General features: G+C 64.4%; 39 protein-coding genes and 1 pseudogene. 23 read left to right on the forward strand and 17 right to left on the reverse strand.

Annotated features, from left to right (window positions below; translation table 11 throughout):
• Positions 1 to 291: DUF2950 family protein (locus tag AWB66_RS28015; RefSeq protein WP_125469805.1), on the forward strand; the 291-nt coding region annotated here is incomplete at its 5' end.
• Between the two features lie 114 nt (positions 292 to 405).
• Entirely contained in the window at positions 406 to 990 is a 585-nt protein-coding gene (locus tag AWB66_RS28020; RefSeq protein WP_087633324.1) for a hypothetical protein, read from the forward strand.
• A 62-nt stretch (positions 991 to 1,052) separates the two neighbouring features.
• Here AWB66_RS28020 and AWB66_RS28025 read toward each other — a convergent pair whose 3' ends face one another.
• The 4 genes from AWB66_RS28025 to AWB66_RS28040 all read right to left on the reverse strand — a co-directional run bounded on the left by AWB66_RS28025 (position 1,053) and on the right by AWB66_RS28040 (position 7,201).
• Positions 1,053 to 2,690: a fatty acid--CoA ligase gene (locus tag AWB66_RS28025; RefSeq protein WP_087633325.1), complete on the reverse strand. Its 1,638-nt coding sequence runs from the start codon at positions 2,688 to 2,690 to the stop codon at positions 1,053 to 1,055.
• A 33-nt stretch (positions 2,691 to 2,723) separates the two neighbouring features.
• Entirely contained in the window at positions 2,724 to 3,095 is a 372-nt protein-coding gene (locus tag AWB66_RS28030) for a BON domain-containing protein (protein WP_087633326.1), read from the reverse strand.
• A 58-nt stretch (positions 3,096 to 3,153) separates the two neighbouring features.
• Complete coding sequence (locus AWB66_RS28035; protein ID WP_087633358.1) at positions 3,154 to 4,278, reverse strand: porin; 1,125 nt, start codon at positions 4,276 to 4,278, stop codon at positions 3,154 to 3,156.
• Between the two features lie 229 nt (positions 4,279 to 4,507).
• On the reverse strand, positions 4,508 to 7,201 hold the full coding sequence (locus tag AWB66_RS28040) for a helix-turn-helix transcriptional regulator (RefSeq protein WP_087633327.1): 2,694 nt from the start codon (positions 7,199 to 7,201) through the stop codon (positions 4,508 to 4,510).
• Between the two features lie 186 nt (positions 7,202 to 7,387).
• Here AWB66_RS28040 and AWB66_RS28045 point away from each other — a divergent pair, with 186 nt between their 5' ends.
• The 11 genes from AWB66_RS28045 to AWB66_RS28095 all read left to right on the forward strand — a co-directional run bounded on the left by AWB66_RS28045 (position 7,388) and on the right by AWB66_RS28095 (position 18,369).
• Complete coding sequence (locus AWB66_RS28045) at positions 7,388 to 8,314, forward strand: universal stress protein (protein WP_087633328.1); 927 nt, start codon at positions 7,388 to 7,390, stop codon at positions 8,312 to 8,314.
• A 12-nt stretch (positions 8,315 to 8,326) separates the two neighbouring features.
• Complete coding sequence (locus tag AWB66_RS28050; protein WP_087633329.1) at positions 8,327 to 9,307, forward strand: quinone oxidoreductase family protein; 981 nt, start codon at positions 8,327 to 8,329, stop codon at positions 9,305 to 9,307.
• A gap of 9 nt (positions 9,308 to 9,316) precedes the next feature.
• Complete coding sequence (locus AWB66_RS28055) at positions 9,317 to 10,165, forward strand: TauD/TfdA dioxygenase family protein (protein ID WP_087633330.1); 849 nt, start codon at positions 9,317 to 9,319, stop codon at positions 10,163 to 10,165.
• 62 nt (positions 10,166 to 10,227) lie between these two features.
• On the forward strand, positions 10,228 to 11,283 hold the full coding sequence (locus tag AWB66_RS28060) for a beta-keto acid cleavage family enzyme (RefSeq protein WP_087633331.1): 1,056 nt from the start codon (positions 10,228 to 10,230) through the stop codon (positions 11,281 to 11,283).
• 162 nt (positions 11,284 to 11,445) lie between these two features.
• Positions 11,446 to 12,768 carry an MFS transporter gene (locus AWB66_RS28065; RefSeq protein ID WP_235021272.1) on the forward strand — a complete coding sequence of 441 codons (1,323 nt, stop codon included), beginning with the start codon at positions 11,446 to 11,448 and terminating at the stop codon, positions 12,766 to 12,768.
• A gap of 23 nt (positions 12,769 to 12,791) precedes the next feature.
• Positions 12,792 to 13,352 (forward strand): RBBP9/YdeN family alpha/beta hydrolase, encoded by a 561-nt coding sequence (locus tag AWB66_RS28070; protein ID WP_087633333.1) that lies wholly within the window; start codon positions 12,792 to 12,794, stop codon positions 13,350 to 13,352.
• An 85-nt stretch (positions 13,353 to 13,437) separates the two neighbouring features.
• Positions 13,438 to 13,635, forward strand: coding sequence for a hypothetical protein (locus AWB66_RS28075; RefSeq protein WP_087633334.1), 198 nt, complete (start codon positions 13,438 to 13,440; stop codon positions 13,633 to 13,635).
• A gap of 141 nt (positions 13,636 to 13,776) precedes the next feature.
• A complete protein-coding gene (locus tag AWB66_RS28080) occupies positions 13,777 to 15,069 on the forward strand; it encodes an LssY C-terminal domain-containing protein (RefSeq protein ID WP_087633335.1) in 1,293 nt (430 codons plus the stop codon).
• Positions 15,066 to 16,319 carry an LssY C-terminal domain-containing protein gene (locus AWB66_RS28085; RefSeq protein WP_087633336.1) on the forward strand — a complete coding sequence of 418 codons (1,254 nt, stop codon included), beginning with the start codon at positions 15,066 to 15,068 and terminating at the stop codon, positions 16,317 to 16,319. Before AWB66_RS28080 ends, AWB66_RS28085 begins: the two co-directional genes overlap by 4 nt.
• Positions 16,320 to 16,374: 55 nt before the next feature.
• Entirely contained in the window at positions 16,375 to 17,436 is a 1,062-nt protein-coding gene (locus tag AWB66_RS28090; protein ID WP_087633337.1) for a hypothetical protein, read from the forward strand.
• 324 nt (positions 17,437 to 17,760) lie between these two features.
• Positions 17,761 to 18,369: a class I SAM-dependent methyltransferase gene (locus AWB66_RS28095; RefSeq protein ID WP_235021273.1), complete on the forward strand. Its 609-nt coding sequence runs from the start codon at positions 17,761 to 17,763 to the stop codon at positions 18,367 to 18,369.
• Between the two features lie 84 nt (positions 18,370 to 18,453).
• On the opposite strand, the gene AWB66_RS28100 is transcribed toward AWB66_RS28095, so the two are convergent.
• From AWB66_RS28100 to AWB66_RS28115, 4 genes are all read right to left on the reverse strand, one after another.
• The gene (locus AWB66_RS28100; RefSeq protein WP_087633339.1) at positions 18,454 to 20,115 is read right to left on the reverse strand and encodes a cation acetate symporter; all 1,662 of its coding nucleotides are present in this window, start codon (positions 20,113 to 20,115) and stop codon (positions 18,454 to 18,456) included.
• Positions 20,112 to 20,417 carry a DUF485 domain-containing protein gene (locus tag AWB66_RS28105; RefSeq protein ID WP_087633340.1) on the reverse strand — a complete coding sequence of 102 codons (306 nt, stop codon included), beginning with the start codon at positions 20,415 to 20,417 and terminating at the stop codon, positions 20,112 to 20,114. The genes AWB66_RS28100 and AWB66_RS28105 overlap by 4 nt, the downstream gene beginning before the upstream one ends.
• A 233-nt stretch (positions 20,418 to 20,650) precedes the next feature.
• A complete protein-coding gene (locus AWB66_RS28110) occupies positions 20,651 to 21,190 on the reverse strand; it encodes a DUF4142 domain-containing protein (RefSeq protein ID WP_087633359.1) in 540 nt (179 codons plus the stop codon).
• Between the two features lie 106 nt (positions 21,191 to 21,296).
• Complete coding sequence (locus tag AWB66_RS28115; RefSeq protein ID WP_125469806.1) at positions 21,297 to 22,424, reverse strand: DarT ssDNA thymidine ADP-ribosyltransferase family protein; 1,128 nt, start codon at positions 22,422 to 22,424, stop codon at positions 21,297 to 21,299.
• 246 nt (positions 22,425 to 22,670) lie between these two features.
• Here AWB66_RS28115 and AWB66_RS28120 point away from each other — a divergent pair, with 246 nt between their 5' ends.
• Together AWB66_RS28120 and AWB66_RS28125 are read left to right on the forward strand one after the other, a co-directional pair.
• Positions 22,671 to 23,288: a DJ-1/PfpI family protein gene (locus AWB66_RS28120; protein WP_087633342.1), complete on the forward strand. Its 618-nt coding sequence runs from the start codon at positions 22,671 to 22,673 to the stop codon at positions 23,286 to 23,288.
• 702 nt (positions 23,289 to 23,990) lie between these two features.
• Positions 23,991 to 25,160 carry a glycosyltransferase family 9 protein gene (locus AWB66_RS28125; protein WP_087633343.1) on the forward strand — a complete coding sequence of 390 codons (1,170 nt, stop codon included), beginning with the start codon at positions 23,991 to 23,993 and terminating at the stop codon, positions 25,158 to 25,160.
• Positions 25,161 to 25,184: 24 nt separating this feature from the next.
• Here the strand turns inward: AWB66_RS28125 and AWB66_RS33185 are convergent.
• Together AWB66_RS33185 and AWB66_RS28130 are read right to left on the reverse strand one after the other, a co-directional pair.
• Positions 25,185 to 25,280, reverse strand: a pseudogene (locus tag AWB66_RS33185) (LysR family transcriptional regulator); the annotation flags it as partial.
• 82 nt (positions 25,281 to 25,362) lie between these two features.
• The gene (locus AWB66_RS28130; protein ID WP_087633360.1) at positions 25,363 to 25,764 is read right to left on the reverse strand and encodes a hypothetical protein; all 402 of its coding nucleotides are present in this window, start codon (positions 25,762 to 25,764) and stop codon (positions 25,363 to 25,365) included.
• Positions 25,765 to 26,109: 345 nt separating this feature from the next.
• Between AWB66_RS28130 and AWB66_RS28135 the strand changes: the two genes are divergently transcribed.
• Positions 26,110 to 26,436 (forward strand): NUDIX domain-containing protein, encoded by a 327-nt coding sequence (locus AWB66_RS28135; protein ID WP_235021274.1) that lies wholly within the window; start codon positions 26,110 to 26,112, stop codon positions 26,434 to 26,436.
• 10 nt (positions 26,437 to 26,446) lie between these two features.
• Here the strand turns inward: AWB66_RS28135 and AWB66_RS28140 are convergent, their stop codons facing one another.
• From AWB66_RS28140 to AWB66_RS28160, 5 genes are all read right to left on the reverse strand, one after another.
• Complete coding sequence (locus tag AWB66_RS28140) at positions 26,447 to 27,322, reverse strand: sugar phosphate isomerase/epimerase family protein (RefSeq protein ID WP_087633345.1); 876 nt, start codon at positions 27,320 to 27,322, stop codon at positions 26,447 to 26,449.
• Complete coding sequence (locus tag AWB66_RS28145) at positions 27,319 to 28,350, reverse strand: ABC transporter permease (protein WP_087633346.1); 1,032 nt, start codon at positions 28,348 to 28,350, stop codon at positions 27,319 to 27,321. Before AWB66_RS28145 ends, AWB66_RS28140 begins: the two co-directional genes overlap by 4 nt.
• Positions 28,347 to 29,360 (reverse strand): ABC transporter permease, encoded by a 1,014-nt coding sequence (locus tag AWB66_RS28150; RefSeq protein ID WP_087633347.1) that lies wholly within the window; start codon positions 29,358 to 29,360, stop codon positions 28,347 to 28,349. Before AWB66_RS28150 ends, AWB66_RS28145 begins: the two co-directional genes overlap by 4 nt.
• Positions 29,353 to 30,921 carry a sugar ABC transporter ATP-binding protein gene (locus tag AWB66_RS28155; protein WP_087633348.1) on the reverse strand — a complete coding sequence of 523 codons (1,569 nt, stop codon included), beginning with the start codon at positions 30,919 to 30,921 and terminating at the stop codon, positions 29,353 to 29,355. The genes AWB66_RS28150 and AWB66_RS28155 overlap by 8 nt, the downstream gene beginning before the upstream one ends.
• 91 nt (positions 30,922 to 31,012) lie before the next feature.
• Complete coding sequence (locus AWB66_RS28160; protein WP_087633349.1) at positions 31,013 to 32,005, reverse strand: substrate-binding domain-containing protein; 993 nt, start codon at positions 32,003 to 32,005, stop codon at positions 31,013 to 31,015.
• A 239-nt stretch (positions 32,006 to 32,244) separates the two neighbouring features.
• Between AWB66_RS28160 and AWB66_RS28165 the strand changes: the two genes are divergently transcribed.
• Complete coding sequence (locus AWB66_RS28165; protein WP_087633350.1) at positions 32,245 to 33,306, forward strand: LacI family DNA-binding transcriptional regulator; 1,062 nt, start codon at positions 32,245 to 32,247, stop codon at positions 33,304 to 33,306.
• A gap of 115 nt (positions 33,307 to 33,421) precedes the next feature.
• The gene (locus AWB66_RS28170) at positions 33,422 to 34,351 is read left to right on the forward strand and encodes a hypothetical protein (RefSeq protein ID WP_200819087.1); all 930 of its coding nucleotides are present in this window, start codon (positions 33,422 to 33,424) and stop codon (positions 34,349 to 34,351) included.
• A gap of 623 nt (positions 34,352 to 34,974) precedes the next feature.
• On the opposite strand, the gene AWB66_RS28175 is transcribed toward AWB66_RS28170, so the two are convergent.
• Complete coding sequence (locus AWB66_RS28175; protein WP_087633351.1) at positions 34,975 to 35,721, reverse strand: glucose 1-dehydrogenase; 747 nt, start codon at positions 35,719 to 35,721, stop codon at positions 34,975 to 34,977.
• A 376-nt stretch (positions 35,722 to 36,097) separates the two neighbouring features.
• On the opposite strand from AWB66_RS28175, the gene AWB66_RS28180 reads away from it, so the two are divergent.
• The 5 genes from AWB66_RS28180 (at position 36,098) to AWB66_RS28200 (ending at position 44,340) form a co-directional block, all read left to right on the forward strand.
• Entirely contained in the window at positions 36,098 to 36,688 is a 591-nt protein-coding gene (locus AWB66_RS28180; protein WP_087633352.1) for a BPSL1445 family SYLF domain-containing lipoprotein, read from the forward strand.
• A 131-nt stretch (positions 36,689 to 36,819) separates the two neighbouring features.
• The gene (locus AWB66_RS28185) at positions 36,820 to 39,543 is read left to right on the forward strand and encodes an MGH1-like glycoside hydrolase domain-containing protein (RefSeq protein ID WP_087633353.1); all 2,724 of its coding nucleotides are present in this window, start codon (positions 36,820 to 36,822) and stop codon (positions 39,541 to 39,543) included.
• Positions 39,544 to 39,689: 146 nt separating this feature from the next.
• Positions 39,690 to 42,611, forward strand: a complete 2,922-nt coding sequence (locus AWB66_RS28190; protein WP_087633354.1) for a molybdopterin oxidoreductase family protein — start codon at positions 39,690 to 39,692, stop codon at positions 42,609 to 42,611.
• Between the two features lie 13 nt (positions 42,612 to 42,624).
• Positions 42,625 to 43,359, forward strand: coding sequence for a 4Fe-4S dicluster domain-containing protein (locus tag AWB66_RS28195; RefSeq protein WP_087633355.1), 735 nt, complete (start codon positions 42,625 to 42,627; stop codon positions 43,357 to 43,359).
• A gap of 21 nt (positions 43,360 to 43,380) precedes the next feature.
• Positions 43,381 to 44,340: a dimethyl sulfoxide reductase anchor subunit family protein gene (locus tag AWB66_RS28200; protein ID WP_087633356.1), complete on the forward strand. Its 960-nt coding sequence runs from the start codon at positions 43,381 to 43,383 to the stop codon at positions 44,338 to 44,340.
• 52 nt (positions 44,341 to 44,392) lie between these two features.
• On the opposite strand, the gene AWB66_RS28205 is transcribed toward AWB66_RS28200, so the two are convergent.
• Positions 44,393 to 45,550, reverse strand: a complete 1,158-nt coding sequence (locus AWB66_RS28205) for a 2-aminoethylphosphonate--pyruvate transaminase (protein WP_087633361.1) — start codon at positions 45,548 to 45,550, stop codon at positions 44,393 to 44,395.
• Positions 45,551 to 45,796: the final 246 nt, after the last annotated feature.

Consider the following 45,796-nt stretch of genomic DNA (forward strand, 5'->3'; position numbering starts at 1 on the left):
CATTTCAAGGAACGTCGGCCGGGCGATGCGTATCACGGATACCACTATCGCATTCTCACCCGGCAGGGCAAGAGCGCGCCTGGAGGCGCGTACAGCTATGTCATCAACGGAAGAATGATCGCCGGCTTCGCGATGGTCGCCTTCCCCGCCGAATACGGCACGAGCGGCGTGATGACGTTCATCGTCAACAACAACGGCGTCATCTATCAGAAGGATCGTGGCCGGGCACCGGCGCCCGTCACCGAATTCGATCCGGACTCGTCGTGGACGCGCGTGGATGAGCGTTCCTGATTGGTTCCTGATGGCGTCGATCGACCTTAATGGCCGGAGCAACGCCCCCCGGCAACGCACGGACCGCCCGCCTTCGGCATGAAGGCGACATGCATTTTTCATGGGAGAACCAGGATGAAGACCACGAAAGGACTTGCCATTGTCGCCGTTGCGTTGCTTGCGCAGGTTGCACTGGCTCAGCCGCAGACGGATGTCGAAGTCACCAAGGGACAGGACCAGACGACCGTCAAGGGCTTCACCAAAATGACCGCGACGGTGGTCGGCATCGACCGCGCCACGCGCACCGTCACGCTCAAGACACGCCAGGGCAAGGTCGTCGAACTCGAAGTCACCGAGGAGGCGCGCAACTTCGACCAGATCGCGTTGGGCGATGTCGTGACCGTCGCCTATAGCGAGTCCTTGACGGTCAGCCTCATGAAGGAGAAAGGGACCGCGTCGCACACCGAGCAGGGTACTGAGCAGCGCTCGGCTGCCGGTGCCAAGCCGGGTGGCAAGGTCGGGCGGGAGGTCACGATCGTCGCGGATGTGGTCGCCGTGAATCACAAGGCGAAGACGGTCACGCTCAAAGGACCCAAAGGCAATACGGTGGACCTGAAAGTGGAAGATCCCGAACGTCTCAACCGCATCAAGAAGGGCGATCAGGTGGAAGCCGTCTACACGGAAGCGCTGGCGATATCCGTGGAACCTGCGGGCAAGTAATAGGGCGGCACGGCACGCCGTCATCAGGTGCCGTGCCTTGCCACGTTCTCTCGACGCTTTCCTTAAGCGAACTGTTCGCGCAGCCGCTTCTTGTTGAGCTTGCCGACGCTCGTCTTTTCGAGTCGCTCGACGATCTTCACGACCTGCGGCACGGCGTACTTCGAAATCTGGCCCGTCGTGCTGAACGCGAGCACGTGATTCCGGATGTCGTCTTCCGAAACTGTTAGCGCGAAGTCCGGCTTGAGCACGACGAGTGCGACGGGCCGCTCGCCCCACTTCGCATCGCTGATGCCGATCACCGCCGCTTCCGACACGCCCGGATGCAATGAGATCAGGCTTTCGATCGCAAGCGAGGACACCCATTCGCCACCCGACTTGATGACATCCTTCATGCGATCGACGATCTGCAGATACCCTTGCCCGTCGATGTTCGCGATGTCCTGCGTGTGCAGATGGCCGCCTTCCCAAAGCTGGTCGGATGCCTCGGGATTCTTCAGATAGCCCTGCGTCAGCCACGGTGCGCGCACGATTACTTCACCGCTCGCTTTGCCGTCGTGAGCGACGTCAGCGCCCTCCTCGTCCGCGATGCGCAAATCGACGAGCGGCAACGGCAGACCCGTCTTGCAACGCAGGCGCACTTGCTCGTCGGCGTCGAGCGTCTCGCTGCCGGGCTTGAGTTGCGCGAGCGTCAGCAGAGGCCCGGTCTCCGACATCCCGTAGCCTGCGAAGATATCGATGCCGCGATCGAGCGCGGCGCGCGCAAGTCCATGAGGCAGCGCGCCGCCGCCGATGACCACTTTCCATTTGCTCAGATCGACGGTCTTCGCTTCGGGACAGTCGAGCAGCATGTGCAGGATCGTGCCGACGCAATGCGAGAACGTGACGCCTTCATCGCGCACCAGCCCGACGAGCCGATCCGGCAGGTAACGGCCCGGATATACCTGCTTCACGCCGAGCACGGTAGCGATATAAGGCATGCCCCACGCGTGGACGTGGAACATCGGCGTGATCGGCATGTAGACGTCGCCGCGGTGAAAACGCTGTCCCGATACGGGACTTGCCAGCGCCGCCATCCCCGTGATGGTGTGCAGCACGAGCTGACGATGCGAGAAATAGACGCCCTTGGGCAGTCCCGTCGTGCCCGTCGTATAGAACGTGGTGGCGCGCGTGTTCTCGTCGAAATCCGGGAAGTCGTAGACGGGCGCGCTCGCCGCGAGCATGGTCTCGTAGTCGTCCGCGAAGGGGATCGAATGCGCAACGGCCTCGCTGCCTTCGTCGTCGATCCGGATGAAGGCGCACACCGTTTCGAGCTGGTCCCTGATCGCTTCGACGACGGGCAGGAAGTCCGTATGAACGAGCAGGATCTGCGCGCCCGCATGGTTGATCGTGTAGGCGATCTCCGCCGGCGATAGCCGCACGTTGACCGTTTGCAGCACGGCGCCCATCATCGGAACGGCGAAATAGCATTCGAGGTAGCGGTGGCTGTCCCAGTCCATCACCGCGACGGCGCTGCCCATCTTCGCGCCGTGGCGGCCGAGGCCGTGTGCGAGGCGCGCGATGCGCTCGCTCATCGTGCGATAAGTCAGGCGCGTGTCGCCGCGATAGACGATCTCCTGATCGGGCGCATGCGCAAGTGGCGTATGCAGAAGATGCTTGATGAGCAACGGGTACGCATACGCCGCTTGAGTTGATTCGATCATGTCTTTGACTCCCTTGATGCGAAGCGGCGCGGACTATTGCCCGAACGGCCGCCGGACGGTCAGCTTGTTCTTCACGGACTGGACACCGGCCGCGCTGCTCGCCAGTGCGCCCGCTTTTTCGATCTGCGCGGCGTCAGCCACCGTGCCGGTCAGTGTGACGGCTCCGTCGGTCGCGCTAACGCCGATGTCGCCCGCTTCGATACTTTTGTCCTTGGCGAATGCGGCGTACACGCGCTTGCGCAGCGCGCGATTGGCCGAGCGGCTGCTGCTAGCGGGCGCCGCACTCGACGCTACCGAAGGCTCGCTCGATGCCGCCATTGTTTCGCCAACCTGAAGGCTGGCGCCGACCGATGCCAAAACAATCAACGCTGCACAACCTGAACTGCGTGGCTTGATTCTCTTCATGGATGACTCCGGTTATTGTTCACAGGATCTGCGGATCGCAACGGCCGCGCGGCTACGCTCAGAAGTTGTGGCGTATGCCGATCATTGCAGCCGTGGTCGACTCTCCCGGAGCCACGGGTTGTCCATACACGATCGTCTGGTTCATCGTGCCGTGATTGTCGACGTAGCCGACCTGCGCATAGGCGAGCGTGCGCTTGGACAGGCTGTATTCCGTGCCCACCGCGAATTCGCTCGAATGATTCGTCGAGCTGTTCTTGTCCTTCAGGTAGTAGAACCCCGAGGTCACTTTCAGCACCGGATTGAACCGATAGCCGAGGCCGGCCGAATAGAGGTCGTAGTCGGCGCGGCCGGCGTTCGCCGGATTCTTGCCGTGGCTGTACGAGCCGGACACGGAGAAATCGCGGAACGTGTACATCGCGCCGAGGTACACCAAGCGGTTGTTGTTCAGCCCCGTCGGCGCAATGCCGGGCAGCGGGTTCGCGTCGTGGCCGTTGTAATAGACCGCCGACAGGTTCAGGCCGTAGTTCGAATACTTCACCACGGCGGACTCGCGCGTGCCGCCCTGGAACTGGCCCGCGACGCCGCCCGGCGCATATTCCAGCGCAAGCGAAGCGCCATAGAACTTCGGCGATTCGTAGACGAGCGCGTTGCTGTCGTACAGCGCGCCGATCGGACCGTTCGTGCTCGTACCAGGCCAGCCGGCTGCCTGGTTCATGCCGAGCCACGCGGTGAGAATGCTGCCGAAGTACTGCGCTGCGCGCACGTCGGTATCGAACATCGCGTAGACCATCGGCACGATCTGGCGGCCCGCATTGAACGTGCCGAACGGACCGGAAACCCCGATCGTCGCGAACTGGTTGAACTGCGCGGGAACGCCGGGCGTGTCGGAGAGGCCGAACCTGCCGCTGCCGGTGTCGAAGGTGCCCTGCAACTTGAAGTTGACGCGGTATCCGCCGCCCAGGTCTTCGCTGCCCTTGAGGCCCCAGAAGCTGGCGTAGATGCCGCCGTCCTTGTAGCGATACACCTTGCCCGTGTTGGGGGCGTTCGGTGCGAAGGAAGCCGCTGACGTGCTCTGATAGAGCAGGCCGGCATCGAGAACACCATACAGCGTCACCGATCCTTGCGCGTGAGCGGCGCCGGAACAGGCCAGTAATGCAGCGAGGCAGGAAAGTCTGGATTTCATGAGGGGTCTCCGGATGTTTTCTTTTTCGACCTGCACGCGTGCCATCGGCAAGTCAGTCGGCGCGCTGCGAATGCCGCGATCCGCAAGCAGCGCGGACGACATTGCGATGGCGCGTGAAGTCATGCAGCAAGAATACGGAAGGAGACGACTTCCGGCCCCTCTCGCGGAGGGAGGGGATCGGAATGCTACGGATCTAAGCCGCGTGAGCGCGGCAAGCGGCGCGCTGTCCTTAGATCGTGCCTTCGAGCAGGCCCAGCACCGCCGCGCGTCGCACGGCGTGCTTGCGCGAACTCGCATCGAGCTTGCCGAACAGGTTCTTGAGGTGCCACTTCACCGTGCCCTCTCCGATCGCGCCTGCGCGCGCGATCTCCTTGTTCGTCAGATTGCGCGCGAGCAGTTCGAGAATCTCCCGCTCCTTGGGCGTCAGGACGACGCACGGCACCGCGCGTGGCCCGCCGGTGTCCTGTGGATGCGGCCGCACATTCGGCAACGGGGCCGGCGCGCGCGCGCCATCGGCGGTGTCGGCTGCGCTGCCTGCGCGTCGCGCCCAGTCCGCGAGCGCGGGATGCGCATCGAGCAGCGTGCGGCCCAGCCTGAAGGTCTGTGCGAGGTTCACCGCTTCGAGCAGGAGAGGCGTTGCATCGACACCCGTCTGCTGCTGCGCGAACGCCCGCAAGCCCATGATCTCGATGCGATAACGCCCCATCTTCATCGCGTCGGCCTGTCTGGCGGCGGTGTCGAGCGCGACGAGCGCCTGCGGCCAGTTTCGCGCGGCAATGGCGGCATCGGCGTGCGCCAGCGACTGCAGGAGCGCGACCGACTCGCGCCAGAGCGGTCCGCGACCCGCCTCGCGAGCCAGGATGTCGTCGATGCGGCGCACCAGCGCGGCGCACGTCTCGGCGCGGTAGCGGCCCGCGTGCATGCGCAGTTGCTCGGCGAGGCTCGCGATACACAAGCGAGGCTGGCGCCGGCTCACGCCGAGCGCGTGCATCGCTTCCAGCATGTCGAGCGCACGATGCTCGCTGCCGCGCACCGCGGCAATGCGCGCCGCCGTGCGATAGGCGAGCGTCACGGTTTCCGGCGTGGCGGCGCGTTCGAGCATGTCGAGGCGGTTGGCGAGCAACGCAGCGGCTTCGTCGAGCCGATCGTCTTCATAGGCGATCGCTGCGCACGCCGCCGCGAACATGCAGCTGAGCGGATGACGACGCCCCAGTTCCGCCTCGGCACTCGCGAGCGCGGGCTTCATCACCTCTTCGGCAAGCGGCATCTGGCCTTCCCACAGATAGCTCGAACCGGTGATGTGCTCGCCCCAGCGCAGCAGATAGCCGAGCGGCTCGACGCCTCCGCCATGCCGCACGCGCTGCTGCGCGCGCCGCGCCTGCGCCGGTTCGCCGAGCAGCATCGCGCGCGCCGCCAGCCGGTTCGCGTGAACCTGCGCGAGCCACGATTCGACATTGGGCGGAGACCCGGCCCAAGGTTCGAACAGTTCGACGAAGCGGTCGGGTTCGTCCGCGAAATAGGCGGCCGCGCTCAGGATCAGCGCGCACTCGTAATGCAGTTCGTCGCCGACGGCCGGGCCCGCGAGAATCCGCTCCACCTGGCGCTGCGCCTCTTCGTGGCGCTGCCCGACCGCCAGCGCCCACGCCGCCGCGAGCCGCAAGCGAGGACGCCGCTCCAGTTCCGCTTCCGGCAGCAGATCGAGCCAGTCGAGCACGACGCTCAGATGCCCTTGCCGCACCGCATCGTGCAGGCTGCGTTCGGCGAGGTCGTAGGCAAGCTCGTGCTGGCCGGCCGCATGCGCGTGGTGCGCGGCTTCCTCAATCATCCCCTGGCCGACGAGCCATCTCGCGGCGCGCGCATGCAGCTCCTCGCGATCGGCGGCAGGCAGACGCGCGAGACGCACGCGCAGCGCGTCGCGCACCACCGTATGCAGGCGGCACCACGCGCTGTCCTCCACCGTGATGAACACGGGCGTCTCGCGCACGAGTCGCGCGAGGTGCTCCGACGCGTGCGGGTTGTCCGTCAGCGCCTCGCACAACGCCGGATGCAGCATATCCACGGCGCTGATGCGCGTGAGAAACGCGTCGTCTTCCGAAGAAAGATTGGCGATCAAGGCGCCCACGAGATGTTCGCGCAAGCTGCCGGCGCCCGACGCGATCGTCTCGACAGCCTTGCGCGGGTCCGACGCATGCGCCATCGCGGCGAGCGCGAGCTGCAATCCGAGCGGCCAGCCGTCGGTGACTTCGAAGAGCCGCGCGCACGCGTCGGCGTCGACGCGCTCGCCGAAGCGCCCTGTGATCAGCGCGATCGTCTCGTCGAGGCGAAAGCGCAATGCATCCGGGCCGACGAGCGTGGCCTGGCCGTACATCAGCAGATCGGCGAGCGGCGCCTCGAGGCCACGTCTTGCCGCCACCACCACGCGCAGGTTTTGCGGCGCATTGCGCAGCACGTAGGCGAGCATCTCGGCGCCGGCGGCGGGCAGCCGCTCGGCCTCGTCGACGATCAGCACGACGTCCAGCGACAGCACGGCGAGCTCGGCGAGCCAGCCTGTCGCGCCATCCAGTTCCCCGACCGACGCGATCGCGCTGTCGAGCAGCAAGGCGCCGAACGCCGGCCGCGCGCAGCCGGTCCTCACCGCCTGCAGGAGCGCGCGCAGGAGCCGTTCGGGGTCGTCGCGCTCGTCGGCGAGAAGCCACGCCACGGCGATCCCGCGCGACAGATATTCGCGCCGCCACTGCGCGAGCAGCGAGGTTTTCCCGTAACCGGCCGGCGCCTGCACGAGCGTGACCTGGCGCTCGTGGTAGTCCGCGGCCTCCGCGCTCAGCCGTGCCCGCGCGACGAGGTTCAGCGGTGCGCGCGGCGCGATGGTCTTCAGGACGAGCTCGGTCGTCGAGGGTGGGGAGCCGCTTGAGATGGATGCCATCAGGAAAGGTCGGTCGGAATGCCATCGGCGACCTGGAACGGCCGCTTCTGTCGCGAATCAGGTCCACAGCATGGTTCGAATCACCGGGAGGCGTCAAGCCCCTCCCGCCGGGAGAGGGTCGCGCCGGGCTTGCGTGAACTACGATGCAGATGAGTTCACGCACACGCCAATCCAGCGCAAAACGCCATGTACCGACATCTACTCGTCCCTGTCGAGGACACCGACACCAGCATCGAAGCGATCGGTCAAGCGACGGAATTCGCGCAGGCCATCGGCGCGCGCGTGACGTTTCTGTACGTGTCATCGGCGGTGCTGCCCGGGCCGGCCGACGAACACGCGGCCGAACTGCTGGCAAGAGCCGAAGCCGGCGCCCGCGCACAAGGCGTGCCGTGCGCGTCGGTGGTCGCCCAAAGCGAGCAGGCCTGCGACCCCGCCCTGGCGCAAGCGCGCAGGCACGGCTGCGATCTGATCTTCGCGGCCGCCTCCCGGCCGGCGATGGCCGCGCCGGTCGCAGGCACACCCGACGCGTCGAGGCCCGCCATGCTGACGTGCGGCACCGACGCTCGGCCGGCCGTGCAGGCGTCGATCGGCGTTCTGCTCGGCGCACACCGGGCGCTCGCGGAAGCCTTGCACGCATGGCTCGACGCGATCCGCGCCGAGCGCGAACGCGGCGACGCCCCGCAGGCCCGGACGCTGCGCGAAGCGGTCGACAGGCTGCATGGCCTTGCAGCACGAGGCTTCGGGGCGAACGCGAAGGAATCGCTGTTCCGGCGCCTTCGCAAACGGACGTCGGTGGTCAACGCCGAACTCGACGAACTCGAACGCCTGCATCAGCGCGACGGAGAACTGCTCGACGGGCTGGCTGGAATGATCGGACGAAATCCGCACGCCGCATCGACGGCCGGGGAACTCGAACAGGCAGTGAGCGCTTACGTGCGGTTCGTTTCGGAATGGATGGGCCGCGAACAGGGCGTGATCCTTCCGGCGGCACGACGCTATCTGAGCTACGCCGACTGGACCGAAATCAACGACGAATTCAATTGCGCGGCGCCGGCTGGTCCGGCTGCGAGCAACCGCTACTCAATCAGCGAGCCCGACGGCTCGCACGCATGACTGGAGAGACACATGGCATACGCAATCCGCTTTCACGAAACAGGCGGCCCCGAGGTTCTGAAGTGGGAAGAGGTGCCGGTCGGCATGCCCGGTCCCGGGCAGGTACGGCTGCGTCATGAGGCCGTCGGCCTGAATTTCGCCGATACGTACTTCCGCAGCGGCCTCTATCCCGTCGCCCTCCCCGCCGGCATGGGCGTGGAAGCAGCGGGCGTGGTCGAGGCCGTCGGACCGGACGTCGATCAACTGCTCGTCGGCGATCGCGTGACCTACACGGGCTTCATCAACACGCTCGGCGCGTACAGCACCGAGCGGCTCGTGCCCGCGTCCGCCCTCATCCGGCTGCCGGACGACATCGAATGCGCCACCGCCGCCGCGATGACCATGCGCGGCCTGACCGCGTCCTACCTGATGCGCCGCATCCATGCGTTCAAGCCGGGCGATTCGATCCTGCTGCATGCCGCCGCCGGTGGGGTCGGGCTGATCGTGTCGCAGTGGGCGCGTCTGTTGGGAATCAAGGTGATCGGCACGGTGTCGAGCGCAGCCAAGGCCGAAGTGGCCCGCGCGCACGGCTGCGATCACGTCATCGACTACAGCCACGAGGACGTCGCGAAGCGCGTGCGTGAACTGACCGAAGGCGCAGGCGTGAACGTCGTGTTCGACAGCGTGGGCAAGGACACCTTCGAAGCGTCGCTGAACTCGCTCGCGCGCCGTGGCCTGATGGTCTGCGTCGGCACCGCGTCCGGCCCGATTCCGCCGTTCAATCCGCAATTGCTCGCGATGAAGGGCTCGCTTTATCTGACCCGGCCCGCGCTCGCCGATTACATCGCCGATCCGGCCGAGAAGGACGCGCTGGCAAGCGAGCTCTTCGGGCACGTCGCGGCCGGTCGCATCAAGATCGAGATCAATCAGCGCTATGCGCTGCCCGATGCCGCACAGGCGCATCGCGACCTCGAATCGCGCCGGACCACCGGCTCATCCATTTTCGTCGTGTAGGAGACCATGATGCGCGTCGAACAACTCACCTGCTCGATCGGAGCAGAACTCACCGGTGTCAGCCTCGCGGACGCGGTGCACGACGACGGTCTGTTCGCCGAGATCCGCGCCGCGCTGCTCAAGCATCGCGTGGTGTTCCTGCGCGATCAGGAGATCACCCGTGCCGAGCACGTTGCCTTTGCCCGCCGCTTCGGTGAACTGGAAGACCATCCGGTCGCCGGCAGCGATCCGGAGCATCCGGGCCTCGTGCGAATCTACAAGAATCCCGACCAGCCCAACGACCGCTACGAGAACGCGTGGCACACCGACGCCACCTGGCGCGCAGCGCCGCCGTTCGGTTGCGTGCTGCGCTGCGTCGAGTGTCCGCCGGTCGGTGGCGACACCGTCTGGGCGAACATGGTGCTGGCCTATGAGAACCTGCCCGAGCACATCAAGACGCAGATCGCCGATTTGCGCGCCCGCCACAGCATCGAAGCGAGTTTCGGCGCGGCGATGCCGATCGAAAAGCGCCTCGCGCTGAAAGCCCAGTTTCCGGATGCGGAGCACCCGGTCGTGCGCACGCACCCCGAGACGGGGGAGAAGACGCTCTTCGTGAACGCCTTCACGACCCACTTCAGCAACTATCACACGCCCGCGCGCGTGCGCTTCGGGCAGGACGCGAATCCGGGCGCGAGCCAACTGCTGAACTACCTGATCAGCCAGGCATACATCCCCGAGCACCAGGTCCGCTGGCGCTGGAAGCCGAACAGCATCGCGATCTGGGACAACCGCAGCACGCAGCACTACGCGGTCATGGATTACCCGCCGTGCCATCGCAAGATGGAGCGAGCCGGAATCGTCGGCGACGTGCCTTACTGATTCAGGCGCCCCGAACGCCGCCTACCTGCCTTACACCGAACCTATTTACGCTGGAGCAACACATGCAATTCCTCGACGATTCCCTGCACCCCGAGAACCAGGACAAAGTGGTCATCACGGTCGCGCCCTACGGCCCCGAATGGATGCCGGCCGACTTCCCGGAAGACATTCCGGTGACGATGGACGAACAGATCCAGAAGGCAGTCGACTGCTACAACGCGGGCGCCACGGTGCTGCACCTGCATGTGCGCGAACTGGACGGCAAGGGTTCCAAGCGCCTGTCGAAGTTCAACGAACTGATCGCGGGCGTGCGCGCCGCGGTGCCGGACATGATCATCCAGGTGGGCGGCTCGATCTCGTTCGCGCCGGAAGACGACGGTCAGGCGGCGAAGTGGCTGTCCGACGACACGCGTCACATGCTCGCCGATCTCGATCCGAAGCCTGACCAGGTGACGGTTGCGATCAACACCACGCAGATGAACATCATGGAGTTGCTGTATCCGGAATACCTGGAAGGCACCTCGCTCGCGAGTAAGGCGATTCACGCCGCCTACAGCGAAATGACCGTGCCGGCCGGCCCGGCGTGGGTGGAGGAGCATCTGCGGCGGCTGCAGGCGTCGAACATCCAGCCGCACTTCCAGCTGACCGGCATCCATGCGCTGGAAACGCTCGAACGCCTCGTGCGCAAGGGCGTGTACACGGGTCCGCTGAACCTGACGTGGATCGGTATCGGCGGCGGTTTCGACGGCCCGAACCCGTTCAACTTCTTCAACTTCGTGCACCGTGCGCCGGACGGCTGCACGCTGACCGCGGAGTCGCTCCTGAAGAACGTGTTGCCGTTCAACATGATGGCGATGTCGATGGGCCTGCATCCGCGCTGCGGCATCGAGGACACGATCATCGACCAGCACGGCAACCGCATGACCTCGGTGCAGCAGATCGAGCAGTGCGTGCGCGTCGCCCGCGAACTGGGACGCGAGATTGCGAGCGGCAAGGAAGCGCGCGCGATCTACAAGATCGGCGTGCAATACAAGGACGCCGACGAGACGCTCGCGCAGATGGGCATGGCGCCGAACCGGAAGTCCGGCCAGGTCAATCTGCCGCTGCGCGCTGCCTGACACCCCCACGCGGACGCGGCCTTGAACGCCGCGCCCGCACCTTTCACTTAACACTCCATGGCGAAGGCCGGGCAAGCAGCGCTTGCCCGGCCAGAACAACAAACGACCCGCTGCGCTCAGGCGCATGACGAGGCCGCACGCCAGACATCGGAGGAGACGATCTTGGATATTCATTGCATCAAGCCGGCCACGAGCGGCGTCGCCGCTCCGGCCATCTCGCGCAAATACGCGTGGGTCGTGTTCGCGCTGACCTTCGGTCTGCTGCTGTCGGACTACATGTCACGGCAGGTCCTGAACGCGGTCTTTCCGCTGCTGAAACAGTCGTGGGGCCTGTCCGACACGCAACTGGGTTCGCTCAGCGGCGTGGTCGCGCTGATGGTCGGTCTGCTGACCTTCCCCCTCTCCGTGCTCGCGGACCGCTGGGGCCGCGTGCGCAGCCTGATCGTCATGGCAGCGCTCTGGAGCCTCGCCACGCTCGGCTGCGCCATCGCGACCAACTATGGAGAAATGCTCGTCGCGCGCGCCTTCGTGGGGCTCGGCGAAGCCGCCTATGGAAGCGTCGGCATCGCGCTCATTCTCAGCATCTTCCCGGCGCATCTGCGCTCCACGCTCACCGGCGCCTTCATGGCCGGCGGCGCATTCGGCTCGGTGCTCGGCATGGCGCTGGGCGGCTTTGTCGCGGTGCACTTCGGCTGGCGTGCGTCGTTCGCCGCGATGGCCTGTTTCGGCATCATGCTGGTGATCGCGTACCGGCTGCTGGTGTCGGACAAGCGCATTGCCGCCCGCTATCCGGACGCGCAGGCCGCGGAGCAGAACGCTGGCGGCATGCGCACGAGCCTGCGCAAACTGCTGGCTGGCCTCTTCTCGACGGTCTCGGTCGTGTGCGCCTATGTCGGCAGCGGATTGCAGCTTTTCATCATGGGCGCCGTGATCGCGTGGATGCCGAGCTTCCTGAATCGCTACTACGGGCTGCCCGCCGACAAAGCGGCCGCCGGCGCCGCGGTCTTCGTGTTGCTGGGCGGAGTCGGGATGGTCGCATGCGGTATCGCCACCGACCGGATCTGCCGAAAGGTTCCCGCGCGCAAGTGGGTCACGGCCGTCGCCTATTGCCTGATCTCGTTCGTGTTGCTGTCGATCGGTTTCCGTCTCGACGCCGGCGCATTGCAACTCGTGCTGCTCGGCGCGGGCATTCTCGTCGTCGCGGGCACTTCCGGCCCGGCCGGAGCGATGGTCGCCAACCTCACGCCATCGACGATCCACGCATCCGCCTTCGCGACGCTCACGCTTGCGAACAATCTCCTGGGCCTCGCGCCGGGTCCGCTCGTCACGGGCGCGATCGCCGACCGCATCGGCCTCCTGGGCGCCTTGCAGATCATTCCGCTCGTGAGCCTCGCGGCGATGGTGGCGTTCGCGATCGGCCGGTCGAGATACACGCGCGACCTGAGCCGCATCGACGCGCTCCGCGGACAAGCGGCACAACAATGAGCCTTCACGGGGAAAAACGATTCATGACATCTATCTCAACGCCCGCGGTGCTGATCGTGCCGGGATTGCGCGATCACGTCGAAGACCACTGGCAGACGTTGCTCGAACGCAGGCTCCCGAATGCGCGCTCGGTGCCTCCGCTGGAACGCGACAAGCTGGACTGCGCGGCCCGCGTCGCCGCGCTCGATGCGGCGCTCGCTAGGATCGAAGGCCCGGTCGTGCTCGTCGCGCACAGCGCGGGCGTGATGATTACCGTGCACTGGGCCCGGATGCATCGGCGGGAGATTCAGGGCGCCCTGCTCGCGACGCCGCCCGATTTCGAGTCGCCGATGCCGGACGGTTATCCGACGGTCGAGACGCTGCGTGAACATGGCTGGCTGCCCGCTCCGCGCGAGCACCTGCCGTTCCCGAGCATCGTGGCCGCCAGTACCAACGATCCGCTCGCGCGCTTCGAGCGCGTCGCGGAACTCGCCGATGCATGGGGCAGCCGTTTCGTGAACATCGGCGCGGCCGGCCATCTGAACCCTGCTTCGGGGCATGGCGAATGGACGCGCGCCGACGAATTCGTCGCCGAGCTGAGCTGACGCACGACTACGACGGGAATCAACGAATCAATTTTGATGTTACGGGCATGCCGACGGCTGCTCGCCAATCACAGGAACGCAAGACATGTCTACTCACGCAAAAACCGGCGCACTTCAAAACGACGCCGACAGTTTCAAAGCCGACCACGATCTGAACAAGGATCGAACCTCCGTCGAGCGACGCGAGCAGGCCTCCGCCCGCACGTGGGCGTGGGCAAGTACCACGGAAGTGTACGACTGGATGGACGCGCATACGCCCGTCACCACCGGCGCGTGGCGCTGAGCGGCAAAAAAGCATGACGCGGCTGTCATCGACATTTCAGCCGCGGTGTAACCGGACTTGCACACTATAATTCGACCAACACCCGAGAAGGACCTATCACAACGATCCCTGGCATCTGCCTAGCGGCAATGAGGTTACGCGATGAACCGCATCGTGAATCGACTGCTGGCTGCCGTTGTTGTCGCCTTGTTTCTGGCCGCTTGCGCCATCACGCCGCCGGCCGTTAGCGGGCTCACCTACAAGAGCCGCGCCGCGACCCGCACCGAAGGCGGACTGCGGGTATCCGCGTCCGTGCTGTCGGCCGAGGAGAGCGCGTCCGTCTACGGCGTGCCGCTCGCAGAGAAGGGGATTCAACCCGTCTGGATCGAAGTCTCCAACGACGAAGCACTTAATTATTTCCTGATGTCCCCGGGGCTCGACCCGAATTTCTTTCCCGCATCGGAAGCAGCCGAGGCCTTCGGCAACGGCGATCCGGCGCACGCCGGCGGCACACTCGCGCAGCGCTTTCGCGAACTGGCCTTCCAGAACCCCATCCAGCCCGGCGAGACCAAGTCGGGATTCGTGCTGACCCATCTCGACGAAGGCGCCAAGCTCGTCCAGCTCGACCTCGTTGCGAGCGCGCAAGCGAGAACCTTCTCCATCCTCGTGATCGTGCCCGGCTTCTATGCCGACTACCACGTGAGCGAAGTCTTCCGGCGCGAGATGTATCCGTCCGACCAGATCGTGAACTACACGGACGACGACGCATTTCGCGCCGCACTCGAAGCCCTGCCGTGCTGCGCCACGAACCAGGACGGTTCGAAGACCGGCGATCCGCTCAATCTGGTCGTCGTGGGCGGACTCGACGACGCCTTTCCCGCTCTGGTGCGCCGCGGCTGGAGTCCGACCGAACAGAAGTGGTCGGGCGCGATCATGCGCACCGTGACTTCCGCGCTGTCCGGCGATCGCTACGTCAATGCGCCCGTGAGCGACCTCTACCTGTTCGGCCGCGCCCAGGATCTCGCGTTGCAGAAAGCGCGCGACACCATTCACCAGCGCAATCATCTGCGGCTCTGGCTGAGTCCGATGCGATACCACGGCAAGCTCGTGTGGGTGGGCCAGATCAGCCGCGATATCGGCGTGCGCTTCACGTTTCATTCGCCGACCTTCACCACGCACAAGATCGACCCGGACGTCGACGAGGCACGCCGAGCGCTCGCCGAGGACATGGCGTATTCGCAGAACCTCGTCGAGCTCGGCTTCGTCAAGGGCGTGGGCGCCGCTTCGCAGAGCGCGCCGAGCGAAAACCTCACGACCGATCCGTACTACACCGACGGGTATCGGCAGGTGCTCGTGTTCGACCGCCGTCCGACGTCGCTTTCGGAGATCGGGATTTTCCCCTGGGAGGTGAATGCCAAGCCGAGCAATCATCCGCGCGCGGGAGCGAAACAATGAGCGCGCCGCGCCGGTCGCATCGTGCGTTGATCCGTGCGGCCGGCGCCGTCGCCCTCCTCCTCGTTTTGGCCGCTTGCGGGACATGGACGGCTCCGCCGAGCGTCGACGATGCGCCGCTGCGCAAGCGCGCCGTCAGCGCCACCAAACAGGATGTTCAGGTGAGCGCGGCCGTGCTTTCGTCGGCCGACAGCCAACGGATGTTCGGCGCCGACATCAACAAGAACAACATGCAGCCCGTCTGGATCGAAGTTCAGAACCGGACGTTGCAACCGTTGTGGCTGCTGCAATCGGGTACCGATCCCGACTACTTCTCACCGCTCGAAGTCGCGTGGTCGATGCACACGCTGCTCGGTTTCGCAACGAACGCGAACATCGACAATCATTTCAACAAGCTCGGTTTCAAGAATCCGGTGGCACCGGGCGAGACGCGCGCGGGGATCGTCTTCACCAATCCGGATCGCGACCCCAAGCTCGTCAATATCGACCTGTTCGGAAGCAGGACGCTCGTGCCCTTCTCGCTCTTCGTCAGCGTGCCCGACGACACGCCCGACTCCCGCCTCGCGCTGACGCTGTACCAGTACCCCGCTACGGAGATCACGGACTACCACGACCTCGCCTCGCTGCGTGCCGCGCTCGAACGGCTGCCGTGCTGCGCCACCGATCAGCACGCCACGACCGGCGCGGACCCGCTGAACGTCGTGGTGGTCGGCAATCTGGGCGACATCGGCGCGGCGCTCGTGCGGCGCAGCTATCGACGCAACCTGCGCGAAAGCGATCTCGATCAATGGGCTTTCGGACGCCGCCCGGATGTCGTCCTTCGCCGGCAAGCGCAGACGGGCACGCCCGCGACTTCGATCCGCGCGTGGCTCACACCCATTCGCTTCAACGGCGAGGTCGTGTACGTGGCGCAGGTCGGACGGCCGGTCGGCGGGCGCTTCGCGCGCAACGGATCGACCAGCGACGTGCTGCACGGCGACGTCGACGAGGCCAGAAACTTCATCGTTCAGGACATGATGTATTCGGGCGGGCTCGACAAGCTCGGCTTCGTGAACGGTGTCGGCCCGGCACCGCAAGCCCATCCCCGGACGACGCTCAACGGCGCGCTTTACCATACCGACGGATTGCGCGCCGTGATGTTCTTTGCAACGCGGCCTTTGAGTTTCACGAACGTCGACATTCTGGACTGGGTGCCCTATCTCGACCCGCGCAAGTCCGCCTCACGCAAGGAGACGAGCGATGCAGGCAAGTAACGGCATCGCGCGATCCGCTCGTCGCTTGCGTGCGCTCCGGTACGCCGGCGTCAGGATGGCTGCGGTCGCGGCTTGCGTTGCGTCGGTCGCGTGTGCCACGAAGCCGCTCGTTCCCTACTCGACCGATACGCCGCCGCTCGCGCTCGTAACGGCATCGCAGGCAGGCGTGCAGGACAAACGCGCTCGATTCCGCGAAATCTACTGCGCGGTTCTCGAAGCGCACGGTTCCGACCTCGCCGATCACCGCCCATGCGAGGACGCGCTGACACGCGTGGGCAACGAGCCCGCGGGCACGGGCGCGCCGGTCGATCTTGGGCCATCCGGGCGGCATCTCATTGCAGTCGTGGTGCCGGGCGTCGGCTACGATTGCTTCAAGCCGTGGCTGAACTCGCCGGGCACCGTCGTGACACAACTGCGGCAGTTCGGTTACGACGCGATCATGCTCGACGTCGAAGGGTTGTCGAGTTCGGCGAACAACGCACGTCAGATCCGCGATGCCATATTGGCGATGCCGTTTTCCGGAAGCACATCGCGGCTTGTTCTGATCGGTTACTCGAAGGGGGCGCCGGACATCCTGGAAGCAGTGGTCGACTACCCCGAGATCCGCAGCCGCGTGGCGGCCGTGGTGAGCGCGGCCGGAGCGATCGGCGGCTCGCCGCTCGCCAACGACGCCGAACAATTCCAGGCGGACATGCTGCGATACTTTCCGGGCGCAACCTGCACGTCGGGAGACGGCGGCGCCGTGCAAAGCCTGCGACCGGCGACACGCCAGGCGTGGATGGCAAACAACCCGCTTCCACCCGACGTTCGCTACTACTCGCTCGTGACGTATCCGCAGCCCGAACGCATTTCTTCGATCCTCAAGTCGAGCTACGAGAAACTCGCGCGCATCGACGCGCGCAACGACAGTCAAGTGATCTTCTATGACCAGATCGTGCCTGGGAGCACGCTCATGGGCTACGTCAACGCGGATCACTGGGCGCTTGCCGTGCCCATTGCCCGAACCCACGCGATGGTCGGTTCGCTCTTCGTCACACAGAACGAATATCCGCGCGAGGCGCTGACCGAAGCGGTCCTGCGCTTCATCGAAGAAGACCTCGCGACGTCCGGAAAGTGAAGCGCCGTGTCCGTATGAAAGCGCACGCTCGATGCCGAATCAGCGCCTTTTTCGACGTCTGTGCGAATCCGACACACGTGGCCGAACTCAGCAGAAGTTAGGCGAAAAACGCCTACGGAGAAGCGTTGCGCGGCGTCGCCAGCGGTTGCAAGATCGCCCGAAACGATAAATAAAAACAGGTTCGTTGCGCGGCGTAAAAGCCGCGCCGTTCACCAAAAACAAACAATACGTGGGGACACTTCGATGCGCGAAATTTCTTACGAAGAACAAACCGTCAAATCAGGAAATCCGCTCGCTCGCTTCGCTCATCGAACGCGCATGACCATGGCGATCGATCTCGTGACCAAACTGTGCGCGGCGAGCGGCACGGTTGTCGATTTCGGCGCCGGGCCGGGGCTCTTTCTACATACGCTTGGCGAAGCGCGCCACGACGTGACGCTCGTCGGTCACGACCCGTACATGGCGCCGACCTTCCCCGAAGTCAGGTACGCAGAATCGCTCGATTCGGTCGCGGCGCAGAGCGTGGACGTGCTGACCGCGCTGGAGGTCTGCGAGCATCTCTATCCGAACGAACTCGAAGCCTTGCTCGACGACGCCGCGCGCATTCTCAAACCGGCGGGCGCGCTCGTCATCTCGGTGCCGATCATGTACGGGCTCGCGATCGCGCCGAAGGTGTCGAACTGGATGATCCGCAGCCGCTCGTTGAAGTCGGAATACACGCCGGGGGAACTGTTCAAGTCGATGGTCGGCATTCCGGTTTGCCGGCCGCAGAATCCGCGCACGACGCACAAGGGTTTTGATTTTCGCGAGCTGCGGGCGATCGTGAGCGAGCGGTTCTTGATCGAAGCGGTGCATCTGAGTCCTGTGCCGCATACGCCGTGGTGCCTTTCGTCGCAGTATTTCATGATCTGCCGGCCGCGCGCGAGATCCTGACCCGTTCACTGCCCGCGCAGCGCGGTCACTTTCTTTGCCGCAAGGAAAGTGACCGACCGAGGCAGCCTTAAGCGGGCAAGAACGTCAGTGCCCGGCGGATTCCACCGCGCCGATTCCGGTCTCCGACCGAACCGTCTGCGCTTCGAAACCGGCCTTGTCGATGCGCGCCCTCGCCGACTTGTCCGTGATCGAAAACAGCCAGATGCCGAAGAAGCCCGCCGCCATCGAGAACAGCGCGGGCGATGCGTACGGAAAAGGCGCGCTCGCGTAGTGGAACACGTCCACCCACACCGCTTTCGAGAGCAAGGTCAGGACCACGGCGGACAAGAGTCCCAGGAATCCGCCGACGGCGGCCCCTCGCGTCGTGCATCCCTTCCAGAGCACGGACATGAAGAGCACCGGAAAATTAGCCGACGCAGCCACCGCAAATGCAAGCGACACCATGAAGGCGATGTTCTGCTTCTCGAACACAATGCCGAGTACCACCGCCACGATGCCGAGCACGACCGTCGTCATGCGCGAGACGCGCAGTTCGCTTGCGCTCGATGCCTTGCCTTCCTTGAAGACGGTCGCATAGAGGTCATGCGACACGGCCGACGCGCCCGCGAGCGTCAGGCCGGCGACCACCGCGAGGATCGTCGCGAATGCCACGGCCGAAATGAAGCCGAGGAAGACGTTGCCACCCACGGCGCTCGCGAGATGCACGGCCGCCATGTTCGCGCCGCCCAGCAACTTGCCGCCGCCATCCTTGAAGACCGGATTCGTGCCGACCAGCACGATCGCGCCGAAGCCGATGATGAAGGTCAGGATATAGAAATAGCCGATCCACGTCGTCGCCCAGAATACCGACTTGCGCGCTTCCTTGGCATTCGGCACGGTGAAGAAGCGCATCAGGATGTGCGGCAGGCCGGCGGTGCCGAACATCAGCGCGATGCCGAACGAGATCGCCGAAATGGGGTCCTTGATGAAATTGCCGGGCGACATGATCGAGTCTTTCTTCTCGTGCACCTCGACTGCCTTGGCGAACAGCGCTTCGGGACTGAAGCCGAACTGTGCGAGCACCATGAACGCCATGAACGTGGCGCCGGCGAGCAGCAGACACGCCTTGATGATCTGCACCCAGGTCGTTGCGGTCATGCCGCCGAAGAGCACGTACACCATCATCAGCGCGCCCACGATCACCACCGCGATCCAGTACTCCAACCCGAAGAGCAGCTTGATGAGCTGACCGGCGCCGACCATCTGCGCGATCAGATAGAAGGCGACGACCACCAGCGTGCCCGAAGCGGCGAACGCGCGGATCGGCGCCTGCTTGAAGCGGTACGCGGCGACGTCGGCAAAGGTGAAACGTCCGAGGTTGCGCAGCCGCTCGGCCATCAGGAACGTGATGATGGGCCAGCCGACGAGAAAGCCGATGGAGTAGATGAGGCCGTCGTACCCGTTCGCGTAGACCGCGGCGGAGATGCCGAGGAAGGACGCTGCCGACATGAAGTCGCCGGCAATGGCGAGGCCGTTCTGAAAGCCCGTGATGCCTCCGCCGCCGGTATAGAACGCGGCGGCCGATTTGGTCTTCTTCGCTGCCCACTTGGTGATGAACAGCGTCGCGATGACGAATACGATGAACATGCCGATGGCGGTCCAGTTCGTCGCTTGCCGGACGGTCTGGCCGAGATCGCCACCGGCGGCGAAGACCGTTCCCGATAGCGCGAAGAGGCTGGCCGCTGTGAAGAGACGTTGGAAATTCATGCGACCTCCTGCTTGATCTGCTCGGTGAGTTCGTCGTAGGTCCGGTTGGCGTGACGCACATACAGACCGGTAATCACCACCGTGAATAGGATAACGAACAAACCGATCGGAATGCCGAGCGTCATGACGCCGTGGCCGGTACGCGTGGCGAGAAATTCCTTGTTGAACTCGATCAGCAGCACGTATCCGTAGTAGACGACGAGGACCGCCGCGGTCAGCGTCCATCCGAGCCGCGAGCGATCCCTGACCAGTTTCGAATACTGGCGGACATTCTTGATTCTGCGCACTTCATCTTCGATCATCCTTGTCTCCTTTCATTCTCACGCGAGGCCCATACGTCGCTCGACGATGGCCGGGATCCATCCTCGCGCGGGGAATGTTGACGAAGTCCCGCACCAGAATTTTCACCCTCAGCTTATGGGCCTGCGCTTACCTGTTTCTTACGGAGACCATCGAATTGTTGCGGGGTATACGCGGAGTGCGAACGGTCGATCGGCTGCGCGCGGAACGCTAGGCCGAGCGATGCTTGATGAGCCTATCGACCGATTTCCGGAGAGCCAATTGCGTACTTCAGTCGCCGGGCCTGGTCGAGGTGAAAAATGAAAGACGGCCGGGCCCGAACCAGAAGCATCTTGAGATCGGCGCTGGTCGTCGTCCGGATGAAGGCGTCGGTGGCATTGACCAGCCGGCCAAGCGAGTCGACCTCGCGATCGAGGTACGCTGCGTCGAAGCCACGCGCGTCGACTGCGTTGAGTCTCACGAGGTCGTCATTGCTTTCTTGGGTGAGCGCGTCGCTCGTGGTACTTCGTTGCAGGCTGGCCGCGAGTCTCTGCGTCAGTGCGACGATCTCCTGATTGACCTGGCCGTGCTCGGCGACGATCCGGCTTGCGAACGCCTGCACGCTTCTCGACCGGGTACTGCGCAACGCCGACTCGCCTGCTGCGATCTCCCCCTGGTTCGCCACGAAGACGACGCCCGCGATCTGTGCATCGGACAGACGTTCCGCCTGTGCAAACGCATGACTCGTCCCTACGAGAAGAAAGAGCAGCACTGTGGCAGTGCGTTTGACGTTCATCCTCGACTCCGTGTCGGGCCGCTTGCGCATGATGAGACCCATGCGGCGTCCGTCGTGTTTGAGGCTTTCCAATTTACCTCAAAACCGGTCCTGGGTATCTTTCTGGTCAGTTGCTCCATTTGCGCGCGTAGCCGCGCGAAGCAAACGGACCGGTATTCCGGTCGAAGACCGCGCATCGCCGGTCGCCGACTAAATGAGCGCAAGCGGTCTGAACTTCCTGGCTATCGAAGGCAATGCCTTCGATGAACCGAGGCTCGATGGTGTCGAAGACGAGCACTTCCGCCTGTGGGTCCGTCGGATCGAAATCCATCAGCTTCTGCTCTTGCCGCGTCGGGAGATCGTCGACCGGATCGAACATGCTGCGAAACGCGCTCGCGTCCATGAGGCCTGGAAGCGGCAGTGCGCGGACTCGATGGTCGGAAGCGTTGCGTTGACAGAATCCACAGCTTTTCATCCAGAGTATGGCGGGATCGATGAGCAGGACCACCCACTCTTCTTCCGGATCCCTCTGCCGATAGCTGTAGAACATTCTATGGTTCGGAAACGCAATCGAAACGGAGATCGCGTCAGGGCGGCCATCCAGACGGAACGCGTCGTTGACGCGCGGCCTGATGCCCGCATCCTGCGCTTTCTCGATCGATCGCAATCCATGCTCGAGGATGGATTCGAGATTACAGGCGCGCGTGAAATGTGCAAGCAGCGGCACCTGCAAGTGGATCGCCGTATCCTCGATCTCGCGCCGCTCCTCGCTGCGTGGCGATGGGTCTGCCTGCGTGAACGCACGATCCGCGAGGTTCGTGGGCAAAGGATGAATCAATGTCTGGACGGCGGGCGATTCGAACCTGAAGTCGATCCGCGAGGGTGCATAGGAAGGCGGCTGGTCGAGCGCAGCATTCGCGCCCTCCTCGATCACCGGCGCCCCATTCGACACCAACGATTCCCCATAGATGCGCTGCGACGGATCGAATCGAGTGGACGCTGCATCGGCCCGCGCTTCGACATCGCCATCGCGCGCACCGGATGTTCCCTTCTCCGCGGTGGATTCGCGCGGCTTGATCAGGGCGAATGTCATCCAGATGACGAGCAACTGGAGAATGATCAGAGGCGGCCAGAACAGATTCACTACCGTCAGAACGGTCCAGATCAGGCAAACCGCCTGCAAACGCTTTGGCGCCAGAATTCGAGTCAGGATCAACGTCCCGATGATAGTCAGCTGGTACAGCAATATCGGCACGTTTCACTCCGAAAAAGGTGCGATCGTTTTTGTTCTGGAGCCTTTCCGAGTATTCAGGCCGCCCCCGCATGACACGCGCGAGCGATCCACATGTCATTAACGGCGGCGCACGAGATTTCTTGATCGCGTTTTCAAGGCGGCGCGCTCACTCATTCGAAGAGGTATCCATGCCAATGATTTGATTATTTTTACGCCCGCAAATACCATGTCTTCATCGACCATTCGACACGCACCGGGCGCACCAAAATGCACATCGCCATTGTCACCTTTGAAGGCTTCAACGAACTCGATTCGTTCATCGCGCTCGGCATCCTCAACCGCATCAAAAAGCCGGGCTGGCGCGTGTCGATCGCGACGCCGCAGACGCGCGTCAAGTCGATGAACGGCGTGGTGATCGAAGGACACATGTCGCTGCGCGAGGCCAATGCGGCGGATGCGGTCATCGTGGGCAGCGGGATGCTGACACGCGAGGTCGTCGCCGATGAAGCGCTGATGGCGCAGATGCAGTTCGACCCGGCGCGTCAACTGCTGGGCGCGCAGTGCTCGGGCACGCTCGTGCTGGCGAAGCTGGGGCTGCTCGGCGGCGTGCCCGCATGCACCGACCTGACGACGAAACCGTGGGTCGAGGAAGCAGGCGTCGCCGTGCTGAACCAGCCGTTCTTTGCGAGGGATAACGTCGCGACCGCCGGTGGCTGCCTTGCGTCGCAGTACCTTGCGTCGTGGATCATCGCGCGCTTCGAGGGCGTCGAGGCGGCCGCGAGTGCCCTGCACTACGTGGCGCCCGTCGCCGAGAAGGAAGACTATGTTTCGCGCGCGATGCGTCATATCGCGCCGTATTTGCAGCTAGCGGCCGCGCCGATCTGAGAAAGATCGACCGCCATTCAGCCCCCGCGGTACATCGCGTCGATGCTGTCGCTCGGGGCGCGTCGGCCGGATTGCGAACGGCCCGCTTCGTCGCCGCCAACGCCACCGCTCATCCCGTCGACCGCGCTTCCCTGACCTTCCTTCATGGCCTTAGTGTGAGCGGTCTGGGCGTGGTGCGTTACTGGCAGTCCGGTGCATCCGCGACTCGTGGATCCTTGAACATGACTGCCGGCAAAGCAGGGAACGGCCAACGATGCGGCACTTGCGACTAACAAAACGGCGACGGATTTCGTTTTCATGACGACTCCAATAAACATGTCGACGATTCGCATGCACCGGGGTCCGATCCATTGCGCAGCGCCCGCTGCTGTCAATGCAGAGGCTGTGCCAATCTGCGGCCTTCCCCCTTCGACGCGATCCTAACTGGTTGAAAAAAAACAATATCGCGGCCGACCACGACGACATTCCCGCCGACGCCAGCGACCCAGCCTGTCGGCGCGCGGACAACACTTTTCGACCCCACTGTATGCGATGACCCGACACGATCGAATGGCGGAATTCGACTGAACGACGGCCGGACTTCTGTCAGGCCGCCCACAGAACGCAGGCCCGCTCTTATGCACAATCCAGGCAATATGCCGGCGTTGCCCGGCGCATCGATGCCACTCGACGGCACAAAGCCAAAGCGAATCGGGAGAAGCAATGGGTTGGAAAAACTTGCTGACGGAAGTGCCGGTCTGGATGATCGGCCGGTTCTATCCTCCACGACACGACCCGCACCGCGACGCGCCGCGCGAGATCCTCGTGCTGCGCCCGAACGATTTCGGCGAGCTGCTCACCACGACGCCGATCTTCGAGGCGTTGCGCAAGCGCTTTCCCAAGACGCGCCTCATCGCCGGCGTGGGCAGTTGGGGACGTCCGATCTTGGAGAACAATCCGTTCATCGATGAGATCGTCGACATCGACGCGCCCTGGAACAACAAGCTCGTCGAAGACCGCTCGCCTGGCAATGTATTGCGCTTCTTGCGCAAGTCGCCGCAGGTCGCGGCGCTACGCGCGCGAGGCGGTTTCGATGTCGGCATCGACGTGCTCGGCAGCTACATGGGCGCCTTGCTGATGATGCGTCTGGGCGTGCGATATCGCATCGGCGTGCGCGGCTATCGCGGCGGCCATAGCGCGTGCCACGAGTACATCGACTTCGCGCGACGGCAATCCGGGCGGGCCGCGCTCGCGCAGGCCGAATTGCTGGGCGCGACCGGGTTGCCGGAGGCGCGTCCGCAACTCTTCCTGACCAAGAAAGAACGCGCCCGCGCGGCGAAAATCTGGAAGGCCGCCGTGCCGGGTCAGCGCACCGTGCGGCTGCTCGTCGGCATCGGGGCTGGCGTGCCGACCAAGGTATGGGACCCGCGTCAGGTCGGCGCCGCGCTCGCGCAAATCGCCCGCACGCTCGAAAGCGCGGGCGACACGTGCGACATCGTGATCGTCGGCAGCAAGGCCGATGAGGCGCGCGCCGCCGAAGCAATCGCCGCAGCGGGCCCGGGCGTGCCCGTCCGCTCGCTGGCGGGCGCCGTGCCGATGCGGATGGTTTTCGCGCTCGCCGAAGCGGCCACCGCCGTGCTGACGAACTCCTCGATGCTGATGCACGTCGCCGCCGCGTTCCGCCGGCCGACCGTCGCGGTGATCGGTGGCAGCATCACGCGGCCGACCGTTCACGATGCGATCTGGGGTTATCCGGAGCACTATCGCAGCGTATCGCCGGACCATTACGTTGCAGACCAGCCCGCAAGGAACTGGCCGAGCGTCGAACGGGTCGTGCAGTCCGTGCTGGAGTCGCTTGCCACGCAGCGAACGCGCGTCAGCGCCGAGGTGTGACGGTGCGTCGGCGAAGATGCGGCGTCAGGCCCGCGCCTTCGCTGCGAAATAGTCCGCAGCCATGAGCCTGAAGGCCGTGACAGCAGGATTGTCCTGATCGGTGCGCCACGTCATGCTCATCATGATGGTGCTTCTGACCGTTGCCGAACCGCTCGCAGTTCAGGCGGACGGCACAACAGCGCACAAACGCGGCTAAGGCGCACTAGCCGACGATCCGCGCCCATGCCGCCCGAAGACGGCGGGCGCGGTCTTCGAAGAGATACGAGCCAGCTAGCGTCAGCAGACCCGAAATCACGCCCGTGACGACCGCCTCGGCATACGGCATGCCGTAGTGATTGACGTGCGAATAGGCGTCGCCCAGCATGGTGAGCGTGCCGACCACTAGCGCATTGCCGTACCGGTGGCCGTAGAGTTTCGACGCCGGCGTGAACGTCAGGAGCACGGCCAGAATTCCCGTGAGGAAACCGGTCTGCAATGCAATCGTCCAGTGTGCCAGGCTCAGGACGTTGCCCCAGCTTCCCGGCATGCAGGTCATGCATGCGCTGGTCGGTTGCCAGAAGCGCTGGACGAACAGCCTGACGCGGCGTTTCCAATCGCTCGACATCGTGTCTTCCCCATCATGCATGTGTCATCGCTGACGCGTCTTCCATTATGGATCGCGAAGCCGCGCGCCGGACGCCAAACCACAGGCGGCGTGCGCCAGTTCGACACATCGAAACGGCAGGGATATTTCTAATTCTCGCGCTCGCGGAACCGTGCGATAACCGTTCGGGCGTCGTCGAACTGAAAGCCGGTGGCAGATGAGCTATCGTCGACGTCGCAGTCCTCGCGAGTGTCCAGGGGCGCTTGCGAAGGAGCCCCGCGCGGAACGTGGCCGCGCGGAAATCTACAGAACAAAACAATGAGAATCCGAGCAACAGGGCTGGTGATCCGCCAAAGCGCGGTCTTGATGGTCAGAGAATATACGGGGATGTGGCTGCTACCGGGCGGCTCCGTCGCGCACGACGAGTTGCCCATCGTCGCCGCCATCCGCGAGTTGTATGACGAAACCGGCGTCGAGGCGAGAGCGGCCGCGTTCCTCTTCGAACATGTCTCGGCGCATCACGTGCACCACGTGTATCGCATGGTCATCGCTGACCATGCGCGTGTGCGCTCGGGCGTGGAGGTCGAGTCGGTGCAATGGGTCGATCATCGCGAAGTGTCGGACTGGCGCACGACGCCCGGCACGCGTGCCATCGTGGCGCGCGCGTTCTCGAGGTCGCCCGCGCTCGGTTAGCGCAACGCGTCTAGTGATGGGCCCGCGCCTTCGCTGCGGCGTTGATCCCGCCCGCGATGAACGTGCGTGCATGGGTCGCAAGATCCATGCTGTCGTCCCACAGGTTGCGCCATATCGCGAGCGCGTTGGACAACTGTTCGTTCACGACGGTCGACGAAAAACTCTCGAACGTGACCACGCCCTGATAGTCGATCATCGCGAGCGCGTGGAAGAACTGCGCGAAGTCGATCGTCCCGGAGCCGAGATAACCCCGATTGCTTTCGCCAATGTGAACGTAGCCGAGGCGCTTGCCGCACGCGAGCACCGGCTGCATGAAGTCGGACTCCTCGATGTTCATGTGATACGTGTCGAGATGCACGACGACGTTAGGCGCGCCCACATCGTCCAGCATGGCGAGCGCCTGCGATGCCGTGTTCAGCAGATTGCTTTCATAGCGATTCACCACTTCGAGCCCGAGCGTGATGTTCTTCTTCAGCGCGAAGTCGGCGATACGCTTGAGCGAATCCACCGCATTGCGGCGGCCCTGCGCGGTGAGCGGCCGACCGTACTTCGCCATCGCGCCGTACAGAATGCCGCCGAAGTAATTGCCGCCGAGTTCCGCAGTGATGCCGATGCCCTCTTCGAGCAGCGCGAGTCCGCGCGCGACCGTTGCCGGATCGTCGCTCGACACGTCGGCGTCGAGCGTCAGACCGCGCGAGCAGCCGATCTGAAGACCGTATTCCTGGAGCAGATCGCGGGTCATCGCAAGGTCCATGACCTTCGGCCCATGCAGCGACAGTTCGACGAGATCGAACCCGGCCTCTTTGGTCTGGCTGATGACCTTGCGCGTCGACTCCGGCGTCAGATCGCCGGCCCATACCAAAGCGTGAACACCCAGCGTATTCATTGTGCGACTCCTCCCGAAGCGGTCACGCGTCTGCGGACCAAGGACTGAAAAAAGCCGTTCGCCCACGCCCAGCGGATGAGCATCACGGCAAGCAAGAACACGCCCCACAAGGCCGTGGCGAGGTGCTGGTTGGCGCCGAGCAGGTTCAGCCCCGACGCGATCACTTGCAGGATCACGAGCGCGATCACGACTGGCACGACGCGCCCGAAGCCGCCGAACGGATCGACGCGGCCGAGGAAGCAGGCGAGGACGGCAATCAGCAGGAATGCCTCGCCGTGACCGACGCGCACCGAGTTGAAGCGCGCGGCCATCACGACACCGGCGACACCGCACATCAGGCCGGACAGCATGTAGATGCGCGTGACGGCGCGCGTCGTGGCGATCCCCGAATAGCGCGTGGCCTCGAGGTTCGATCCGATCATGCGCGTGGCGAAGCCGAGTCGTGAACGCGTCATCACGACGTGCCAGAGCGCCGCGCATCCGGCGAAGATCCAGAGCGGGATCGGCACGCCGAACAACAGGCCGTTTCCCATCTCGCGCACGAAAGGCGGGAAGCCGGAGATGTCGCCGCCGTGGGTCAGGAATTCGCCCAGCCCGCGCAGGAAGATCATCATCGAGAGCGAGACCAGGATCGGACTTGCGCCGGTGCGCGCGATGATCGCGCCCATCAGCCAGCCGGCGGCGGCGCCCGTGGCGAGCGCTGCGGCAATCCCGAGCGCGATGGCGCCCGCGCCCGCGTCCGCGCCGCCTTGCGAGTGCAGCACCCACGCCATCGTCAGCCCGGCGATATTGGCGGTGAACGTCACCGCGAGATTGAAGCCGCCCGAGATCAGCGGCATCAGCATCGCAAGCGTGAAGAGTCCCAGTTCCGGCAGTTGGAACGCCACCGAGACGAACGTGCTGGTGGAGAAAAAGCGATCGGAGGCAAAGCTCATGACCGCGATCACGAAGGCGAGAAACCCGAGCAGGCCGACGACATCGGGAGGCACGAGCGGCACGCCCGCGCGTTGTGACGACAGGAGTTTCATGATCTCGCCTCTGCGCGTGGCGAAGTGAACCGCGATCCGACGAGCTTCGCAAAGCCGCCGCTCGACATCGTGATGGCAATCAGGATGATCGCGCCGATGATCATCTTGAACGCGTAGGGCGAGATGCCGAGCAGGTTCAGCCCGTTCGCTGTGATGGCGGTCAGCAGGATGCCGAGGATGGCGCCGAGGATCGTGCCGCGTCCGCCGCCGAGCCGCGCGCCGCCGAGCACCACCGCGGCGAGCACATCGAGTTCGCGGCCGTAGAGCGCGTTAGGCACCACTTCCTGCACGTAGTGCGCCTGCATGAGCCCGGCGATGCCGGCCATCATCCCGAGCCAGCCGAACGCGACATAGTGCATCGTGCCGATGTTGATCCCGACGCGTCGCGCCGCTTCCGGGTTGTCGCCCATCGCATAGAGTTGCCGCCCCGTGGTCGTGCGGCGCAGCAGGAACCAGGTGGCCGCCACCATGACGACCATCACCGCGACGGGCAGCGCGAGATCCGCGACGCCGCTCGACGTCTTCAGCTGGATCAGCGAAACGCGATGCGTCCACCAGTCCGGCAGGTCGTAGATCGAGACGCCGCCCGTCAGGAACATCAGGCCGCCGAAGAACACGTTGAAGGTCGCGATCGTCACGACGATCGAGACGATGCGGAACCGGTAGATGATCGTGGCGTTGATGGCGCCCAGCAGGAAGCCGAACACGGCCGCCGCGAGAAAGCCGATCGCCCAGTTGCCGCCGCCGAGCTGGATGACCGTCAGCGCGGTCAGGTACTGGACCACGGACGCGCCCACGGCGAACGAGATGTCGATGCCGCCCGCGATCAGCACGACGAGCAGCCCCGCGGCGAAGATGATGTTGACCGAACTCTGGTTGAGCAGATCGAACAGGTTGGGCAGCGTGAGAAAGGTCGTGGTCGAGAGGCCCAGGCCGACGACCATCGCCGCGATGAGCAGGATCAGGAGCGCTTCGATCGAACCGATGCCCCATTTGCGCAGATCAGGCATGGACGTCTCCTTCGATCCGGTCCATCGTGGTGGCGCCCGGCAGATACTCCGCCACGATGCGGCCGAGGCGCATGTGCAGGATGCGGTCCGCGTTGAAGTAGACCTCGGGAATCTCGTCCGAGATCAGCAGGATCGCCATGCCCTGTGCCGCAAGCTGATGGATGATCGCGAAGATGCCGGCGCGCGCGCCCACGTCGACGCCGACGGTCGGTGAATCGAGAATCAGCAGCTTTGGGTTGGTCGCGAGCCACTTGGCGAGCACGATGCGCTGCTGGTTGCCGCCCGAGAGCGTCGACACCGCGTCCTCCGGCTTGCCGATCTTGACGGCCAGCTTCCTGATCCAGTCGTCGATCAGCGCGCCGCGCTTCGCCGGGTCGATCAGATGCGCCGGGCCGAGCAGGTTGTCGAGCACCGCCGCGACGGTGTTGTCGCCGATCGACTGCGGTTGCACGAGGCCGAGCGAGAGCCGGTCTTCCGACACATACGCGATGCCCGCGCGAATCGCCTGACGGTTGGAGCGCAGCGACAACGCCTCGCCGTTGAGCCGGATCGAACCGGAACTCGCGGGCGACATACCGAAGAGCGTCAGCGCGAGTTCCGTTCGCCCCGCGCCGAGCCGGCCCGTGAGGCCGAGGATTTCCCCTTTCCTGATGGAGAGCGACACGCCGTCGTATTCGCCCCGGCGCGTCAGGCCTTCGACCTGCAGCACGACCGGCGCCCTGGAGAGATCCGTGCTGCGCACCGCATAGTCGAACGTGCGCCCGGTCATCAGTTCGGTGAGCCGGGTTTGCGTCATGCCGGCGGTCGGGAAGGTGCCGACGTACTGTCCGTCGCGCAGCACGGTCACGCGCGTGCAGACGTCGAGCACTTCGGCAAGGCGGTGGCTCACGAACACGACCGCGATCCCGTCCGCCGAAAGACGCCGGACGATCGCAAGCAGCGCCTCGGTCTCCGCGTGCGACAGCGAGGCGGTCGGCTCGTCCATGAACACGAGCCGCGCATCCGCGACGAGCGCCCGCGCGATCGCGACCGTCTGCCGCTGCGCGATCGACAGCGTGCGCACCGAGCGGTCGAGGTCGATGGCGACGCCCAGGCGCGCCAGGATACGGCGCGCCGCGTCCTTCATCTGCCGGTAGTTCACGAGGCGCGGGCGCGGCCCGAGGTTCTGCTCGAATGCGATGTTTTCCGCGACGGTCATCTCCGGAAACAGCGCAAGGTCCTGCCAGATCACCTGGATGCCGAGGTCGCGCGCCTTCGCCGGATTCAGCCCTTCGATCGACTGCCCGTCCATCAGCATCACGGCCCCGGCTTCCGGCTGATAGACACCGCTGATCACTTTGATCAACGTGCTCTTGCCGCAGCCGTTTTCGCCCGCGAGGCAGACCACTTCGCCCGGCATGATGTCGAACTTCACGGACTGCAGCGCCTTCACGCCGCCGAATATCTTGGAGATGTTGTCGAGCTTGAGCAGTCCGGTGCGGCCGGCGTCGACGGGATTCGCCGCACCGTCCGCCCGATCCGGCTGCACCGCGTGGTGATCCGGGGAAGCTGCTGTCGTCATGGGAACGCTCCAATGCCGCCGATGGCGGGCCGGCTGATCCGAGCACGGTCGAGCCGTCGTGCGGCTCTACGCATGCCAAAAGACGCTGCGCTCAGAGGCCCGACTTCGCGAGATCGTCGACCGTCTTCTCGTTCAGTTCGACGAGTTGATCGACGATCAGATTGTGACCATCGGGATGAACGACGCCGAGGCCCGGAATATTCGTGCCGTCCTTGATCGGTTCGCCCTTCGCGACCATCACGCCCAGCGTCACGAACACTTCGCCCGCCTGCTTCGGATTCCACATGTAGCCGCCCGTCAACACGCCGTCGTGCACGAGACGCTTGCCCTGTCCCGGCGAGAACGGCCCGAGCACGAGCACCTTTCCTTTCGCCTGTCTCTCCGCGACCGCGCGCGCGGCCCCGATCGGCCCCTGGCTGCCGAACGCGAGAATCGCCTTCAGGTCGGGATGCGCGCGCATCAGATCGAGCGCGGTCTTGCGCGACGCGTCCACGTCCTCCGCGACGCCGTAGCGGTCGCCGACGAGCTTCATGCCCGGATAGTTGGCCTTGAGGTAAGCGATCGCCGCATCGGCCCACGCGTTGTGAAGCGGCACGGTGAGCGACCCCACGAACACCGCATACTCGCCCTTGCCGTTAAGCGCCGTGGCGAGCTTCTTCGCGTACGCTTCGCCGAAGCCCTTGACCGACGCGAGTTCGAAGTCCCAGTCGGCGTTCTTCTGCTTCGGCGACTCGTGAGTGATGACCTTGATGCCCGCGGCCCGCGCCCGCTGCAACACCGGCTCCAGCACTTCGGCATCGTTCGGCACCACGCCGATCACGTCGACCTTCTGCGCAATCAGATCCTCGATCGCGCGCACCTGGAGCGCCGGGTCGGCGCTCGTCGGGCCCACCATGAAGGCTTTGACGCCGAGCTTCTCGGCCTGCTGCTTGATCCCGGCGTCCATCGCGTTGAACCAGGGAATGCCGCCGATCTTCACGACCACGCCGATGACCGGCTTGTCAGGCGAAGCCGAAGCAAGGCCGGCTGACAGCGCGAACGCAACGACGCCCGCAAACAGGGTGCGTACCAGTTTCTTCGACATTGTCTCCTCCGCTGAACCGCTGGCGACCGTCGCCGAACGGCCAATTAGGTGGTGGAATTGCTCGCTGCCCGCTGAACCTGACACGTCCTGCTAAATCCATTCAGCATTCAGTGACACGGATGCTGAATCCATTTAGCATAAGGGTCAATCGGGTAAATACCCTGCCCTCAAGCGTGCGCCCGACAGTGTCCGGCATCGCGGTAAAGTGTGAACGGGCGTGCTTTTGGAGTGAACGGCAGATGGTCCGCAACAAGCCAGGACGCAAGTCCACCATTTACGACATCGCGAAGGCGACGGGCTCGTCGACGTCGGCGGTGAGCATGGTGCTCAACGGAACGTGGACGCGTTATCGCATCAAGGAAGACACCGCCAACCGCATCCTGGCGAGCGCGCAGCAGCTCGGCTACAACGTCAACATGAAGGCGCGCGGACTGCGGCTCTCGCGCTCCGGCCTCGCGGGCATGATCCTGCCGCATTACCGGAACCGCTTCTTCGCGGGGCTCGCCGAGACCTTCGAGGAGCAGGCGCGAAGCCGCGGTCTGTGCCCGATCGTCGTGAGTACCCAGCGCGATCCGTCGGTCGAGATGAGCGTGACCGAGACACTGCTCTCGCAACGGGTCGAAGTGCTGTTCATCGCGGGCGTGCGCGATCCGTCGCCGCTCAACGCGCTGTGTCTGGCGGCCGGGGTCCCCTGCATCAACGTGGACCTGCCCGGCGCCGACGCGCCTTCCGTCGTCTCCGACAACCGTGGCGGCGCCTGTGCGTTGACCGAGGCGTTGATCGACAAGATGATCGCTCGCGGCGCCTCGCCGGGGGAACTCGTGTTCCTTGGCGGCGTCGTCGACGAATACGCGACCGACATGCGCATCGCCGGATTTCGCGACGCCTTCGCGGCCCGGGGCCTGCGGCCGGCGGCCGAGGCCGTCGAATGCTTCGGCTATGACGCGTCGTCTGCGCGGCAAGCGGTCGCGCGCCGCTACGAGACGCTCGGCCGCCTCCCCGACGGCCTGCTGATGAACTCGATCACCGCGTTCGAAGGACTCGTGCAGTTCGCCTCGCGCTTGTCGCGGGAAGACTGGCATTCGGCGGTGGTCGGCTGCTTCGACTGGGACCCGTTTGCCGCCCATCTGCCCTTCGAGGTGACGATGATGCGTCAGGACGTCGAGCGCATCATCTCCGAAGCCTTCGCGCTGGCCGATGCGCACGAGGCAAGCGCGTCGTCCGGTCACCCCCTCGTGATCGTGCCGACGGGCTTCGGGCCGATGTCCGGCGAGGAGGAAAGGACGATCGAGACCGCGTGACTCGATCCGTCGAGGTGACGAATAGGGTTCGACTTCCTGACGCGGCCCTTCGGACCGCGTAAGAAGCCGTGCTCAGCAATACGGCTATCGCCAGTGCTCCGTCGAGATCGACACCGTGAACGGCTCCGAGCAGCCGACCGCCGACAGCGCAGGCCACACCTGGCAGAGCGTGACGGACGAACTCGGCTGGCAGGTCGACGTGCGTCTGAGCGACACCAACGTGGCCGAGCCGAGCGGCGACTCGTGGTCGGATGCCGAAATGCACGCGGCCATGCTCGCGCGCCGCGACGCCGTCAATCTCGACCGCGAATGGCGCTATCACGGGCTCACCGTGAAGAACATCGACTCGACACCGCGCGGCATCATGTACGACGCAGCCGGCACCGATTCGAACAACGTCCCGCGCGAGGGCATCGGCATCGCGTCGCACTGGACCATCGATCCGGGCTGGGGCACCGTGAGCGGCCAGCGCTTCGGCACGGCGGCGGCGCCCTACTTCCGCACGGCGATTCACGAGATCGACCTCGCGATGGGGCTCGTCCACAACTTCGCGGATTTCGGCTTCATGTGCACGAGCGACGTGATCGCGGCAGCGGGCACGCCGTCCAATCCGTTTCCGAACAACATCCAGTGGTCGTATCACACGGAGAACCTGAAGCAGTTGCGCCACTATCCCGATCCGTTCGTGCGTCCCGGCGCGGTGGCCTTCGGCGGCGCTTCGAGCACCACGCCCGCGATCACGCCGACCGATCTCGAAGTCGACGTCGACGGTCTCGCGCTCGTCGTGACGCCGCTGCTCGGTGAAGTGCCGATCGGCGCGCCGGTGCGCGTCGGCATCGCGCTCGTGAATCGCAGCGCGCAACCGATGCGCGTGCCCGCCGGCCTCGCCCTCAAGGGCGATTTCGTCGACTTGGCGAGTACCGGCGCCGGGGCGTCTCGCGCTGTCGGTCGCGAACGATGCGGTGATCGAATACGACTACGCCCTCGACAGGGACGAGATGCTCGTGACGGACGCTTCGGGTTGCGCAGTAGGCTACGGGCGTGAGCGTTGAACGGAACATCCGGTGACGCTGCAAATCCGTGACGACGCGCGATTGCTTGTTTGCGATCCTGAACAGCCGTCGATCCGCCGAATTGCAGCCGAACCACGCCTTAGATGGACTGATTGGAATCGCGGGGACGGCGATAAACTGGTTTCCGTGGTGCAGAACAACGCACCGCACGGAAAGAAGCAGCGGTCGACTGAGCAAACGGTTTTACCTTCAAACCTTAACCGTAGTGCAGTGGCAACCAGGTTCGATCCGAAGTTGTAGCAGTAGACGTAGTGGTATCCGATGCCAGTAGCGACGCAACGCAGTTTCGCTGTGGCCGTAACGCAATACTCATCGGAGTTGTCAGCAGCAGATGAAGACGCATCGCCCCGCACCGGTTCGACCGGGCGGGGCTTTGCCCTTTTCAGCGCCGGAACGCAAGCATCCGGCGCGATCAGTCAAGCTGCGCGAGTCCCGAGCGAATCGGCTCGGGGACGTTCGGCTCGGCCGCGATGCGCGTGAGAATGTGCGCGTCGTCGGCGACGGTCAGCGGATCGAGTTCCATCGCCCCGAGCAAGGTGACAGCGGCTTCGCCTTCGACGCGGCCGACGCAAGCCGCGGCCCGGTGAAAAGGATCTCAGCGCATACCGCCGCTTGCGACGAGATGCTCGCCCGTCAGCCACCGCGAGTCGTCCGATGCGAGGAACACGGCAATCGACGCGATGTCGTCGGGCTGTCCGAGGCGCCCGAGCGGAGTCTGACTAAGCGCCGTGGCTTCGAAGTCGGACCCGATGATGCCCGCGCTATGCGTGCCTTCCGTGACCACCATGCCCGGATTGATCGAGTTCACGCGAATCTTCCTTGCTCCGAGTTCGCGCGCCAGGACGCCCGTGATCGCATCGACGGCGCCCTTCGTGCCGCTATAGACCGCGCTCGCCGGCGGCGTAATCGTGCTGACGACCGAACTGACGTTGACGATGCTCGCGCCTTCGCCCAGATGGCGTGCGGCGGCTTGCGTCGTGAGGAGAACGCCGAGTACATTGGTATTGAACTGCTTGTGGAAATGCTCTTCCGTGATTTCCTCGATCGGCGAAAACTCGTAGACACCCGAGTTGTTGACCAGGATGTCGAGGCGTCCGTAGGTTTCGATGGCCGCGTCGATGATGCCTTGCGCGTCCGCCACCTTCGACACGTCGCCGCCGACCGCGACCGCACGCCCGTTGGCCGCGGTGATCGCCGCGACGACGGCATCGGCGCCTGCCTTGCTGCTTGCATAGTTGACGACGACCGATGCACCTTCGGCTGCGAGTGCCTTGGCGATAGCCGCTCCGATGCCTTTCGATGCGCCCGTGACGACTGCGACCTTGCCTGTGAGTTTGCTCATGATGTTCTCCTGAAGATGAAGAGAGTGTCTTACCTGGAACATGACGCTTAACCAGCCGTCCTGCGATGGTGCAAATGTAGTCATCTCTTCGGTCGCGATAAAGCCGTCTGGAGCGAATTGATTGGCGGGATTCGACGAACAATCGACGCTGCTCATTGATGCATATGCTTACTTAGTACGCGAACTGGCGCGCAACAAACATAATCGCACCGGGCGTATTGGACCAAAGCCCAATACATGTTCTGCGACAAGCGTCTTACGCTAGCAATAGCGTGGAAACACGGCGTGGACATGCGGTGTGGATAGGCGGCCCGACCCCACAGATCCGGGGCGCGCCGGCTATAGGGGTCATTCAACCTGACGATGGAGAAAAGGAATGCAAAGACGAGACTTCATGGTTCAGTCGACGGCCGCATTGGCGCTGGGCGGGCTCGCGCTTGCCGGATGCACGACCACGACGAACAAGGGCGATCAGAAAACCGCTGGCGACACCGATGAACGCCGCTCCATCGACGCCGACGTCGACGCGACCATCCAGCGCCTTTACTCCACCGTTCGCGGCTCGCAGGAACTGGTCGCGAAATCGCGCGGCATTCTGGTGTTTCCCTCGGTGATTCAGGCCGGGTTTATCGTCGGCGCGCAGTACGGCAAGGGATCGCTGAGAGTCGGCGGCGCGACGGTCGGCTACTACAGCACGACGTCGGCCTCGTTCGGCTTTCAGGCGGGCGCGCAGTCGAAGGCACTGATCTTCCTCTTCATGACTCAGGACGCACTCGACAAGCTGCGCAATTCCAACGGCTGGTCGGCGGGCGTCGACGCTTCGGTTGCGGTCGTCAAGGTCGGAGCGAACGGCGCGATCGACTCCACGACCGCGACGGCCCCGGTCGAAGCATTCATCCTGACGAATGCGGGCCTGATGGCGGACGTCTCGCTGTCGGGGACGAAGGTCTCGCCTCTCAAGATCTGACGAAAGCGCGGTGCTGACAGTCCTTGGCGTGCCTACCACGTCAAGGCACCGGGCCGTGCGGCCTCGCAAGACGTCCCGGGCGCTGACGCTTGTGGCGCGGGCCGGGTGTTGTCCGAAGGCAGGAGGTGTCAGTGACCGCTGAGCACGACCGGCTCGATCAGGCGCGGCGCCGCGACGCGCCGTGGAAGGCATGGGGACCCTATCTGTCGGAGCGGCAATGGGGCACCGTGCGCGAAGACTACAGCGACTCCGGCGACGCCTGGAATTACTTCAATCACGATCAGGCTCGCTCGCGAGCGTATCGGTGGGGCGAGGACGGACTCGCCGGCATCTCCGACGAACAGCAGATCCTGTGCTTCGCATTGAGCCTCTGGAACGGCAACGATCCGATCCTGAAGGAAAGACTCTTCGGTCTTACGAACAGCGAAGGCAATCGCGGCGAAGACGTCAAGGAATACTATTTTTACCTCGATTCGACGCCGACGCATTCGTACATGAAGTACCTGTACAAGTATCCGCAGTCTGCGTATCCATATGCCGATCTCGTCGCGACGAATAGCCAGCGCGGTCGCCAGGACTTCGAATATGAACTGATGGATACCGGCGTCTTCGATGACGATCGCTATTTCGATGTCTTCGTTGAATATGCGAAGGCGTCGCCCGACGACATCCTGATCCGGATCACCGCGTTGAATCGCGGTCCTTTACCGGCCGCGCTGCACGTCCTGCCGACGCTGTGGTTTCGCAATGTGTGGTCGTGGGGCGACGAAGCGTTGCGGCCTTCGGTCACGCAGGCCGCGGCCGACGACGCCGGCTGTATCGTCGCAGCCGTTCATCGCGAACTCGGGGCGTGGTCGCTGTATTGCGAAGGGGCCGCCGCCCTGCTCTTCACGGAAAACGACACCAACACCGAGCGCCTCGCCGGCGTGCCGAACCGGACGCCCTTCGTCAAGGACGGTATCGACAGCGCCGTCGTGCACCATGCCGAAGGGGCGGTGAATCCGGAGAAGCGCGGGACGAAGGCCGCGGCGCACTATCCATTCGAGGTGAACGCCGGCGAATCCCGCACCGTTCGACTGAGACTTCGACGCGAAGCGCCGGAACAGGCGGCATCCATAAAAGCCGCGTTCGGCGACGCATACGACGACATCCTGAACACCCGCCGCAAGGAAGCGGACGACTTCTACGCCACGGTCATTCCTGCGTCGCTCGACGACGACGCGCGGAACGTGATGCGTCAGGCGCTCGCCGGGATGATGTGGTCCAAGCAGTTCTACTACTACGACGTCGACCGATGGCTGACCGAGCGCGGCGCCGATCCGTTCAATCCTCAGCGGCGCTCGCCGCGCAACGATCACTGGCACCACATGTTCAACGCGGACATCGTCTCGATGCCCGACAAGTGGGAATACCCGTGGTACGCCGCGTGGGATCTGGCGTTCCATGTGCTCGCACTGACGCTCGTCGACCCGGACTTCGGCAAACAGCAACTCGACCTGATGCTAAGGGAACGCTATCTGCATCCGAACGGGCAGCTTCCCGCCTACGAGTGGAATTTCGGCGACGTCAATCCGCCCGTGCATGCATGGGCGACGATCTTCACCTTTCGTCTCGAACAGTTCCGCCAGGGTCAGGGCGACCTGGTCTGGCTCGAACGCGCGTTCCACAAACTGCTGCTCAACTTCACGTGGTGGGTGAACCGCAAGGATCGCGAAGGCAATAACGTCTTCGAAGGCGGCTTTCTCGGACTCGACAACATCGGCGTATTCGACCGCAGCGCGCCGTTGCCCACGGGCGGTTATCTTGAGCAGGCGGACGGCACCGCGTGGATGGCGCTCTTCTGCGAGAACATGCTCGAAATCTCGGCGCAACTCGCGCTGCACAACCCGGCTTACGTCGACATGTGCGTCAAGTTCGTGTCGCACTTCCTGTGGATCGCCTCGTCGATGTTGCGCGCCGGCCAGGGCACCGGCATGTGGGACGAAGAGGACGGCTTCTTCTACGACGTGCTGCGTCTGCCCGACGGCCGCGCAGAACGGCTCAAGGTGCGCTCGATGGTCGGGCTTCTGCCGCTTTGCGCCGTCACTTCCTTCGATGGCGCTCTGGTCGAGCGAGAACCCGAAGCATTCGAGAACCTCAAGCGCTTTATCGAAGCGCGCCCGGAGATCGTCGCTTCCATCCACGACCTGACGGCGAAGGGCGTCGGCGGACGGCGGCTCGCGGCCGTTCTGAACGAAGACAAGCTGCGCCGCGTGCTCGCGAAAATGCTCGACGAGAACGAATTCCTGAGCCCGTATGGCATCCGCTCGCTGTCGCGTCATCACGCGGATCATCCGTACACCTACCGCGCGGGCGGGCAGGAATACCGCGTGTCGTACTTGCCGGCGGAATCGGATACGGGGATGTTCGGCGGCAACTCCAACTGGCGCGGTCCCGTCTGGATGCCGGTGAACGGCCTGATCATCCGCGCGCTACTGCAGTATTTCAGCTTCTATGGAAACGACTTCAAGGTGGAATGCCCGACCCATTCGGGGCATTTCATGACGCTCTACGAAGTGGCCGAAGAGATCACGAACCGGCTCGCGCGCATCTTCCTGCGCGGTGCCGACGGCCGCCGGCCGGTTCACGGCGGCAACCGCAAGTTTCAGGAGGATCCGCACTGGCGCGATTACATCCTCTTCTACGAATACTTTCACGGCGATAACGGCGCGGGACTCGGCGCGAGCCATCAGACCGGATGGACCGGCATCGTCAGCCGCGCGATGCATCTGTTCGCGACCACCACGCCCGAGCAGCTTCTGGAGATGGGCCGGGTCGCCGCATTCGCCGAGACGTCGGCCGCCAAGCCCGACTGACGCTCGCTCACAGAGAACCATCGGCTCAGCCGATGCTTCTGATCTGAAATAGCGATTTTACTTCTGTATCCACGCCTCCTAGCATCCAGGCATCGGCATCGTCGGCTGGGCGACGCCCGCCGCCGACGCCCGTCCAGGAGGCAGACATGGAACACGGCGCTCGCACGCAAGACGAGAAGCTCGAAGTCAAGACCACTACGTGCTACATGTGCGCATGCCGCTGCGGCATCCGCGTGCATCTGCGCGACGGCGAAGTGCGCTACATCGACGGCAACCCGAATCATCCGCTCAACCAGGGCGTGATCTGCGCGAAAGGCGCATCGGGCATCATGAAGCAGTATTCCCCCGCGCGACTCACGCAACCGCTGATGCGCAAGCAGAACGCAGAGCGCGGCAGCGCGCAGTTCGAACCGGTGTCGTGGGACGTCGCGTTCGCCACGCTCGAAAAGCGCCTCTCTCACCTGCGCGCCACCGATCCGAAAAAGTTCGCGCTCTTCACCGGCCGCGACCAGATGCAGGCGCTGACCGGTCTCTTCGCCAAGCAGTTCGGCACGCCCAACTACGCGGCGCACGGCGGCTTCTGCTCGGCGAACATGGCGGCCGGCATGATCTATACGATCGGCGGCTCGTTCTGGGAATTCGGCGGACCCGATCTCGACAGCGCCAAACTCTTCCTGATGATCGGCACGGCCGAGGACCATCACTCGAATCCGCTCAAGATCGCTCTCTCGAAGTTCAAGCGCGCGGGCGGACGCTTCATCGCGATCAATCCGATCCGCACGGGCTACGCCGCGATCGCCGACGAATGGGTGCCGATCCGCCCGGGCACCGATGGCGCGCTCTTCATGGCGCTGATCCACGAACTGATCGCCGCCGATGCTTACGACCACGAGTTCGTCGCGCGCTTCACGAACGCGGCCGAGCTGCTGGATGTGAACGAAACGAGCGACAGCTTCGGTCTGTTCGTCAAGGATCCGCACATCGACGAAGGCAATCCGCTCTTCCCGCAAAATCACCTGTGGTGGGATCGCGCGAGCAATCGTGCCGTGCCGCACCACGCGCCGGACGCGCAGCCCGCGCTCGATGGCCGCTATACGCTCGACGACGGCACGCCGGTGCGTCCGTCGTTCGCGTTGCTCAAGGAGCGCGTCGCGGACTGCACGCCGGAGTGGGCCGAGACAATCACCGGCATCCCCGCCGCGACGATCCGGCGCATCGCCGCCGAGATGGTGCAGGTGAGCCGCGACCACAAGATCACGCTGCCGATCCCCTGGACCGACGCATGGGGCAAGACCCACGAGACCGTGACGGGCAACCCGGTCGCCTTTCACGCGATGCGCGGGCTCGCGGCGCACTCGAACGGCTTCCAGTCGATCCGCGCGCTGGCCGTGCTGATGTCCTTGCTCGGCACCATCGACCGGCCGGGCGGCTTTCGCCACAAGGCGCCGTTTCCGCGCGCGGTGCCGCCGTCGGCGAAACCGCCAAATCATCCCGATCAGGTCAAGCCCAATACGCCGCTCGCCAACGGTCCGCTCGGCTGGCCCGCCGCGCCCGAGGATCTCTTCATCGACGACGCCGGCGGCCCGGTGCGCATCGACAAGGCGTTCTCGTGGGAGTATCCGCTCGCGGTCCACGGCGTGATGCACAGCGTCATCACGAACGCTTGGCGCGGCGATCCGTACCCCATCGACACGCTCATGATCTTCATGGCGAACATGGCGTGGAATTCGTCGATGAACACGATGGAAGTGCGCCGCATGCTCGCCGACAAGCACGAGAACGGCGAGTACAAGATTCCGTTCATCGTCGTGTGCGATGCGTTCCAGTCGGAGATGACGGCCTTCGCCGATCTGATCCTGCCGGACACGACGTATCTGGAACGGCACGACGCGATGTCGATGCTCGATCGCCCGATCTCCGAGTTCGACGGTCCCGTCGATTCGGTGCGCGTGCCCGTCGTGCCGCCGACGGGCGAATGCAAGCCGTTCCAGGAAGTGATCGTCGAACTCGCGGGCCGCCTGAAGCTGCCCGCGTTCATGACGCCGGAAGGCAAGCGCAAGTATCGCGACTATCCGGACTTCATTGTCAATCACCAGACGGCACCGGGCTCGGGCGTCGGCTTTCTGATCGGCTGGCGCGGCAAGGACGGGCAGGATGCGCTCGTCGGCGAGCCGAATCCGCGTCAGTGGGAGGAATACGCGAAGCACGACTGCGTCTTCCATTACAGGATGCCCGAGACGTTGCAATACATGCGCAATTGCAACGGACCCTACCTGCAATGGGCCGTCGAGAAGGGTTTTCGCAAGTTCAAAGAGCCGATCCTGATACAGCTCTATTCCGACGTGATGCAGAAATTCCGCCTCGCCGCGCAAGGGCGCACGAAGGGGCGGCAGCCGCCGGATCATTTGCGCGCGCGCGTCGAGCAGTATTTCGATCCGCTGCCGTTCTGGTACGCGCCGCTCGAACGCGACTCCACCGATCTCGCGCGCTTTCCGCTCGCCGCGGTCACGCAGCGGCCGATGGCGATGTATCACTCGTGGGATTCGCAGAACGCGTGGCTGCGGCAGATTCACGGCGAGAACATGCTGTACATGAACCCGAAGATGGCGCGCGAGAACGGCATCGAGGATGGCGGCTGGATTTACGTCGAATCGCAATGGGGCAAGGTCCGCTGCATGGCGCGCTACAGCGAAACGGTCGAGCCCGGCACCGTGTGGACCTGGAACGCGATCGGCAAGGCGGCGGGCGCGTGGAACCTTGGCGCCGATGCCAACGAATCGCAGCGCGGCTTCCTGCTCAACCATCTCATCACGGACGAATTGCCCGGCGCCACGCCGAACGACGCGCGCTACTCGAACTCCGATCCGATCACGGGACAGGCCGCGTGGTACGACGTGCGCGTGCGCGTCTATCCCGCCGAGGCCGACGCCGATCACACGCTGCCGCAGTTCGCGCCGATGCACGGCGTGCCCGGCATGACAGGCGTGATCCAGCGCGTGGTGCAGACCTACTTCGCGGGACGCGGCGAATTTGCGGCGCGTCTTCGCAACACCGTCAAGCGCAACTGACGAGGAGACCGACATGACCCAGATGGCGCTCGTAATCGACTTGAACGTCTGCGTGGGATGCCACGCATGCGTGACGAGCTGCAAGGAGTGGAACACGTCGGGCGAGGCTGGCAGTCTCGCCGATTCGCGTCCGTACGACGCCGATCCTTCCGGCACGTTCTTCAATCGCGTGCAGACCTACGAAGCCGGCGAGTTCCCGCTCGCCGACACGATCCATTTTCCGAAGTCGTGTCTGCACTGCGAGGACCCGCCATGCGTGCCGGTCTGTCCGACCGGCGCGAGCTACAAGCGCAAGGAGGACGGCCTCGTGTTGGTCGATTTCGACAAGTGCATCGGCTGCAAGTACTGCGCGTGGGCGTGCCCCTACGGCGCGCGGGAACTCGACGAAGAGCGCAAGGAGATGACCAAGTGCACGCTGTGCGCGGATCGCATTTATAACGAGGCGCTTCCCGAGCGCGATCGCAAGCCCGCGTGCGTGCTGGCGTGCCCGACGTCGGCGCGGCTCTTCGGCGACATCCACGATCCCGAGTCGGTCGTATCGAAAGCGATTCGCGAGCGCGGCGGCTATCAGCTGATGCCCGAATGGGAGACGAAGCCCGCCAACCACTACCTGCCGCGCCAGCCGGTGAATTCGTGCGGCAGCGGCGGCTCGTGTTCGTGCCAGCCGGAGAACGCCGAATCCATGCCGCTCGACATGCAGATGGAGCGCGGCGAAATCAACCTGGCGTCGATGGCCGTGCGCGTCTGATCATTCTTTTCGGAGCAACACATGAAACCCGCATTTTCCGTCGTGTTCCTCACGACATTGAGCGGTGCCGCGCAAGGCTTGCTCATCGCGCTCGTCGGCGTGGAGGCCGCGCTTCGGCTGGGTCTGTTGTCCGCGAGTGCAGCGCCGTCGCAGATGTTCTTTATCGTCGGCGCGGCGATTGCGGTCGTGCTCGGCGGGCTTGGGCTTCTCGCGTCGTTCTTCCATCTCGGGCATCCCGAGCGCGCCTGGCGCGCGATCGCCATGTGGCGCACGTCGTGGCTCTCACGCGAGTGCCTCTGCCTGCCCGCGTTCCTCGCGTGCGCAGCGGCGTATGGCGTCGCGCACGGATTCGGCTCGCCGTGGTCACTCGCGATCGGCGTGCTCGGCGTGATCGCTTGCGGCGCGCTCTTCGTTTGCACCGCGATGATTTACGCGTGCCTGCGCTTCCTGCAAGAATGGGCGACGCCGCTCACGATGGTCAACTTCGTGCTACTCGGCTGCGCGTCGGGCTTCACGCTCGCGACCGCATGCGCCGCGTGGCTCGCGCCGACGCTCACCGCCGCGCTCGCCGCCTGCGCCTGCACGCTTACGCTTGCGGGCTGCGCGAGCCGCGTCGCGTCATTGAGGCGCAACGCGCGCCTGCGTCCGAAGTCGACGGTGCAAAGTGCAACCGGCATCAAGGGGCCGAACGTCGTGCAGAAATCGCGTGGGTTCACCGCCGGCGCGTTCAATCTGCGCGAGTTCTTTCATGGACAGACGCCCGGCGCGCTGCAGCGGATCAAGTGGACGTTTCTCGTCGGTGCGTTCGCTTTGCCGATCGTGCTGATGGTGCTGGGGGCGGGTGCGTCGTCGGTCGGGGTGTCCATCGCGCTGTTGTGCGCGGCCTGTGTGACGCAGTATTCGGGGCTCGTCGCGGAGCGGTGGTTCTTCTTCGCCGAAGCGCGGCATCCGCAGAATATTTATTACGCGCGGGCTTCGTGATGGCACAGCAGTCAGCCACCCCTCCGCGCTCCCGTCCGACAACGCTCAGCCGTCAAGCCGCCTGCGCTCCCGCGCCGCCCACGCCCATCGACTGCAGCATCTCGCGCACGGCGTCGAGCGCGGCGCGCATCTCCCGCTCCCCAATCCTGCCGATACAGCCGATGCGAAACGAATCCGCGACCGTCAGCTTGCCGGGATAAATCACGAAGCCGCGTTCCTTCAAGCCGTCGTAGAAGCGCTGAAAATCGAAACGCGCATCGTCGAGCATGTGGAACGTCACGATGATCGGCGCCTGCCAATCCGCCGCCAGAAGCGGCCTGAAGCCGAGCGCCGTCATCCCTTCGATCAGCACGCGGCAATTGTTGCGATAACGCTCGCCGCGCCCCGCCACACCGCCTTCGTCCTCGAATTCACGCAGCGCCTGATGCAGCGCGACGATGACATGCGTCGGCGGCGTAAAGCGGTACTGGCCGGTCTTTTCGAAATTCGACCATTGGTCGTGCAGGTCGAGCACGAGGGTCGTCGCATTGCCTTGCGACGCTTCGAGCGCCGCGCGCCGGCAGATCACGAACCCGAGGCCCGGCACGCCCTCGATGCACTTGTTCGACGAAGCCGTGATCGCTTCGGCGCCCACCGCGCGCGCATCGAGCGGCACGGCGCCGAACGCGCTCATCGAATCGATCAGAAAGCCCTTCCCATAACGCGCCGCGAGCGCGCCGATGTCCGCGACCGGATTGAGAATGCCCGACGTGGTCTCGCAATGCACCGCGAACACGTGCGTGATCGACGGCGTGCGCTTCAGGATCGACTCGACCTTCTTCAGATCGGGCGGCGCGTCTTCGGCCGTCTGATGAACGACGGCCTTGCGTCTGGCGATATCCAAAATGCGCTTGGCGCGCAGCCCATACGCGCCGTTGATCAACACGAGCACCTTGCCGTCGCGCGGCACGAGGCTCGTCAGCATCGCCTCGATCGCAAAGGTGCCGGAGCCCTGCACGGGCACGGTCACGTATTCGTCGCCGCCATTGGCGATGTCGCGCAACTGCGCAAGCACGGACTGGTTGATCGCGACGAAGTTCGCGTCGCGCGAACCCCAGTCGTGCAGCATCGCGGCCTTCACGGTGCGCGACGTGGTCAGCGGACCCGGCGTCAGGAGAAACGGATCGCCGGTTTCGGAGGCAAAAGGCGTGACTGGCTTGGAATGGGACATGGTTTCGTCAGAAGTCGTGGCGAGATCGGTCGTCAGGGTATACGACATCGGCCCGGTTGCGCTGGTTTCGCGGCCCCGACGCGTCGCGGGCGGCACAGGCGCGTGTCGCTATTTTAGATACAAATCATCCCGAATAATAGATTTTATCGGTTGACGATCGCCGGGTCGATGATCTACATTTGATCCAACACGCTGTTTTCGGAACCATATGTTCCGTTTTATTCAAACACCGGAGACGTCACACCA

Source organism: Caballeronia telluris (genome assembly GCF_001544495.1).
Lineage (GTDB): Bacteria > Pseudomonadota > Gammaproteobacteria > Burkholderiales > Burkholderiaceae > Caballeronia > Caballeronia telluris.

Excerpts from the sequence above, each read along its gene's own strand:
- AWB66_RS28020 (WP_087633324.1), top strand. The coding sequence starts at position 406 with ATGAAGACCACGAAAGGACTTGCCATTGTCGCCGTTGCGTTGCTTGCG.
- AWB66_RS28025 (WP_087633325.1), bottom strand. The coding sequence starts at position 2,690 with ATGATCGAATCAACTCAAGCGGCGTATGCGTACCCGTTGCTCATCAAG.
- AWB66_RS28030 (WP_087633326.1), bottom strand. The coding sequence starts at position 3,095 with ATGAAGAGAATCAAGCCACGCAGTTCAGGTTGTGCAGCGTTGATTGTT.
- AWB66_RS28035 (WP_087633358.1), bottom strand. The coding sequence starts at position 4,278 with ATGAAATCCAGACTTTCCTGCCTCGCTGCATTACTGGCCTGTTCCGGC.
- AWB66_RS28040 (WP_087633327.1), bottom strand. The coding sequence starts at position 7,201 with ATGGCATCCATCTCAAGCGGCTCCCCACCCTCGACGACCGAGCTCGTC.
- AWB66_RS28045 (WP_087633328.1), top strand. The coding sequence starts at position 7,388 with ATGTACCGACATCTACTCGTCCCTGTCGAGGACACCGACACCAGCATC.
- AWB66_RS28050 (WP_087633329.1), top strand. The coding sequence starts at position 8,327 with ATGGCATACGCAATCCGCTTTCACGAAACAGGCGGCCCCGAGGTTCTG.
- AWB66_RS28055 (WP_087633330.1), top strand. The coding sequence starts at position 9,317 with ATGCGCGTCGAACAACTCACCTGCTCGATCGGAGCAGAACTCACCGGT.
- AWB66_RS28060 (WP_087633331.1), top strand. The coding sequence starts at position 10,228 with ATGCAATTCCTCGACGATTCCCTGCACCCCGAGAACCAGGACAAAGTG.
- AWB66_RS28070 (WP_087633333.1), top strand. The coding sequence starts at position 12,792 with ATGACATCTATCTCAACGCCCGCGGTGCTGATCGTGCCGGGATTGCGC.
- AWB66_RS28075 (WP_087633334.1), top strand. The coding sequence starts at position 13,438 with ATGTCTACTCACGCAAAAACCGGCGCACTTCAAAACGACGCCGACAGT.
- AWB66_RS28080 (WP_087633335.1), top strand. The coding sequence starts at position 13,777 with ATGAACCGCATCGTGAATCGACTGCTGGCTGCCGTTGTTGTCGCCTTG.
- AWB66_RS28085 (WP_087633336.1), top strand. The coding sequence starts at position 15,066 with ATGAGCGCGCCGCGCCGGTCGCATCGTGCGTTGATCCGTGCGGCCGGC.
- AWB66_RS28090 (WP_087633337.1), top strand. The coding sequence starts at position 16,375 with ATGGCTGCGGTCGCGGCTTGCGTTGCGTCGGTCGCGTGTGCCACGAAG.
- AWB66_RS28095 (WP_235021273.1), top strand. The coding sequence starts at position 17,761 with ATGGCGATCGATCTCGTGACCAAACTGTGCGCGGCGAGCGGCACGGTT.
- AWB66_RS28100 (WP_087633339.1), bottom strand. The coding sequence starts at position 20,115 with ATGAATTTCCAACGTCTCTTCACAGCGGCCAGCCTCTTCGCGCTATCG.
- AWB66_RS28105 (WP_087633340.1), bottom strand. The coding sequence starts at position 20,417 with ATGATCGAAGATGAAGTGCGCAGAATCAAGAATGTCCGCCAGTATTCG.
- AWB66_RS28110 (WP_087633359.1), bottom strand. The coding sequence starts at position 21,190 with ATGAACGTCAAACGCACTGCCACAGTGCTGCTCTTTCTTCTCGTAGGG.
- AWB66_RS28120 (WP_087633342.1), top strand. The coding sequence starts at position 22,671 with ATGCACATCGCCATTGTCACCTTTGAAGGCTTCAACGAACTCGATTCG.
- AWB66_RS28125 (WP_087633343.1), top strand. The coding sequence starts at position 23,991 with ATGGGTTGGAAAAACTTGCTGACGGAAGTGCCGGTCTGGATGATCGGC.
- AWB66_RS28130 (WP_087633360.1), bottom strand. The coding sequence starts at position 25,764 with ATGTCGAGCGATTGGAAACGCCGCGTCAGGCTGTTCGTCCAGCGCTTC.
- AWB66_RS28135 (WP_235021274.1), top strand. The coding sequence starts at position 26,110 with ATGGTCAGAGAATATACGGGGATGTGGCTGCTACCGGGCGGCTCCGTC.
- AWB66_RS28140 (WP_087633345.1), bottom strand. The coding sequence starts at position 27,322 with ATGAATACGCTGGGTGTTCACGCTTTGGTATGGGCCGGCGATCTGACG.
- AWB66_RS28145 (WP_087633346.1), bottom strand. The coding sequence starts at position 28,350 with ATGAAACTCCTGTCGTCACAACGCGCGGGCGTGCCGCTCGTGCCTCCC.
- AWB66_RS28150 (WP_087633347.1), bottom strand. The coding sequence starts at position 29,360 with ATGCCTGATCTGCGCAAATGGGGCATCGGTTCGATCGAAGCGCTCCTG.
- AWB66_RS28155 (WP_087633348.1), bottom strand. The coding sequence starts at position 30,921 with ATGACGACAGCAGCTTCCCCGGATCACCACGCGGTGCAGCCGGATCGG.
- AWB66_RS28160 (WP_087633349.1), bottom strand. The coding sequence starts at position 32,005 with ATGTCGAAGAAACTGGTACGCACCCTGTTTGCGGGCGTCGTTGCGTTC.
- AWB66_RS28165 (WP_087633350.1), top strand. The coding sequence starts at position 32,245 with ATGGTCCGCAACAAGCCAGGACGCAAGTCCACCATTTACGACATCGCG.
- AWB66_RS28175 (WP_087633351.1), bottom strand. The coding sequence starts at position 35,721 with ATGAGCAAACTCACAGGCAAGGTCGCAGTCGTCACGGGCGCATCGAAA.
- AWB66_RS28180 (WP_087633352.1), top strand. The coding sequence starts at position 36,098 with ATGCAAAGACGAGACTTCATGGTTCAGTCGACGGCCGCATTGGCGCTG.
- AWB66_RS28190 (WP_087633354.1), top strand. The coding sequence starts at position 39,690 with ATGGAACACGGCGCTCGCACGCAAGACGAGAAGCTCGAAGTCAAGACC.
- AWB66_RS28195 (WP_087633355.1), top strand. The coding sequence starts at position 42,625 with ATGACCCAGATGGCGCTCGTAATCGACTTGAACGTCTGCGTGGGATGC.
- AWB66_RS28200 (WP_087633356.1), top strand. The coding sequence starts at position 43,381 with ATGAAACCCGCATTTTCCGTCGTGTTCCTCACGACATTGAGCGGTGCC.
- AWB66_RS28205 (WP_087633361.1), bottom strand. The coding sequence starts at position 45,550 with ATGTCCCATTCCAAGCCAGTCACGCCTTTTGCCTCCGAAACCGGCGAT.